This window comes from Amycolatopsis iheyensis, from assembly GCF_024703995.1.
Lineage (GTDB): Bacteria > Actinomycetota > Actinomycetes > Mycobacteriales > Pseudonocardiaceae > Amycolatopsis > Amycolatopsis iheyensis.
The window spans coordinates 56502-114172 of the sequence record NZ_JAMXQV010000027.1 but is presented as its reverse complement, the minus strand read 5'-3'; the positions used below and the strand labels follow the sequence as shown (position 1 = coordinate 114172).

The following is a 57671-nucleotide window of genomic DNA, read 5'->3' as shown; positions in this document are numbered from 1 at the left end:
TCTGGCGGGCCGATGTGAACGGCACTATGAACGCGTTCCAGTCCATGTCCGCGACCACCACCGCTTCGGTGTCCGCCTGGATCGACTGGTCCAGTGCCGCCATCGCCGTTTCCGGGGTCATCGGGATGACACCGCGCCGCCGTAGCTGGGCCAGCATCTCCTCGTCCATCCCGATGCCGGCCGCGGTCAGTGCGCCCCAGGCGATTGCCTGGGCCGGGACGCCGTCCGCGCGCAACCTCCGCACCAGCGCGTCCAGGACCGCGTTTGCCGCGCCGGCCGCTGCCTGGCCGCCGCCGCCCCAGATGCCCGCGATCGATGAGAAGACCACGAACGCGTCCAGTGGGTGGTCCGCCGTCAGGTCGGCGAGCCACAGCGCCGTGTCCACCTTGGCCCGGAAGACCTCGGTGACCTCGCCGCCGCCCGTTTCGTCGAGCGGGCTGGTGAACGACAGGTCGGCCGCGTGGACCACGCCCGTCAGCGGGTGCGCGTCGAGGAGGGCAGCCAGCGCCGCCCGGTCGCCGTCCGCGCACGACTCGACGATGATGCCGGCGCCCAGTTCTTCGCGCAGGGCCTCGACGTCCGCGTCCTCGCCCGTCGTGACGACCAGGCGCTCGGCGCCGGCTTGCGCCAGCCACGACGACACGTACCGGCCGAGGCCTTCCGCGCCGCCGGTGACCAGGACCGTGCCGTGCGGGCGCCAGCGGCGTTCGCCGCCGGTGCCGGTGGCCCGCCGGAGGCGTCGGACGTGCACGCCGGAGCGCCGGATCGCCACCTGGTCCTCGCCGGCCGTCCCGGTCAGCACGCCCAGCAGGTGCCGGACGGCGCGGCCGTCCGGTTCGGCAGGCAGGTCGACCAGGCCGCCCCAGCGGTCCAGGAGCTCGAGCGCGGCCGCCCGGCCCAGACCCCACACCGCGGCCTGGGCCACCTCGGCCGGGCCGGCGGCGGCGTCGCGGACGTCGACGCTGACCGCGCCCTGGGTCAGGCACCACAGCGGCGCGGTGGCACCCGCCGCGGTGAGGGCCTGGATCAGGGTCAGCGTCGCGGTCGTGACCGCCGCCGGGTCGACGGCAGCAGGGTCCGGAAGGGCGAGGATGCCGGTCACCTCGTTGCCGGCCAGGACCTCGCCGAGCTGCCCGGTGAGGTCCGCCACCGACGCGCCGGGCGCCACCGCGCAGGTCAGCACGTCGAGGCCGTTGGCCCGCAGCTGCTCGGGCAAACCCTGGTGGGGCACCGACTCCGGGGTGATGACGAGCCAGCGGCCCGCCGGCACGCCCAGGGCCTCGCGCTGCGGCGGGACCCAGCCGACCGTGTACCGCAGCTGCGCCGAGACCGACCAGGTTTCGGCCGCCCGCCGCCAGCCGGCGAGGGCCGGCAGCACCGTGCCCAGCGCCGCGCTCTGGTCGGCGGACAGCTCGAGCAGGGTGGCCAGTGCCGCCGGGTCGCCGTCGTCGACCGCGGTCCAGAAGCCGACGTCGACCGTCGTGGTGACCGGCCCGTCGTCGTCGGTTTCGGCTTCGGTGAGCCAGAAGTGCTGCCGGTCGAACGCGTACGTCGGCAGCTCCGCGGGCCGGGCCGGGCGCGCCGGCAGCGCCGAGGTCCAGTCCACCGGCACCCCGCCGACGTGGAGCGCCGCGGCCGCGCCGAGGAACGCCGCCGGGCCGTCGGTGTCCCGGCGCAACGTGCCGGAGACCAGCGGGCGGGTGGCGCCGCGCGGGCGGGCCGAGTCCGGGTCGTCGATGACGTCGGACATCGGCTGCACCAGGACCGGGTGCGCGCTGACTTCGAGGAACACGCCGAACCCGTCGGTCAGCAGGCTCGCGACCGCCGGGCCGAACCCGACCGGCCGCCGCAGGTTCCGGTACCAGTAGTCCGCGCCGAACGCGTCGCCGCCGTCGACCCAGCTCCCGGTCACCGTCGAGTAGAAGGGGATTTCCGGTGGCCGTGCCTCGATCCCGCGCAACGCGGTCGCGAGGACGTCTTCGATGCGTTCGACGTGGTGGGTGTGCGAGGCGTAGTCCACCGGCACCCGGCGGATCCGCACGCCGTCGCGCGTGAAGGCTTCCAGAGCCTCGGTGAGGGCTTCCTCGTCCCCGGCGATGACCGTCGAGGACGAGCTGTTCACCACGGCCACCTCGAGCCGGCCCGCCCACGCGGTGAGCGCCTCGGCCGCCTCGGTCGCGCCGAGCAGCACCGACGCCATCCCGCCCTGGCCGGACAACGTGGTCGCGATCGCCTGGCTGCGCACCGCGACGACGCGGGCCGCGTCGGGCAGCGACAGGGCGCCCGCGACGCAGGCCGCCGCGATCTCACCCTGCGAATGGCCGACCACCGCGTCGGGCCGCACGCCGGCCGACTCCCAGAGCGCGGCCAGGCCGACCATCATCGCGAAGCTCGCGGGCTGGACGACGTCCACGCGCTCGAGGGTCTGCTCGTCCACTTCGCCACGCAGGACGTCGGTCAGCGACCAGTCCACCCAGGGTTCGAACGCCTTCGCGCACTCGTCGATCCGGGCCCGGAAGACCGCGGAGCTCTCGAGCAGCGTGCGGCCCATGCCCGTCCACTGCGAGCCCTGGCCCGGGAAGACGAACACCAGCCGCCCGGGCGCGCCGGAGCCGGTCACGCTGCCCGTGGTCAGGTTGGGCGCCGCCTCACCGCGGGCGAGTGCGGCCAACCCGGTCAGCGCCTCGTCCGGCGAGCCGGCCAGCACGACCGCCCGCTCGGGCAGCGTCGCCCGGCCACGCACCAGTGCGTCGGCCACCGCGCCGAGCGGCTGGCGGTCCAGCGTCGTCCGCAGCCGGGTGGCCTGCGCGCCGAGCGACCGGGCGCTCTTGGCGGACACCACCAGCGGCACGACGTCGGTCACCAGGCCCGGTTCCGGGGCCTCGGCCACGGGCTCGTCGGCCGGGGCCTGCTCGAGGATCACGTGCGCGTTGGTGCCGCTGGCGCCGAAGGCGGAGACGCCGACCCGCCGGGGCCGGTCGGTCCGCGGCCACTCGCGTGCCTCGGTCAGCAGGGCGACCGTGCCGGCCGACCAGTCGACCTGGCCGGTCGGCTCCTCGATGTTGATCGTCGGCGGCAGCACGCCGTGGCGCAGGGCCTCGACCATCTTGATCACGCCGGCCACGCCGGCGGCCGCCTGGGTGTGCCCGATGTTGGACTTCAGCGACCCGAGCCACAACGGCTGGTTCGCGTCCCGGTCCTTTCCGTAGGTGGCCAGCAAAGCGCCCGCTTCGATCGGGTCGCCGAGCACCGTGCCGGTGCCGTGGGCCTCCACCGCGTCGACGTCGGCCGGGTCCAGGCCGGCCGAGGCGAGGGCCCGCCGGATCACGCGCTGCTGCGCCGATCCGTTCGGCGCGGTCAGGCCGTTGGACAGGCCGTCGGAGTTGACCGCCGACCCGCGCAGCGTGGCCAGCACGCGGTGACCGCGTTGCCGCGCCACCGAAAGCCGCTCCAGGAGCACGACGCCGGCGCCTTCGGACCAGCCGGTGCCGTCCGCGGTGGCCGAGAACGCCTTGCACCGGCCGTCCGCGGAAAGCCCGCGCTGGCTGGAGAACTCGACGAACGCCTCCGGGCTGGCCATCACCGTGGCCCCGCCGGCCAGCGCCATCGTGCATTCGCCGCGGCGCAGGGCCTGCGCGGCCTGGTGCATCGCGACCAGCGACGAGGAGCACGCGGTGTCCAGGGTGACCGCCGGTCCCTCGAAGCCGAAGACGTAGGCGATCCGGCCCGAGGCGACGCTCGGCGAGGTGCCGGTCATCACGTAGCCCCGGACGTCCTCGGGAATCCGGTCCAGCCGGGTCGCGTAGTCGTGGTGCACGATCCCGGTGAACACGCCGACTTCCTCGCCCCGCGCGGACATCGGGTCGATCCCGGCCCGCTCCAGCGCCTCCCAGGACGCCTCCAGGAGCAGCCGCTGCTGCGGGTCCATCGCGAGCGCCTCGCGCGGCGAGATCCCGAACAACGCGGGGTCGAACTGGGCGGCGTCGTAGAGGAAGCCGCCCGAGCGGGTGTAGGTGGTGCCGACGTGCGCGGGGTCCGGGTGGTAGAGCCCGTCGGTGTCCCAGCCGCGGTCGACGGGGAACCCGGAGATCGCGTCGCGGCGCTCGATGACCAGCCGCCACAGGTCTTCCGGGGTCTCGACGCCGCCGGGCAGCCGCACGCCCATGCCGATGATCGCGATGGGCTCGTCGTCGTCGGCCACCGTCGCGGCGACGGGGGCCGGCGCCTCGCCGGCGACCTCGCCGCTCAGGTGCGCCGCGAGGACCTTCGGCGTCGGGAAGTCGAAGACCGCCGTCACGGGCAGGTCGACGCCGGTGAGGTCGCGCAGGCGGTTGCGCAGCCGCACGCCGCCGAGCGAGTCGAAGCCCAGGCTCTTGAACGACTGGTCGTCGTCCATCGCGTCGAGGTCGGCCCGCTGGTAGCCCAGCACGACCGCCACCGACTCGCGGATCACCTCGAGCGCGAGCCGCTCGCGTTCGCCGCGGGACCGCTCCGCCAGCCGGGCGGCGACGCTCTCCTCCGGGACGTCGAGGACCGGCGCGGCCGCGACCGGTTCCCCTTGCGGCACTTGGTCGAGCCAGTACCGCCGGCTCTGGAAGGCGTAGGTCGGCAGTTCGGTGGCCAGTGCCGAGCCGGACCCGGCGGGCCGGCCGACGACGGCCGGCCAGTCCAGGGCGACCCCGCGCACGTGCAGCTCACCCAGCGCCGCCACCGCGTCGGCGGCTTCCACGCCGTCCGAGCGCAGCGTCGCGACGCAGGCCACCGCCGAGGAGTCGACGCTCTCCGACGCCATCGTCGTGAGCACCCCGCCCGGCCCGAGCTCCAGCACCGTCGTCACGCCCTGGTCGCGCAGGGCGGTGACCGCGGCGCCGAACCGGACCGTGGCCCGCACCTGCTCGACCCAGTAGTCGGCGGTGGCGAAGCGCTGCGCGGTGTCCGGCCGGCCGGACACCGTGGACACGATGGGCAGCCGGGCGGGCCGGTAGGCCAGCGACTCGGCGACCTCCCGGAACCCGGCGAGCACCGGGCGCATCAACCGCGAATGGAAGGCATGGCTGACCGGCAGCCGGCGGGTCTTGTGGCCGAGCTGGGCGAGGTCGCTCGCCACCCACAGCACGGCCCCTTCGTCGCCGGAGAGCACCAGCGACCGCGCGCTGTTGACCGCCGCGACGTCGACGACGCCGGGCGCCTCGACCAGCGACGGCGCGACCTGCGCCTCGCTCGCCTGGACGGCGACCATGGCGCCGCCGCCCGGCAGTGCCTGCATCAACCGGGCGCGCGCGGCGACCAGCTTGCCCGCGTCGGCGAGGTCGAGCACCCCGCTGACGTGCGCGGCGGTGATCTCCCCGATGGAGTGGCCGGCGACGACGTCCGGCCGCACGCCCCACGACTCGTAGAGCCGGAACAACGCGGTTTCCAGGGCGAACAGGCCGGCCTGGGTGTACATCGTCTGGTCGATCAGCCGGCCGGGCCCGCTGTCCTGGGCGGCGAACACGACGTCGGCCAGCGGCGTCGTGTCGTGCCCGGCCCAGTGCTTCTCGACAGCGCCGCAGGCGTCGGCGAACGCGTCGGCGAAGACCGGGAAGGCGGCCGCGAGGTCGCGGCCCATGCCGGGCCACTGACTGCCCTGGCCGGTGAACACGATGGCCAGCTTGCCGTCGGCCGGGGTGCCGCCGATGACCGGCGTCGCCCCGTCGGCCAGCGCGCGCAGCTCACCTTCGAGCCCGGCGCGGTCGCGGGCCACCACGACCGCCCGCCGGTCGAGCTGCGCGCGGCCGGTGGCGAGGGCGAGGGCGAGGCCGGCGGGTGCGACGTCCGGGCGCGAAGCCACGAAGTCCGCCAGCCGGCCCGCCTGGGCCCGCAGCGCGGCGGGGGAGCGGCCGGAAACCGGCACCGGCACCAGCGCCTCGGCCGCGGGTGCCTCGACATCGTCGGCGAGCACCGGCTGTTCGCCGGCCTCCTCGATGATGACGTGCGCGTTGGTACCGCCGATGCCGAAGGACGACACCCCGGCCCGGCGCGGCCGGCCGGCCCGCGGCCAGTCCCGGCGCTCGGTGAGCAGCCGGACCGCGCCCGCCGTCCAGTCGACGTGGGTCGAGGGCCGGTCGACGTGCAGCGTCTTCGGCAGGACGCCGTGCCGCATGGCCAGCACCATCTTGATCACGCCGGCCACCCCGGCCGCGGCCTGGGTGTGGCCGATGTTCGACTTCACCGAGCCGAGCCAGAGCGGGCGCTCGGCCGGCCGGTCCCGGCCGTAGGTCTCCAGCAGCGCGTGTGCCTCGATCGGGTCGCCGAGGGTGGTCCCGGTGCCGTGGCCCTCGACGGAGTCGACCTCGTCGGCCCGCAGGCCGGCGGCGGCGAGCGCGGTGCGGATCACGCGTTGCTGCGACGGGCCGTTCGGCGCGGTGAGGCCGTTGGACGCGCCGTCGGAGTTCACCGCCGTCCCGCGGACCAGGGCCAGCACCCGGTGGCCGCGGGCCCGGGCCTGCGACAGCGGCTCGACCAGCAGCAGCCCGACCCCTTCCGACCAGCCGGTGCCGTCGGCCGCGTCGGCGAACGCCTTGCAGCGGCCGTCGGGGGCGAGCCCGCGCTGGCGCGAGAACTCGACGAAGGTCTCCACGGTGCCCATCACCATCACGCCGCCGGCCAGCGCCATCGAGCACTCACCGTTGCGGATGGCCTGCACGGCCAGGTGCAGGGACACCAGGGACGACGAGCAGGCGGTGTCCACGGTGATCGCCGGGCCCTCCAGGCCCAGGTGGTAGGCCACCCGGCCGGAGACGACGCTGCCCGAGCCGCCGGTCAGCCGGAAGCCCTCCACCCCGGACGCATAGTGCGTGCGCACGGTCCAGTCGTGGCTGTTGACGCCGACGAACACGCCGACGTCCTGCCCGGCCAGGCCGTGCGGGTCGACGCCGGCCCGTTCGAGCAGCTCCCACGAGGTCTCCATGACCAGCCGCTGCTGCGGGTCCATCGCCAGCGCTTCCTGCGGCGAGATGCCGAAGAAGCCGGCGTCGAACGCACCGGGCTCGTCGAGGAAGGCGCCGTGGCGGACGTAGGTGGTGCCCGGGTGGTCCGGGTCGGGGTCGTACAGCGCGTCGGTGTCCCAGCCGCGGTCGGCGGGGAACTCGGTGACCGCGTCGGTCTCGGTTTCGACGAGCCGCCACAGGTCTTCGGGGCCGCGCACGCCGCCGGGGAACCGGCAGGCCATCGCGACGATGGCGATCGGCTCGTCGGCCGCCGCCTTCGGCGCCACGGTGGCCGGCTGCGCCTGCGCGTCTTCGTCGAGGAGCTTGGCCTGCAGGTGGGCGGCGAGCGCCCGCGGCCGCGGGTAGTCGAAGATCATCGCGGGGGACAGCGTCAGCCCGGTCGCGGCGGCGAGCCGGTTGCGCAGCTCGAGCGCGGTGAGCGAGTCGAAGCCCGAGTCCTTGAACGTCCGGTCGAGCCGGATCGCGTCGGTGCTCGCGTGGCCGAGGACCAGCGCGCACTGCCGGCGGATCAGGTCGACCAGCGCGTCGAGCTGCTCCGCTTCCGGCAGTGCGTTCAGCCGCCCGGACGACGCGGCCGGGGCCGCCGCCGGTCGCACGGCCGCCGCGGCCGGCCGCCGCGCCGAAGTCAGGCCGCGCAGCACCGAAGGCACTCGCGTGTCGTCGGCCGCCGCGCCGAACGCGGTCGCGACCACGGCCGCGTCGCCGGCCCGCAGGGCCTGGTCGAACAACGCCATGCCGTCGGCGTCGGACAGCCCGGCCATGCCGATGTCCCGGTTCCGCCGGAGGTCGGCGTGGCCGAGGTGGCGGGTCAGGCCACTGGCGGATTCCCAGTAGCCCCAAGCGATCGAGACCGCGGGCAGGCCGGCGCGACGCCGCTCCCGCGCCAGGGCGTCCAGCGCCGCGTTGGCCGCGGCGTAGTTGCCCTGTCCCGGGTTGCCGAGCACACCCGCGGCCGAGGAGTAGAGCACGAAGGCGGCGAGGTCGAGGTCGCGGGTGAGCTCGTCGAGGTGCCGGGCCGCGGCCACCTTCGGCGCGAACACGGCGTCGACGCGGTCCGCGTCGAGGTCGGTGACCACGGTGTCGGCCAGCACCCCGGCGGTGTGCACGACCGCGGTCAGCGGGTGCTCGGCGGGGACGCTCGCCAGCAGCGCCGCCACCTGCTCGCGGTCCGCCACGTCGGCGGCCACGAGCCGGACGGTCGCGCCGAGCGCGGTCAGCTCGTCCCGCAGCGCCGTGGCGCCCTCGGCCGCCGGGCCACGACGGCCGGCCAGCAGCAGGTGCCGGACGCCGTGCTCGGTGACGAGGTGCCGGGCGGTGATCGCCGCGAGCGTCCCGGTGCCTCCGGTGATCAGCACCGTGCCGGCGGGGTCGAGCGGCCGGGACGCGGTCGCGGCCGCGTCGAGCCGCGCCAGCCGGGGCACCTGCACCCGGCCGTTCCGCAGCCGCAGCTGGGGTTCGTCGCCGGCTACGGCGACGTTCGCCAGGGAAGCGTCGTCGGCGGCCACCAGCACGATCCGGCCCGGGTGCTCCGACTGCGCGGAGCGGACCAGGCCCTGAACGGCGCTCGTGGCGATCCCGTCGTCGTCCGGGGTGACGATCACCAGCCTGGCGTCGCCGGGCTCGGCGAGGAACGCCTGGAGCCGCGCCAGCACCGCGAGGACCGCCGCCCGCGGGTCGCCCGCCGAGACGTCGGCCTCGTGGACCACCAGCTCCGCGGACGCCTGGGGCGGCGGGTGCTCGACCCAGTCGAGGCGGTGGAGGGCCGCGGTGGCCGTGCGCTGCGCGGCGACCAGCTCGGCCACCGTCAGCACCGGCTGCCCGGCCGGATCGGTCAGCTCGACGCGGAGGGAAGGGGTGGACCGGACGCCGACGGTGCCGGCCCCGGACGCCAGCAGCCGGACGCCGCGCCAGGTCACCGGCCGCCGCTCGGGCGGCAGGACGGTCCGGACCGCCGCGTCGAGCAGAGCCGGGTGGATGCCGTAGCGGTGCGCGTCGGACTGCTCGGCTTCGTCGAGCGCGACCTCGGCCGCGGGGGCGGCGGCGGTCTCGACGACGTCCCTGGACGCGGGAGCCAGGGTGCCGGTGGCGTGCGGCGTCCAGTCCCCGGCGACGGACGGTCCGGAGTGGACAGTCAGCGACCGGCGGCCGGTGCCGTCCGGTGGCGCCACGACGATCCGCACGTCGAGGCCGTCGTGGCCGGACAGCGTGACGGCCCGCTCGACGGTCAGCTCTTCGACCACCGGGACACCGGCGAGGTCACCGGCCCACAGCGCCAGCTCGACCAGCGCCGCCTCGGGCACGTCGTCGCCGCGCGTCCAGGGCAGCAGCGACGCCGACCAGCGCCCGGTCGCGACCAGGCCGCCGGAGCCGGGCAGCCGGACGAGCGCGCCGAGCAGCGGGTGCCCGGCGTCGTCGAGGCCGAGCCCGGCCGCGCCGCCCGCCGGCACCGGACGGCGCCAGTAGCGCTGCCGCTCGAACGGGTAGGTCGGCAGGTCGACCCACGCGACCGCGTCGGGGGCCGGGAGCAGGGCCCGCCAGTCCACCGCGACGCCGCGGACGAACAGCTCGGCCATCGACCGCGCCAGGCGGCCGAGCCCGCCGTCGGACCGGCGCAGCGAACCCGCGACGACCGCGGCCGAGCGCGTCTCGTGGACGGTTTCGGCGATCGGCTGCACCAGCACCGGGTGCGGGCTGACCTCGACGAACGCGCCGAAACCCTGCTCCAGCAGGCGGTCGACGGCCGGCCCGAACCGGACCTGCTGCCGCAGGTTGCGGTACCAGTAGCCGGCGTCCAGCGGGCCGTCGGCGCGGCCCGCCGCGGTCACGGTCGAGTGGAAGGGCACCGCGGGCTCGACGGGGGAGAGCCCGGCCAGTGCCTCGGCCAGCCGGTCCTCGACGGCCTCGACCTGGTCGCTGTGCGAGGCGTAGTCGACGGCCACCCGGCGGACGTCGACCCCGGCCCCGGCTAGTTCGGCCAGCGCCTCGGTCAGCGCGTCCGGCTCACCGGACAGCACCACCGAAGACGGGCCGTTCACCGCGGCGACCTGGACCCGGCCGGCCCACTTCGCCAGCCGCGCCGTCGCGTCGTCGGCGTCGAGCCGGACCGAGGCCATGCCGCCGTGGCCGGACAGCGTGTCGGCGATCGTCTGGCTCCGGACCACGACGACCCGCATCGCGTCGTGCAGCGACAGCGCCCCGGCGACGTAGGCCGCGGCGATCTCGCCCTGCGAGTGGCCCACGACCGCGTCGGGCCGGATGCCCGCCGACGCCCACAGCGCGGCCAGGCCGGCCATCATCGCGAAGCTCGCCACCTGGATGACGTCCACCCGGGTGAGCAGGTCCTCGTCGGCGTCGCCGCGTAGGACGTCGAGCAGCGACCAGTCCGCCCACTCGGGCAGCAACCGGGCGCACTCCTCGACGACTTCGGCGAACACGGGCGCGGTGTCGAGCAGCTCGCGGCCCATGCCGGTCCACTGCGCGCCCTGGCCGGGGAAAACCAGCACGACGCCGGACGACGCGTCCGAGGTCGCGATGTCGCGCAGCACCAGGGGATCCGCCTCGTCACGGGCGAGCGCGCGCAGGCCCGCAAGCGCTTCCTCCTGCGAACCGGCGAGCACGACCGCGCGTTCGTCCATGGTCGTCCGCCGGGCCGCGAGTGCCACGGCGATGTCGGCCCACGACGACTCGTCGGCGTGCTCGACGAGCGGGACGAGCCGCTCCGCCAGCCGGGTCAGCGCTCCCGAGCTGCGAGCCGACAGGACGAACGGCACGATCGCGGGCGGTGTCGCGGCTTCGCGAACAGCCGGCTGCTCGGGGGCCTGCTCCACGATCACGTGGGCGTTCGTGCCGCTGAGGCCGAAGCTCGAGATCCCCGCGCGCCGCGGGCGGCCGCGCTCCGGCCAGGGCCGGCTTTCGGTCAGCAGCGCGACCGCGCCGGCCGACCAGTCGACCCGCGAGGACGGCTCGTCCACGTTGAGCGTCGCCGGCAGCACCCCGTGCCGCAGCGCCTCGACCATCTTGATCACGCCGGCGACACCGGCCGCGGCCTGCGTGTGGCCGACGTTCGACTTGAGCGAGCCCAGCCACAGCGGCTCCCCGGCGCGGTCGGCGCCGTAGGTGGCCAGCAGCGCCTCGGCCTCGATCGGGTCGCCGAGCTTGGTCCCGGTCCCGTGGCCCTCCACCGCGTCGACGTCCGAAGTGGACAGTCCGGCCGCGGTCAGCGCCTGGCGGATGACGCGTTGCTGCGCGTCGCCGCTGGGTGCGGTGAGGCCGTTGGACGCGCCGTCGGAGTTCACCGCCGAGCCGCGCAGCACGGCCAGGACCCGGTGCCCGTGGCGCCGGGCGTCGCCGAGGCGTTCCAGGACCAGCATGCCGGCGCCTTCGGCCCACGCGGTGCCGTCGGCGGCCGAGGCGTAGGACTTGCACCGGCCGTCCGCGGCCAGCGCGCGCTGGCGCGAGAACTCGGCGAACGACTGCGGGGTCGCCATGATCGTGGCGCCACCGGAAAGCGCCAGCGAACACTCGCCGCGGCGCAGCGCGTGCGCGGCCAGGTGCAGGGAGACCAGCGAGGACGAGCACGCCGTGTCGACGGTGATCGCCGGTCCCCGCAGGCCGAGCAGGTAGGAGATCCGGCCCGAGGCGACGCTGCCCGCGGTGCCGGTGGTCTGGAAGGCTTCGAGCTCCTCGGGCACCGGGCCGCCGGTGCCGTAGCCCTGCTCCATCACGCCGGCGAAGACCCCGGCGTCGGTGCCCCGCAACGAAGAGACGTCGATGCCCGCGTGCTCCAGCGCTTCCCAGGCGGTCTCCAGCAGCACCCGCTGCTGCGGGTCCATCGCGACCGCCTCGCGCGGGGAGATCCCGAAGAAGCCGGCGTCGAACTCCGCCGCGCCCTCGAGGAACCCGCCGCGGTCGACGTAGGAGGTGCCGGCCCGGTCCGGGTCGGCGTCGAACAGCCGCCCGAGGTCCCAGCCGCGGTCGGCCGGGAACGGCCCGGACGCCTCCCGGCCCTCGCTGACCAGCCGCCACACGTCGGCCGGCCCGGCGATCCCGCCCGGCAGCCGGCAGGCCATGCCGACGATCGCGATCGGCTCGTCGGACGCGGCCGGCGTGGTGACCGTGGTCTCGGCCGCCGGGCCGCCGGTCAGCTCGGCGTGCAGGAAATCGGCCAGCGCGCGCGGGGTCGGGTGGTCGAACGCCGTCCCGGTCGGCAGTTTCAGGCCGGTCTTGGCCATCAGCCGCGTGCGCAGCTCGACGAGCGCGACCGAGCTGCAGCCCAGGTCGCGGAACGCCCGGTCGGCCGGGACGTCGGCGGCGCCGGGCCGGTTGAGCGTCGCCGCGGTTTCCTCGCGGACCAGGGCCTGGAGCAGCGTGCGCTGCCCGTGCCGGTCGAGGCCGGCCAGCTCGGCTCGGAGCGCGGCCGAGGTGTCGTCCAGCGCGGTGGCCGGCTCGGCGAAGAAGCCGCGCAGCAGCGGGGGCACGAAAGCCCCCGGCTCCGGCCGGGGTGGGCGCAGCGCGAACAACGGCGCCGGGTCCGTGCCGGTGATGAAGGTGTCGAGGGCGTGGAGCCCGTCTCGCGCCCACTGCGCGGGCGGAGCGTCGTCGGCCGCGGCGCCCCAGGTGAGGACCGCGCCACCCAGGCCGCGCCGGCGGCGCTCCTGGACCACCGCGGCCGCCTCGGTGCTCTTGACCGAGTCGACGATCGCGAGGAACGCGGTCCGCTCGGAAGCCGTGGCGTCGCTCAGTTTCGCGGCCAGCGCGGGGTCGCCGTCGGCGAGGATCACCGCGGCGACGGGGCCGGACGGCGCCCATTCGGTGTCGCCGTCGAGCAGCACCAGGCGCCCGGCCGGGAGGAAGGCTTCCAGGTGGCGGGTCACGGCCTCGCCGCGTGGGGTGTCCGCGCCCGTCAGCACGACGACGCCGTCGAGAGCCGCCCACTGCTGCCGCGGCGAGGTGTCCGCGACCTCCTGGCGGGTCAGCCGGGCCACCAGGAGCTGCCCGGACCGCACCGCCCAGCGCGGGTCGCCGCGCAGGCCCGCGTACGGCACGGCCTCGGCCGGCGACGCGTCGTCCAGGTCGACCAGGATCGCGCGGGGGCCCAGCGCCCGGGCGGTCGCGGCCGCCAGCGCGGACCCGGCCGGATCGGCGGGCTCGTCGCCGGCCGACGCGGCCACCGCACCCCGGGTCAGCAGGACCAGGTGCCCCGCTTCGGTGCGGGCGGCCCACGCCGTCACGGCTTCGACCAGCCGCCCGGTCTCGGCCCGGCTTTCCGCCGGATCCGCCGGCAGGTCGGGGGCGACGAGGACGGTCAGCTCGGCGGGCTCGGCCGTGGCCAGCTCGGCGGCGGTGATGATGGCCGGGGCGGGGCCGCTGTCGCCGCGGACCGGCGCGGGCACCCAGCGCAGGCGCAGGACGCCGTCGTGCGACCCGCTCGCGGTGTAGCGCAGCAGGGCGGGCTGCTCGGCCAGCCGGCGGCGCTGGATCTTGCCCGACACGGTCCGCGGCACGGCGGCGACTTCGTAGATCTCTTCGGGCACCTTGAACGCGGTCAGCTCGTGGCGGCACCGCGCGAGCACGGCGGCGAGGTCGACGCCCTCGGCGTCCGGGACCACGTAGGCGACGGGCACCTCGCCCAGGACCTCGTGCGGCCGGCCGGCGACGGCGACGTCGGCGATCCCCGGCGCGGCACGCAGCACCGCCTCGATCTCCTCGGGGTGCACGTTCTCCCCGCCCCGGATGATCAGGTCGCTGACCCGGCCGCGGATGGTGAAGTACCCGGCGGCGTCGCGGCTCGCGAGGTCACCGGTGCGGTACCAGCCGTCCCGGAACGCGCGTGCGGTCGCCTCGGGTTTGTTGTGGTAGCCCGAAGTCACGTTCGGGCCGCGCACCCACACTTCGCCTTCGACGTCGGCCGGCACGTCGTGACCGGTGTCCGGGTCGACGATCCGGACGTCGACACCGGGCACCGGGAGCCCGCACGACCCGTCGACGCGCTCGCCGTCCGGCGGGGTCATGGTGATGGCGCCGCAGGTTTCGGTGCTGCCGTAGGCGTCGACCAGTGGCACCCCGAACCCGTCGTGGAACGACCGGCTCAGCTCGGCGCCGGCGACCGCGCCGCCGACCAGCCCGATCCGCAGGTCCGGCAGGCTGATTTCCCGCTGCCGCCGCGCTTCGAGGATGTAGTGGTAGGTGGTCGGCACGCCGGCCACGAAGGTGGCCCGGGTTTCCTGGGCGGCTTCGAGGAATTCGTCGCCCGAGGGGCTGTCCAGGAGCCGCGCGGTCGCGCCGACCGCGGTCACCGAAAGGACGCACGCGATGTGGGAAAGGCTGTGGAACAACGGCAACGGCCACAGCACGCGGTCGTCGGCGGACAGCCCCGGGATCGGCACGTAGCTCGCCGCCACCGAGTACAGGCAGTTGCGCTGGCTGGACAGCACGCCCTTCGGCTCGCCGGTGGTCCCGGACGTGTAGAACATCCAGGCCACCTCGTCCAGGCCGAGGTCGTCCCGGGCGGGTTCCGCGGGCTCGGTCTCGCTCAGGTCCCGGAAGGCGTGGACGGAGGGCGGCGCGTCACCGGTCACCAGCAGCGGGACACCGGCCGCCACGAACCCCGGCACGTGCACGGGGTCGGTGATGACGAGGACCGCCTCGCTGTCGGCGAGGAGGTAGCCGAGCTCGGCGTCGGTGGAGGCGGGGTTGACCGGCACGCCGACCGCGCCCGCGCGCAGGATGGCGAGGTAGCTCTCGAGCGTCTCCACGCTGTTGCGCAGGCACAGCAGCACCCGGTCGCCGCGGCGCACCCCGAGGCCGGCCAGGTGCCCGGCCAGCCGCCGGGTCCGGGCTTCCAGCTCGCCGTAGGTGACCGCACGCCGGTGGTCGGAGAAGGCGACCTTTTCGCCGAAGCCGCCCGCGTGCTCCCGCAACACCTGGGGGAGGGGCCTGATCAGGTCGGCGCGCACGGAATCACACGTCCTCTCGTCGCGCGGACCCCCATCGGGCACCGGATGGGTGAACCCCTTCGGCCCGCTTTCCGGAGGCTAGAAGCGCCCGTGCCGGCGGCGGATCCCTCAGCCTGGTAGAGGCATCGAACCCCCGTTCGCTCGTGTCGGGGCGACGTGTGGTCGACGCGTGGGGCGGCGGCGACCTGGTCAGTTCACCCGATGGTGGGCTGCCGCACCGGCTCGCGGGGGCGCCGGGAAGCGGCGGCTGTGTGACCGCGATCGCACCCCGTGGCGGCGCTGCCCGGGCCGGCCACCGCGGCCCAGGTGCTCGACGTCACGAGCTACCGTGCGTACCCGTCCCCGGCGCCTCTGGTATTGTTGATCGCGGCCGTGAACGACCTGCAGGAGGTGAGACCCGTGAACGATGGATCGAAGTGGGTGCTCTCCCTGCTCCTCACGGCGGACGACTGAGGTACACGTCGCCAGAGCGCCCCTCAGGCACTTGGAAGGCGACAGTTATCGACGTCAACACACATCCCACCGCGGAACCGGTGATCGACCGGGTCGCCGCGGACCAGTGGCATGCCCTCGACGACCTGGTGGTCGGGCGTGGGCAGACCATGCGCAAGCCGGACGGGCGGGACTTCATCAGCATCGACGCGTGGCGCGCCGAGGACGCGGAGACCACCCCGAACCGGCGGCGTGTCGGCTCCACCGGCGAGCGACGCGAGCGGCAGTACCTCGTGAAGCTCGCAAACCTGCCCCGGGCTGCGGAAACGCCGGCCGGGGTGCGCATCACCGGCGGTGGTGACGAGTTCCGCGCGACGGCCGACGGGGCCGAGATCGGTGTGATCCGGCTTTCGTCGTCGATGCGGGATGACGGCACTCCGCGCCCAGCGCGTATCCTCTTCGTCGAGGTCCGTGCCGACCAGCGGCGCCGTGGCATCGGCCGAGCGCTGCTGCTCCACGCGCTGGGCGATGTGCACACCCGCGGGTTCGGTCTCGCGTCGACCGAGGTCGACGAAACCGACACCGCGGCCATCCTTTTGTTGGAGGGCGTAGGCGCCCGCCGCGCGAGCAACAGCCTGGAGTTGAAGTGGCAAAAGTGAACAACCGGGGTATCGAAGTAGTCGGCACCATCGTGGAGTGCTTGAAGGACGCGAAGTTCACCGTGGAGCTCGAGAACGGTCACAAGGTTCTCGCGCACATCAGCGGGAAGCTCCGCAAGCACTACATCAAGATCCTTCCCGAGGACACGGTGACGGTCGAGCTGAGCCCCTACGACCTGACCCGCGGCCGGATCACGTTCCGGCACCGGATGTAGCTCCGGCGTCCCGCCGGAGCGGAAGTGGCGCGGGTCCTCGACGAGGATCGGCGTCACCGCCGCACCCACCGCCGCACCCAAACGCCGCCTGGCCGTGTTCCGGTCCGGCGGCGTTTCGCGTTTCCGAGGCGGTGGGTGTCGCCTCAGTCACGTTGACAGTCTTGGCCGCTGACCTGCCGGAGTTCCTTGCCGGGCCCGTCTTCGGCTGCTTAGCGTGGCTGCCGTGACGATGCATACCGTTCAGTCCACAATGGCCACTGTCCGGCCGGGCGTGCTCGATCCCGGCGCGGCTCCCGCCGCCAAGATCGAGCCCGGTGACGAGGTGTTCTACCCCGACACCTGGACCAACTGGCAGAACCAGCTGCGGTACGGCTCGTCCCCGGCCGACCGGGCCCGGCTCCGCAAGGAGTACCCCGGCTGCCCCTGGCAGATCGTCGGCCCGGTCGAGGTGACCGGCGCCGAACCCGGTGACGTCGTCGAGTGCCGGCTGACCGAGCTGCGGCTGGGGGACTGGGGCGGCAACGCCTTCCCCACCCGCGCCGGCGCGCTGCCCTACGACTTCGACAAGCCCTACGGCCACGACTTCAGGTTCGACGAGACCCGCACCCGCGCGGAGTACGTCCACGGCATTTCGCTGCCGCTCGACCCGTTCCCCGGCGTCATCGCGGTCGAACCCGCCGGTGACGAGGAGACGAGCGTGCTCGTCGGCGGCGACCACGGCGGCAACCTCGCCCTGCCCGAGCTCACCGTCGGGTCTTCGCTGTTCCTGCCCGTCGCGAAGCCGGGCGCCCGGATCTGGCTCGGCGACATCCACGCCCTGCAGGGCGACGGCCTGGTGGACCAGACCGCGCTGAAGTCCACGGCCGAACGCCTGCGGATGCGCTACGACCTCCACAAGAACCTCGGCCTGACCCGGCCGCTGGCCGAGACGGCCACGCACTGGATCGGCATCGGGCTGGCCGACAGCCTGGAAGCCGCGCTGATCGACTGCCTGCGCGGGCTGATCAGCTGGTTCAGCGCGGCGTCCGGCGTCACCCCGCACGAAGCCCACGCGCTGTGCAGCATGGCGGCGAGCTTCCGCATCACGCAGTACGCGGACCAGACCGAGGTCCACCACGTCGACGTCCCCCTGCCGCCCAAGGGCGTGCACGGCTTGCTGCGCAAGGACATCTTTCCGGCCGAACTGCGTGACCGCGTCGACCGCTGGCTGCGTCCGGGCGCCTGAGGCCTTGCCGTCAATGTGAGGGATGGGGGGCACGGCACCTGCCGGTTAGCCTGCGATTCATCGCGCACGATCGCATTTTTTCCCGGACCAGGAAGGCGAAACCGGGTCATGAGCACAACGCACGAACATTACGTCCAGCAGTTGCTGACCCATTTCGACGCCGATCCGGATCGTGCCGCGATGGTCAGTGATGGCGTTTTTCTCACCGCCGGGGAATTGGCGGCCGCGACCCGCCGCGCCGCGGCCGCGCTCGAAGGGCAGCACGTCGGCCGCGGTGACGTCGTCTGCATCCTGACCGAGCCGAACACCGCCGCGACGCTGATCCTGCGCTGGGCGGCCAACTTCGTCGGGGCGACGGCCGCGCACGTGCGCGGCATGAACGCGGTGGTCCCGGACGACGAGCTGCGCCTCGAGCTGCAGCGCGCCGTGGTCGCCGACGTCGGCGCGAAGGTGCTGGCGGTCGATCCGCCCAACGAGGAGCGGGCCCGCGAGCTGCTGGACACCCCGGACCGCCCGATCCTGGCCGTGCTCGGCGCCGGGCAGCCGGACACCGTGAACCTCACCGCCGGCTCCGGCGAAAGCGTTGTCCCGTGCCCGGACATCGCCGACGACGACCTCGCGGTGATCACCCAGACCAGTGGCTCGAGCGGCCTGCCCAAGGGCGTCTGCTGGACCTTCGGGGTCAAGAACGAGATGGCCACCTCGGCCATCGGCCGCAGCGGCAAGACCAACCTCCTGATCACCGCGCCGCTGACCCATTCCAGTGGGTTCGGCGCGGACGACACGCTCATCACCGGCGGCATGGTCGCGCTGCACCCCGGGTTCGACGCGGGCGCCGTGCTCCGCGCGGTCGAGGAGTACCGGATCGGCCGGCTCATCCTCGGCACCCCGCAGGTGTACGCGCTCGCCGAGCACCCGGACCGGCCGGCCACCGACCTGTCCACGCTGACCGAGCTGATCTACACCGGCAGCCCCGGCGCGCCGCTGCGGCTGCGCGAGGCCCGGGAAATCTTCGGCCCGGTGCTGATCCAGGTGTACGGCACGACCGAGACGGGCGTGCTCACCATGCTCGTCCCGGACGACCACGACGACGTGCGCCGGTGCGGCACCGTCGGCCGGCCGGTGAACCCGGACGCGGTGAGCGTCCGGCACCCGGAGACCGGCGCGGCGCTGCCCGCCGGCGAGGTCGGCGAGGTGTGCGCGCTCCCGCGCTGGCCGATCGTCGGGTACTGGCACGAGCCGAAGCTGACCGCGGCGCTCGTGCGCGACGGCTGGGTGCGCACCGGCGACCTCGGCCGCTTCGACGAAGACGGCTACCTGCACCTGAGCGGCCGGCTCGCGGACATGATGAAGGTCAAGGGCATCCGGATCCACCCCGAGGCGGTCGAGCGCGTGCTGAGCCAGGCGCCCGGCGTGTCCCAGGTCGCGGTGTGCGGGGTCGAGGACGCCGACCGGGTGGAGCGGATCTACGCCGCCGTCGTGCCGAAGCCCGGTGCGGAGGTGGATCCGGCCGAGCTGCGCCGGCTGGTCGCCGAAGCCCTGACCGACAACCACGTTCCCGGCCTGATCGAGATCCGGCGCGAGCTGCCGGTGACCGGACCGGGCAAGCCCGACCGGGCCCAGCTGCGCGCCGACGGCCGCGCGGCGCTGGCCCGGCCCGTCTCCCGGGTCTGAGGCAATCGGCGTTTTCCCGCACTGGAAAGGCGAAACCGGGCGATGACCACGACGCACGAGCACTACGTCCAGCAGTTGCTGACCCGGTTCGACGCCGATCCCGAGCGCACCGCGGTGATCAGCGGTGAAGTGCTCCACAGCGCGGGCGAGCTGGCCGCCGCGACCCGCCGGGCCGCGGCCGCGATGGACCGCCAGGGCGTCACGCGCGGCGACGTCGTCGGCATCCTGACCGAGCCGAACACCGCGGCCACGCTGATCCTGCAGTGGGCGGCCAACTTCGTGGGGGCGACCGCGGCGCACATGCGCTGGATCCACCCGGGCGAGCCCGACGACGAGCTGCGCGCCGAGCTGCACCGCGCCCTCTCCTCGGTCGCCGGGGTGCGGCTGCTGGCGGTCGACCAGGCCAACGAGGCCCGGGCGCGGGACCTGGTCGCGGACGTCGCCGACCGGCCGGTCGTCGCCGTGCTGGGCGCCGGGCAACCGGGTTCCGTGGACCTCACCGCCGGTGCCGAGGACGTGGCGCCGTGCCCCGACATCGCCGACGGCGATCTCGCGGTGGTCACCCAGATCCGGCTGATGAGCGGCCGCAACGGCGTCTGCTGGACGTTCGGCGTCAAGAACGACATGGCCACCGCGGCGCCGTGGCCGCCGCCGGCCACCGGCCGGTCGACCTTCCTGATCACCGCCCCGCTCATCCACTCCGACGGCTTCGGCGCGGACGACACGCTCGTCAGCGGGGGCGTGGTCGTGCTGCACCCCGGGTTCGACGCGGCCGCGGTGCTGCGCGCGATCGCCCGGCACCGGATCACCCGGCTGTTCCTCGGCATGCCCCAGCTGCTCGCGCTCGCCGCGCACCCGGACCGGGCGGGCACCGACACCTCGAGCCTGACCGAGCTGTTCTACACCGGCACCGCCGCGGTGCCGGAGCGGCTGCGGGAGGTCCAGGAGGCTTTCGGCCCGGCCCTGATCCAGGTGTACGGCACCGGCGAGGCCGGGGTCGTCACGCTGCGCGCGTCCGGCGAGCCGGACACCGACGGGGACGTCGGCCGGCCGGTGCACCCGGACGCGCTGAGCATCCGGCACCCGGAAACCGGCGTGGCGCTGCCCGACGGCGAGGTCGGGGAGGTCTGCGCGATCCCGCGCTGGCCGTCGGCGGGCTACTGGCACGAGGCGAAGCTGCCCACGCCGCTGGTCCGCGACGGCTGGCTGCACACCGGCGACCTCGGGCACCTCGACGCCGGCGGCCGCCTGCACCTGATCGGCCGGCTCTCGGAGCTGATGCACATCAACGGCGTCCCCATCCACCCCGAGGTGGTGGAAAAGGTGCTCAGCCGGGCCCCGGGCGTGGCGCAGGCCGCGGTCTGCGGGGTCGAAGACACCGACCGGGTGGCGCACATCTACGCCGCCGTCGTGCCCGAGCCCGACACCGTCGTCGACGTCGCGCAGCTGCGCCGCCGGGTCGCCGAGGCACTGTCCGACCACCACGTCCCCGGCCTGATCGAGATCCGCCGGTCGCTGCCGAAGACCGGCTGGGGCAAACCCGATCGGGTCCAGCTGCAGGTCGCCGCCCGCGCGGCGCTGACCCGGCCCGTCTCCCGGGTCTAGGGGATTCCGGTGGCTCTCCATCAGGCACAGAAATCGAGGGTTTCGTGAACCACACCTCCGTCCGGCACACCGACCACATCCCCGCCGACCTGCGCAAGGAATGGGCGGCCGCGGGCTACTACCCGGGCCAGGACCTGTACTCGCTGTTCCGCGGCCACGCGCGGCGCTCGCCGGGGGCGGCGGCGGTGCTGGACGCCGAGGGGACCGTCAGCTACGGCGAGCTGGACCAGACCGCCCGGCGCCTGGCCGCGGGGCTGGCCCAGCTCGGCATCGGCCACGGCGACGTCGTGGCGGTCCAGCTGCCGAACGCCCGGCTCGCCTGCGCCGTCGACCTCGCCGTCGCCGCGGTGGGCGCGATCGTGCTGCCGTTCCCGCTCGGCCGGGGCGACCGGGACGCGGTGAGCCTGCTGCGCCGGTCCGAGGCGGTCGCGGTGATCACCGTCGCCGACCACCACGGCTATCCCTGTGCCGAGCGCATCCGCAAGCACGCCGACGCGCTGCCGATGCTGCGCGCGGTGATCGTCGCGGGTGACGGCGCCGCCGAAACGCCGGGCTGCGTGCCGATCGAAGCGCTGTTCGCGACCTCCGCGGCCGAGTTCGCGCCGCGGGAGATCGACCCCGACGGGCCGGTGCGGATCCTGGTCACCTCCGGCTCCGAGGCGGAGCCGAAGATGGTGCTGTACTCCCACAACGCGCTGGCCGGCGGGCGCGGCGTGATGATGGCCGGCCTGCACCCGGGCGCCCCGGCGACGATGCGCAACCTCTTCCTGGTCCCGCTGGCGTCGGCCTTCGGCTCCAGCGGCACGCCGGTCACGCTCGCGACGCTGGGCGGCTCCCTCGTGCTGCGGCCGGCGTTCGACGCCATCGCGACGCTGCGGACCATCACCGAGACCCGGCCCACGCACCTGCTCGGCGTGCCGACGATGCTGCGCATGCTGCTGGACTGCCCGGAGATCCGGCACACCGACCTCAGCTCGCTGAAGGCCGCCGTGCTCGGCGGGTCGGCGCTGGATCTGGACACCGCGCGCCGCGCCGAGGACCTCCTGGGCTGTGCCGTCGTCTCGCTGTACGGCTCGGCCGACGGGGTTTCGTGCAACAGTGGCCTGGGCCGCTACGACGGCACGGTCGGCCGGCCCGACCCGGCCGTCGCGGACATCCGCGTCGTCGGCCCGGACGCGACCGAGGTCGCGGCCGGCGCGACCGGCGAGGTCGTCGCCCGCGGCCCGATGTCGCCGCTGAGCTACGTCAACTCGCCCGAGCTGGACGCCTCGCAGCGCACGCCCGACGGCTGGACCCGCACCGGGGACCTCGGGCTGATCGACGAGGAAGGCCGGCTGCGGATCGTCGGGCGCCGCAAGGACGTGGTCATCCGCGGCGGGCTCAACATCAGCCCCGCGGAGGTCGAGTCGGTGCTGATCACCCACCCCGCGATCCGCGACGTCGCGTGCGTGGCGGTCGCGGACCCGCTGTACGGCGAGCGCGTCTGCGCCTGCGTCGCCACTTCGGCGCAGCTGCGGCTGGCCGACGTCACCGCGCACCTCGCGGCGGCCGGGATGGAGCCGCGGAAGTTCCCGGAACGGTTGCTGCTGCTGGCCTCGCTGCCGCTGGGCGCGGCGGGGAAGGTGGACCGGCAGGCACTCCGGGTGCGGGCCGCCGAGCAGGGCGCCGGGGAAACCCGGTCCGGACAGGAGGAAGTCACCGCATGACCGAGACCACCCCGCGCACGGTGTCCTATTTGGAGCACTGGGACCGCACCGAGCCGTTCGACCCGCCGGCGGTGCTCGCCGAGCTGGTCCGGACCCGGCCGCTGACCCGGATGGAGTACCCGGACGGGCACATCGGCTGGCTGGCCACCAGCCACGACCTCGCCCGCGAGGTGCTCAGCAGCCAGGCGTTCAGCCACCGGTTCTACGACACCCACCTGCCGGTGACGAAGAAGGGCGAGATCTTCCCCGGGGTGCCGATCGTGCCGGGCGGGTTCATCCACATGGACCCGCCGGACCACACCCGCTACCGGAACCTGCTCAGCCGCGAGTTCAGCGCCCGCGCCACGACGGCGTACACCCCGCGGGTGGCGGAGCTGACCGCCGCGCAGCTCGCCGAGGTGCGGGCGCAGGGTTCGCCGGTCGACCTGCTGCCGGCGTTCATCCGGCCGCTCTCGATGCGGGTGCTGTGCGAGGTGCTGGGTGTCCCGTTCGACACCGGAAGCCCGATCCTGTACGCGCTGAGCGACAGCGCCACCAACGTCGACGTCAGCGTCGAGGAGGAGCGGGAAGCCGGGACGAAGGCCTACTTCCTCCTGATGGACCTGGTGGGCAAGGCCCGGGTCGAGCCGGGCGAGCACGTGCTCGGCCGGCTTGCCGCCGACGCGGAGCTGACGGACCGCGAGATCACGAACATGCTCCTGATCGTGTTCGCGGCGGGCTTCGCGAGCTGCGAGGGCGCACTGGCGTCGTCACTGCTGGCCCTGCTGCACCACGACGACCAGCTGAAGGCGTTGCGTGCGGCGGCCGCCGGCGGTGGCGCGCCGGCCATCGAGGCGATGGTCGAGGAGCTGCTGCGGTACACGTCGGTCAACCAGTTCCAGATCTTCCGCACGGCACTGTCCGATGTGGAGCTGGGCGGCGAGCTGATCCGCGAGGGCGAGGTGGTGACGGTGGCGCTGCCGTCGGCCAACCGCGACCCGGTGAAGTTCGCCTGCCCGGACGCGCTGGACCTGGGCCAGGAGGCGTCGGCCCAGCTGGCGTTCGGGTACGGGGTGCACGCGTGCGTGGGCCAGCGCCTGGCCCGGCTGGTGCTGTCGGAGTCGTTGGCGGCGTTGACCGTCGGTCTGCCCGAGCTGGCTTTGGACGTGCCGGTCGAGGAGGTGCCGGTCCGGCTGACGACGCCGGTGTTGAGTGTTTTGCGGTTGCCGGTGCGATTCTGACCGGGAAACACGAACGGGCGGCCGGAGAGATCCGGCCGCCCGTTTCGCTTTCCCGGTGACTACCGCGGCGCCCGCTCGGCGAACCCGAGCAGCGACTCGCGGATGTGGTCGTGGATCGAATCCATCTGCTCGGCCGAGAAGCACTGCGTGCTGTACGGCATCTCGATGCTGAACCGGTTGTAGATCGTCGCGGGCGACGCCAGGAGCGGGCCCGATCCGCGCGCCGGGTCCCAGCGGCTCGACAGCGGGAACTTCGTCATGTCGACGATCTCCAGGCCCTTCGGCGACGGCGGGCCGTCGATGCGGCCGACGTTGGTCAGCACCAGGCTCGTCGGCCAGAGCTGGGGGTGGACCAGCAGCCGGTCCAGGGCCTGCATCTCCAGGGCCGCGTCGCCGCGGTCCATGGCGCCGCGCAGCTCCGTCGTGAAGCGGTGGCCGACCTTGACCAGGTCCGCGCCCTCCGGGACGTCGAGGAGGTCGCGGTACCACGACACCATCGGCACCATCGTCTCGTGGGACAGGCCCGGCGCGACCTGGTCGCGCAGGTCGACCGTGCAGAAGCTGGACAGCCGGTGGTCGGCGAGGTCCGCGGGCAGGCCGGCGCGCACCGCCGCCAGCAGGGCCGCGGCGACCAGCCCGTTCACCGACACCCCGGCGTCCTTCGCGAACGCCAGCAGCCCCGAGGTCTCCTGCTCCGTCAGCCGCAGCCGGCGGGACGTCATCAGCTGCTCCGGCGGCACCGGCGGCGTGGACCCGGCCGCCGAGAACGGCAGCGACGCCACCGGCGCGCCCTCGGCGCGCTTGATCCGCTCCTGGACGTAGGCGTCCAGCTCGGCGTCGGTGCGGGCCGGCAGCCACTCGTCCAGGGGCTTCGGGTACTCCTGCGACGCCGTGTCGGGCGCGGCGTAGCTGCCCTCCTGGATGTCGATGTAGCGCTGCCAGATCCGGCGGGTGAACGAGGTCGCGCTGCGGCCGTCGCTGATCGCGTGGTCGACGCCGAACAGCACGACGTCCTCGTCGGACCCGGTCAGCAGGACCGCGCGGGCGAGCGGGCCGCCGAGGTGGAGCGGCTTGTTGTACTCCTCGAGCCGCGCCCCGGGCTCGTTGCGCCGGACGTGCAGCCGGGGCAGCTCGTCCGGGGCCAGCGGGGTGAGGTAAAAGTCGTCGCCGTCCTTCTCCAGCCGGCTGCGCAGGCCCGGCGCCTCCGCCAGGACCGCCGTGAACGCCGCGTCCAGCAGCTGCGCGTCGACCCCGCCGCGCACCACGCAGATCTGCAGTGCCTGCGTCCTGATCTCGCTGACGTACATCCGTTCCGACCGGGCAATCCGTCGGCGCATGACTTCCTCCTCGTTCGTCTGGGTCAGCCGACTTCGCCGGCCAGGATCGCGCTGCGCTGCGCGTGCCAAGCGCCGTCGTCGGTGACGGTGCTGGTCTTCTCGATGCCGCCTCGGACGGTCAGCAGCCGGCGGCCCTTCAGCACGACCTGGCCGTCGGAGAGCGCCCGGCTGTAGAGCCCGCTGTCGTCGCCGCCGGTCTCGAGCACCGCGTTGATCGCCTTGTCCACCGGCGCCCAGTCCGCCGGGGCGCGGACCGTCGTGGTGAACTCGTAGACCGTGCTCCACTGCCCGAGCTTCGGCCGGCGCTGCACGGACAACCCGTCTGCTTCGGTGACGAGCCGGTACCGGCAGCCGTACTGGCGCTGCTCGCCTTCGATGCCCAGGCGCAGCGGCTCGACGAACGACGGCCCGGCGTACCCGATGTCGGCCAGCCAGGACTCGCCGGCCACCCGGACCAGGATGAGCATGTGCTCGACCTCGACGCCGTAGGCCTGCCGGCCTTCCGCCGTCGTGCCGGCGATCAGGTCGGCGTCGAAGCCGAGGTCGCGCAGCAACCGCAGGAACAGCCGCGTCATCTGGACGCAGCCGCCGCCGTTGCCTGCCGCGACCACCGAGTCGAACGTCGCGTCCTCGTCGAAGTCCACCAGGTCGACCGGCCGGCCGCTCGGCGCCGGCACGGCCAGGGAAGCCGTGCTGTTGAAGGGAATAGCCGCCATGTGCCGCTTGTGCAGGGCGACGAGGCCCGCCAGGTCCGCGGCCGGCCGGGCGGCGGGGTCGTAGCCCAGCCGCCGCAGATACGTGTCGCTGTCGTACATCCGCCCGTCCTCTTCCGGCATCCTTCACGCCGACAGCCGGCAGGTCGGGAAACCCCTGCCGGCTGCCGGATCCGACCGCGGACCGCTACTTGGCCGCTTCGCCGTCCTTTTCGAACGACGAGACCAGCGGCCGCAGCGGGGTGAAGTCGTGCCACGGGTCCTGGATGATCTCCCGCCAGTTCGCGTCGTGCCCGCGGACCTTCAGGCGGAAGTAGATCGTGCGCCGGGTCGAGTCGGAGGTGTTGCTGCCGACGTTGTGCCCGACCATGTAGTGCTTCAGCAGCAGGTCGCCCGCCTTGGCGCGGACCTGCTCCCGCTCGGGCAGCTCGATGTCCGGGTAGGAGGTGAACGCGTCCGGTCCGACCTTGCGGAAGTACTCCGCGTGCTGGCGGTGCGTGCCCGGCCAGGCGTAGAGGTTGCCGGAGTCGTCGCCGTCCTGGTCGGTCAGGAAGAAGCCGGCGAGCATGGTGAACGTCCGCGGCGGCTCGTCGGCCTTGCGGCGCATGCCGCCGTCGATGTGCGGCATGCCGCGGTCGTCGATGTAGGGCGGGAAGGTCATCGCGATCTGGGTCTGCCACGGGTATTCCATGGCGCCGTCACCGGTGAGCTCCTCGGCGAGGGTGAAGGCCTCGGTGTCGCGCAGCAGCGCGGCGAGGTCCGGCTCCTCTTCCCACATCGGGAACATGAAGTGCGGTCCGGCGTGCCCGTCCTTCGGCGGGTGCGACTTCAGCTGCTTGTCCACCGCCTCGTTGGCCTTCGCCAGGATTTCCGGCGGCACGACGTCCGGAATGACGATGTAGCCGCGCTCGGCGAACTCCAGCAGCTGTTCCCGGGTCAGCTTGCGCTGCACGCTCAACGTCGTCGAGTCGACGGCACCCGGCCTGGCCGCGTTGGGAGGGGCGGGCGCGGCGCGCCTGGCCGATTCCAGGATCGCCCGCTCGATCGCCGTCGTGGCAGACGCGCCGCCGCGGGTCAGGGCGGCGATTGCCTGCTCGATCCGGTCGTCAACGCGAATGGTGATCGTGTCGTTTACAGCCACGAACTTGCCACCCTTCCTTCTCGCATCTGTGTTGGTCGGTACGTGCAGCCGATGCTAGGTCGGATGCGGGGCGAGCCCTATCCCTCGGTCTGACAGCACCTGGCCCGGGAATGCCCGGGGTGGGCTGATGTCCGGTGCGCTCCGTGGTGCAGTGGCGACAGCGGGACTACTAGCAGCGTGAGGGATGCCAGGCCGCGGCGCTCCGGCCGTAGCTTTCATCGGTGCCGTCCGGCGAAGTCGGACGAATCGCCCTCCGGCCGCGGTCGCTCGACGGGCAGGGGGACCGCCGGCCGCACGGCTCACGCAGCAGGGATCGCCATGCCGGTCACGGCAGGGGCAGAGGGAGGGCAACGGTGACGATCCGGGTCTGGGACTACCTGCCGGAGTACCACAGCGAGCGTGACGAAGTGCTCGCCGCGGTCTCGAAGGTGTTCGAGTCCGGCCAGCTGGTCCTGGGACCGAGCGTGGCCGGGTTCGAGCGGGAGTTCGCCGCCTACCACGAAGTCGCCCACTGCACCGGCGTCGACAACGGCACCAACGCGGTCAAGCTGGCGTTGCAGGCCCTCGGCGTGGGCCCGGGCGACGAGGTGATCACCGTCTCGAACACCGCCGCGCCGACCGTGGTGGCCATCGACGGCACCGGCGCCAAGCCGGTTTTCGTGGACGTGCGCGAAGAAGACTTCCTCATGGACACCACGCAGCTCGCGGCCGCGATCACCCCGCGCACCCGGGCGCTGGTCCCGGTGCACCTCTACGGCCAGTGCGTCGACATGACCCCGCTGCTGGCGCTGGCCGCCGAGCACGGCCTGGCCGTGCTCGAAGACTGCGCCCAAGCCCACGGCGCGCTCCACCACGGCCGGCTGGCCGGCTCGATGGGCGACGCCGCCGCGTTTTCGTTCTACCCCACCAAGGTCCTCGGCGCCTATGGCGACGGCGGCGCCGTGCTCACCGGAGACGAGCAGACCGACCGGAATCTCCGGCGCCTGCGCTACTACGGCATGGAAGAACGCTACTTCGTCGAGCAGACCCCCGGGCACAACAGCCGGCTCGACGAGGTGCAGGCCGAGATCCTGCGCGGAAAGCTGCGCCGGATGGACTCCTACATCAAGGGACGCCGGGAAATCGCGCAGCGCTACAGCGAGGAACTGGGCGACCTCGCCGAGCCGGGCGGGCTCGTGCTGCCGTCGGTGTCGCCCGGCAACGAGCACGTGTACTACGTCTACGTGGTCCGGCATCCCCGGCGCGACGAGATCATCGAACGGCTGCGCGCGTACGACATCTCGTTGAACATCAGCTACCCGTGGCCGGTGCACACCATGACCGGGTTCGAGCACCTCGGCTACCCCCAGGGTGCCCTGCCGGTCACCGAAAAGCTCGCCGGTGAGGTGTTTTCGCTGCCGATGTACCCGTCCCTGCCGCCGGATCGGCAGGAGACGGTGATCCGGGCCCTTCGCGAAGTGCTGGCCGGTCTCTGAGTCAACCCACCTGGTACGGAAGGGAACACCATGCCGCGAGAACTGGCGACCGCCACCTGCAGAGTGTGCGAGGGGACGGTCCACGAGTTCCTCGACCTCGGGCGGCAGCCGCTGTCCGACGCGTTCCGGGAGCCGGACAGCGATGCCGCGGAGTTCTTCTTCCGGCTCGCCGTCGGGCGGTGCGAGTCGTGCGCGATGGTGCAGCTCACCGAGTCGGTGCCGCGCGAGAAGATGTTCCACGAGGACTACCCGTACCACTCGTCGGGGTCCTCGGTGATGCGGGAGCACTTCGCCGGTGTCGCGCGCCGGTTCCTCGAGACCGAGCTGACCGGGCCGGACCCGTTCATCGTCGAGATGGGCTGCAACGACGGCGTCATGCTGGGCACCATCCACCAGGCCGGGGTGCGCCACCTGGGGTTCGAGCCGTCCGGGCGGGTGGCCGAGCTGGCCCGCGCCGGCGGCGTCCGGGTGCGCACCGCGTTCTTCGAGGACTCGACGGCGTCGGAGGTCCGCGCGGCGGAAGGGCCGGCGCAGGTCATCTACGCGGCGAACACCATGTGCCACATCCCGTACCCGGACTCGATCTTCCGCGGGGTCGACGCGCTGCTGGCCCCGGACGGCGTGTTCGTGTTCGAAGACCCCTACCTCGGCGACCTGGTGACGAAGACGTCCTTCGACCAGATCTACGACGAGCACTTCTTCGTATTCAGCGCGCAGTCGGTGCAGGCCATGGCCCAGCACTACGGGTTCGAGCTGGTCGACGTCGAACGGCTGCCGGTGCACGGCGGCGAGATCCGGTACACGCTCGCGCGAGCCGGCAAACGCGAGCCCAGCGCCGCCGTCGCGGACCTGCTGGCCGAAGAGGACGCCCGCGGACTATCCGAAATGGAGACTCTGCGCGGCTTCGCGGCCAGCGTGCTGCGCGTGCGCGACGACCTCGTGGACCTGCTGGAGCGGCTGCGCAAGGACGGCTGCAGCGTGGTCGCCTACGGCGCCACGGCGAAGAGCGCCACCGTCACCAACTTCTGCGACATCGGGCCCGAGCTCCTGTCCTACGTCTGCGACAGCACGCCCGCCAAGCAGCACCGCATGACACCCGGCAAGCACATCCCGGTGGTCCCGCCGACGGCGTTCCGCGACCCCTACCCGGACTACGCGCTGCTGTTCGCGTGGAACCACGCCGAAGAGATCATGGCGAACGAGCAGGAGTTCCGGCGCTCGGGCGGGCGCTGGATCAGCTACGTGCCGAACGTCCGGGTGCTCTGAGGGATCGAGGGGGATATGCCGGAACACGACATCGCGCCGCAATCGCACAACGGCGCGGCCTTGCTGGACCCGGAACCGGAAAGACCGGCGACGCCACCTGGCGACCTGTCGGACGCGGTCAGCGCGCCCGGCCGGGAGCTGCTGGCCGTCCTGGCCCGGCACCTGCCGCGGATCCGCGCCGAGGCGGGACCGAACGACCGCGACGGCACGTTCCCCGCCGAGACGTTCCGCGCCTTCGGCGTCGACGGCGTGCTGGGCGCCACCGTGCCCGCCGAGCTCGGCGGGCTGGGGGTCAGCCGGCTGCACGACGTCGCGGTCGCGCTGCTGCGGGTCGCCGAGGCGGACGCCTCGACCGCGCTGGCCCTGCACGCCCAGCTCAGCCGCGGGATCACCTTGACCTACGAGTGGGAGCACGGCGCGCCGCCGACCCGGGCGCTGGCCGAACGGCTGCTGCGCGCGATGGCCCGCGGCGAGGCCGTGGTGTGCGGCGCGGTGAAGGACTTCGGCCGCGAGGTCACCCGGCTGCGTCCCGACGGCGCCGGCGGCTGGCTGCTGTCCGGCCGCAAGATGCTGGTGACGATGGCGCCGATCGCGACCCACTTCGTCGTCTCCGCCCAGGCGCCGATGGCCGGGGGAGAAACGCTGCTGTACGCGCCCATCGTGGCCAGGGACACCCCCGGGTTGTCTATTGTGGACGGCTGGAGCGGACTGGGCATGCGCGCGTCCGGCACGCTCGACATCGCCTTCGACGACTGCCCGGTGCCCGCCGGCGACGTGCTCGCGCGCGGCAGTGTCGGCGCGCACAGCGACGCCGCGCTCGCCGGGCAGGCGATCAGTTCCGTCGCCATGCTCGGCATCTACGCCGGTGTCGCCCAGGCCGCCCGCGACTTCACGGTGGACGCCGTCGCCCGGCGTTCGGCCGAGGCGCCCGCGGCGTCGCGCACCCTGGTCGCCGAGATCGAGGCGCGGCTGTACACGCTGAAGGCCACCGCGTCGGCGGCACTGGTCAACATCGACGAACTGTCCCCGCGGCTCGAGATGGATTCCGGCGAGCGCGGCCGGCGGATGATGACCCCGTTCCAGTGCGCCAAGGTCACGGTGAACCAGCTGGCGGCCGAGGTGGTCGACGACTGCGTGACCGTCGTCGGCGGGGCGACGTACGTGGCGGAGCACCCGCTGGCCCGGCTGTACCGGGACGTGCGGGCCGGCCGCTTCATGCAGCCCTACACCTACGCCGACGGGGTCGACTACCTCAGCGCGCAGGTGCTGGGCCTGGAGCGGGACAACAACTACGTGAGCCTGCGGGCCACCCGCCCGGCCGACAGCCGCTAGCGAGCCGACGATGCGCCCCAATGTGGCATTGGGTGCGTTGGACGCACCGAACGCCACATTGGGTGCGTTGGGCGCACCGAACGCCACATTGGGTGCGTTGGGCGCACCGAACGCCACATTGGGTGCGTTGGACGCACCCAACGCCACATTGGGGCGCTCCTCCATGTCTCGAAGGGATCCAGCATGACCATCGCGACGCGGCTGGCGGCGCGGGACGACACCCGCCTGCCCGCACGGCTGGCGCGGTCCCGGCGGGCCGTCGCGGCCGGCACGGGCCTGCGGACCGAGGACTTCGACGCCTGGCTCGCCGGCCGTGCGAAGGCCCACCGCTTCACCGTCGAGCGGGTGCCGCTCGAGAAGATCGAGGGCTGGTCGTTCGCCCCCGACGGCGGCAACCTCGGCCACCACAGCGGGCGCTTCTTCAGCGTCGAGGGGCTGCACGTGGTGATCGACGGCCACGAGTGGCAGCAGCCGATCATCGTGCAGCCGGAGGTGGGCATCCTCGGCATCCTCGCCAAGGAGTTCGACGGCGTCCTGCACTTCCTGATGCAGGCCAAGATGGAGCCGGGCAACCCGCACCTGCTGCAGCTTTCGCCGACCGTGCAGGCCACGCACAGCAACTACACCGGCGTGCACCGGGGCGCGCACGTGCGCTACCTCGAGTACTTCACGCGGGCGGCCCACGGCCGGGTGCTCGCCGACGTCCTGCAGTCGGAGCACGGCTCCTGGTTCCTGTGCAAGTCCAACCGCAACATGATCATCGAGACCTTCGACGACGTCCCGCCGGACGACGACTTCCGCTGGCTCACCCTGGGCCAGATCGGCGAGCTGATGCGCCGCGACAACGTCGTGAACATGGACGCGCGCAGCGTCCTCGCCTGCGCCCCGACGGCGCCGGCGGAGGCGAGCGCGGTGCGGTCCGACACGGAAATGCTGTCGTGGTTCACCAACGAGCGGGCCCGGCACGGCGTGCGGTCCAAGCGCATCCCGCTCACCGGCGTGCGCGACTGGGTGCGCACCGACGACCACATCCAGCACGTCGACCAGCGGTACTTCCGGGTCACCGGCGTGTCGGTCGAGGCGGGCAACCGCGAGGTGACCTCCTGGATGCAGCCGCTGTTCGAGCCGGTCGGGCTCGGGCTCTGCGCGTTCCTGGTCCGCCACTTCGGCGGCGTGCCGCACCTGCTGGTGCACGCGAGAGCCGAGGCCGGGCTCCTCGACACCGTCGAGCTCGGCCCGACCGTGCAGTGCACCCCGGACAACTACGTGCACCTCCCTGTCGGCGACTGGCCGCCGTTCCTCGAGTTCGTGCGCCGGGCCGGCGTGGACCGGATCCGGTACTCCGCGGTGCATTCCGACGAAGGCGGCCGGTTCCTCAACGCCGAAAGCCGGTACCTGCTCGTCGAAGCCGACGAGGCGGACGCGGGCACCGAACCCCCGCCCGGCTACGCCTGGGTGACCCCCGGACAGCTGAACTCCTTGGCCAGACACGGGCACTACCTCAACATGCAGGCGCGGACCCTGCTCGCGGTCGTCGGCCTGCTGAACGGTCTACTTTAGACTGGCGGACGCGGTCGCGGCGTAGGCGTCGACGCACCGCCGCAGAGCGTCCGCCAGCGGCACCCGCGGCTGCCACCCGGTGACCGCCCGGAACTTCGACGAGTCGATCGAGACGTTGTTCAGGTCGGTCGCCTTCGCGAAATCGGGCGGCGCCACGCAGACGACGGGTGCCGGCGGCCGCCCCAGGTGGTCGCCCACCAGTGCGGCGATCGTCCGCAGCACGTCGCCCAGCGGCACGCCCTGCCCGGTGCCGAGCAGCCAGTGCCGACCCGCGAGCGCGTCCGCGTGGTCGATCCCGGCGACGAAGGCGGCCGCGGCGTCGTGCACGTACAGCAGGTCGCGCTCGACCGTGCCGTCGTTCCAGAGCGTGAGCTCCTCGCCGGCGAAAGCCTTGCGCACCATGGTGGAGATCACGCCGCGGCCGGTGAGCCGGCCCCGCGGGCTGTCCCCGTAGACGGTGGGCAGCCGCAGGGAGACACCCCGGACCAGCCCGGCCGCCGTGGCCGCCTTGAGCAGCTGTTCCGCGGTGTGCTTCTGGACGTCGTAGGCGGTGGTGGGCCGGTCGGGTTCGCTGCCGTCCATGGGCATCCGCTCCGGCAGGCCAGCCTGCGAGGTGGAGCCGGCGAACACGATCACCGGCGGCCGCTCGCGGTTCCCGAGCAGCTCGACGACGTCGCGCAGCACGCCGACGTTCACCTGTTCGGCCGCCGCGTTGCCGTCGGCCGCCCGCCAGTCCGCGGTGTGCATCAGCAGGTGGACGACCGTGTCCACGCCGGCCAGCGCGGCTTCGAGCTCGGCGCGGGCCGTGAGGTCGGCGCGCACCACCTCGACCTCGGCCACGGCGCCGGCCGGCGCCGGCTGCGGCCGCCGTCCGACGGTGCGCAGCCGGATCGGCCGCCGGGCGAGGGCCTCGACGACCGCGGCGCCGACGAACCCCGAACCACCCAGCACCGCCACCAGCGGCCGGTGCTCGTCGCTCACCGCGGCACCGGGGCGGCGCGGTACAGGGCCTGCCAGTAGTAGCTCCAGGTGACCGAGCGCTCCTGCGCGACGCACTCCCAGCCCTCGCCGGGCCGGTACGCGGAGACGAACGCGGGCACCTTCGCCAGCACGGCTTCGCTGTCGTGGATGTCGATGACGTCCCGCAGCAGCCCGCTGCTGAGCGCCAGCTCCACGACCGCGGCGCCCTGCGAATGGCCGTCCAGCGACTTGTCGAGGTACTTGCCGACCGGGTTGTTGACGTAGAAGTGCGCGCAGGTCTCGTCGATGAGCGCGAGGTAGTCCCGCACGGTGTCGGGACTCATCTCGGCGAACGAGTCGACGTTCACGCACAGGTCGAAGCGGTGACCGCGCACCTGCTCGTCGATCTCGTCGATGCCGACGAACCGGATCTTCGCGAACTGCTCCGGCGTCAGCACGGTCCGCAGGTACCGGCGCGACAGCTCGAGGGTGTTCGGCAGGTCGATGATCGTGTACCCGGCGAGGTCGTGGTTGGACGCCATGGTGTGGCAGGTCCGGCCGTAGCCGGCGCCGATCTCGACGACCTGGGCGCCGTCGAGGGCGACGTTCGCCGCCATGACCTCGACCTCGTGCACCGCCTGCAGGTAGTCGAGGCAGACGGACTCGCCGTCGCACCGCACCGAATAGGGGTCGCCGACCTCGCGGTTGCGCGTGCGGCGCAACCGTTCCCGGTTCGCGGGGCTGAGCCGCATGCCGAGGGCGAAGGTGAGCGCCTTCAGGTACCGCACGCCGTTGGGGTGCGGGTTCCACAGCGCCAGCTTGAAGTTGACGCCGTTCGACTTGAACCCGGCGAGGTCGGCCACGGCCGCTTCGGTGATGTGCGCTTCGTTGATGTGCTCCCACTGCGCGCTCGGGCCGTACCGCCGGCGTACCGGCTGCGCCTGTTCGGTCATGGTTCATTTCCTACACCTGCCGCGGCGGGCCCGGCAGCCCGTAGCGTGAGTAGTTGTCGCTCGGTGCTCGGGTGTCGGGCTCGCTGCACATGGCCGCGCAGACCGGGACGCTGGTTTTGCGGGGTGCCGAGGTGCGTTGGACGTCGTGCGGCATCTTCTCGACGCGAGACCACGCGCGGCCCGCGCGGCATGTCGCTCGGTGCGCGAGTGAGCGCGGCCTCACCGGCAGCGGCCCGGCCGGGTCGTTCGCGCGGCCCGCGTGCCGTCAAGGTGAGGGATGGGGGCCGGGGCGTCCGCTTACTAGCCTTCGCTCACTGTCCGTTTTCTCCCGCGCAGGAAGGCAAAACCGGAGATGAAGATCGTCTTTTCGAGTCATCCCGGTTACGGCCACGCCTACCCGGTGCTGCCGCTGGCCATCGCCGCCCGGCAGGTCGGCCACGACGTCGTCTACGCCACCGGTGACCGGTTCCACCCGTTGCTGCGGGAGCTCGGCTTCCGCACCGCCGCGGTGGGCATGGGGATCCGCGAGGCCTTCGAGGTCGTCTTCGCCGAGTCGGGCGCCAAGCCCGGGGACCCGCCCGGCGACGACTGGCTCGAGCACCCGATCCGGGTGTTCAACGACGTGCTGCCCCGCCGGGTCGCCACCGACCTGCTGCCGGTGCTGCGGGCGGAGCGGCCCGACCTGGTGGTGTACCAGGCGGCCAACCCGGGTGCCGGCCTGGCCGCGCACAGCCTGGGCATTCCCGCCGTCTGCCACGCCCACGCCCGGGCGGAAGCACCCGACCGGGAGCGGCAGCGCGGCATGGAACTCTTGGCCGGGGTCGCCGGCGAGTTCGGCGTGACGCTGCCCGCGGGGGAGTACCTCCTCGGCGACCCGTACCTGGACATCTACCCGTCGTCGCTGCAGGAGGCGTCGTTCGTGGGCCGGCCGGAGCGTCGCCCGCTGCGCCCGACGCCGTACAGCGAACCCGGTGAGCTGCCCGCGATCGCGCTGGCCGAGCGGAAGCGGCCGCTGGTCTACCTGACGCTGGGCACCGTGGTCGGCACCGCGCCCGGCCTGCGCGCCGCCATCGACGGCTTGTCCACATTGGACGTCGAGGTCGTGGTGGCTGCGGGGCCGAACATCCCGGTGGCCGAGTTCGGCGGGCTGGCCCCGAACATCCACCTCGAGCGCTGGGTGCCGCAGGCGGAGCTGCTGACGATGGTGGACCTGGCCGTGCACCACGGCGGGGGCGGCACCACGCTCGGCGCGACGGCCGCCGGCGTGCCGCAGCTGTTCGTGCCGGTGGCCGGCGACGGCTTCCTCAACGCCGGCGCGGTGTCCGCCGCCGGGGCCGGGAAACGCCTGCTGCCCGAGGGAGTCACGCGGGGAGCGGAGCTCCGCCGCACGGACGTGGTGTCCGCGGCGTCGATCGGCGAGGCGGCGGCGGGACTGCTGACCGACCCCGACGCCCGCCAGGCCGCGAAGGCACTCGCCGAAGAGATCGCCGCCATGCCGAGCCCGGCGGACGTGGCCGCGGGGTTGCACGACTTCTGCTGAGGCCACCCGCCTCCGCAAGACCGCGTGTGGTGAATGACTCGTTCAGGTCGCCAGGCGACCTGAACGAGTCGTTCACCACGTTCGCACGGGTCAGACGCGGGTGATCGTGGCCAGCCAGGCCGGAATCCCGTCGGCGTACATCCGGTTGTCCAGGGTCGCGGCGTCGATCGAGTCGACCTGCCAGCCGTTCGCGAAGGTGGCCCGGATCTCGTCCTGGGTCACGCGCCGCGGGCCTGGGCCGGCCGGGTGGCGGTCGCTGTAGCAGAGCACGAACAGCCGGGCGCCCGGCGGCATGACGGTGGCCAGGTTGTCGGCGTAGCGCACCCGCTCGGGATCGCTGAAGACGTGGAACAGGCCGCTGTCGAGCACGGTGTCGAACTGTTCGCCCAGTTTGCCCAGTTCGAAGGCGTTCCCGACCTGGAACCGCGCGTCCAGGCCGCGGTCGCGGGCCTTGCCCCGCGCGGTCTCGATCGCCGTCTGCGCCGGGTCGATGCCGACGGCCGGCCGGCCGAGCGCCGCCGCCATGAGCGTGATTTCGCCGGTGCCGCAGCCGATTTCGAGCACCCGGCCGCGGAACGCGCCCGCTTCGGCGAGCTCGCGGATGGCCGGTTGCGGGCGTCCGGTGTCCCAGGGCGGCGTGTCGGTGGTGTACCAGTCGAAGGTGTCCGGCGCGACGGTCCCGGCCAGCCGGCCCGCCAGTCTTTCCAGGGTCTCGACGAGGTCCTTGATCTGGTCGGGTTGCTGGATCCCGGCCGCCGCGGCGAGCCGCTCGTCCACGGACGTCGCGGTCGGCGGCCGGCCCGAAGAATCCCCGGCCGATTCCGATTTTTCCGGGTCTTCGCCGAGTTCCATCAGCTTGCGCCCGAGTTCGTACAGTTCGAAGCCGTCCATGAGCGCAGTGTTCCCGACGCCTGACAGCACACGCAACCACGCATGTTGACGGCCCGTCCGGCAATCCGCCGGACGACTAGCAGTTTGCGGGATCCCCGGGCCCGCCCGCCGGTCATACCGTGTCCCGCATGGGTGTGAAACAGTCGGAACGGACACTGTCCCACTTCCTCGCCTACCTCGACGGGCTGCGCGAGCGCGGAGCCGTGCACTACGACGAGAAGATGAAGGCGTGGCACGTGCTCGGCTACCACGACACGCAGCGGGTGCAGACCGATCCGGTCACCTTCTCCTCCGAGGTCGCCCCGCTGGCGCCGAAGCAGAAGGACTTCGAGGAGTCCAACAAGGGCAACTTCGTGCGCGCGGACGACCCGCTGCACAAGCGGCTGCGCGGCATCGTCGGCAAGGCGTTCACCCCGCGGATGGTCGCCGACCTGGAGCCGCGCATCGCCGAGATGACCACCCAGCTGCTCGACGCCGCCGAGGAAAACGGCGACCGGTGGGACCTGGTGGAGCTGCTGGGCTACCCGTTGCCGTTCATGATCATGGCCGAGCTGCTCGGCATCCCCGAGAACGACCGCGCGTTCATCCGCAAGCTGTCGGACCGGTTCGTCGAGGTGCAGAGCTACGAACCGGACGGCTCGATGGACAAGCAGGGCGAAGACGCGATCAACAACGTCGCGCCGCTGCTGCGTGAGCTGAACCAGTACCTGATGGAAATCCTCCGCGCCGCCCGCAGGAACCCCCGCGACGACCTCGCCGGGCGGCTCATGACGGTCGAGGCCGACGGCGTGCGGCTGGACGAGGACGAGGCCCTCGGGTTCCTCAACCTGCTGGTGGCCGGCCACCACACGACGACGGCCGCGCTCGGCAACACGCTGCTGGCGCTGCACGAGAACCCCGGGCTGTGGGAGGAGCTGCGAGCCGACCCGGCGCTGATCCCGGGCGCGATCGAGGAGTCGGTGCGGTTCCGGCCGCCGTTCCCGCGCTCGGCCCGGCGCACGACGAAGGACGTCGAGCTCGGCGGGCAGACGATCCCCGCCGAGTCGATCGTGCTGATCTGGCTGACCACGGCCAACCGCGACGAAAGCGTGTTCACCGACCCGAACCGGTTCGACATCCACCGCAAGCCCAACCCGCACCTCTCGTTCGGCAAGGGCATCCACCACTGCCTGGGCGCGCCGCTGGCCCGGCTCGAGACGCGGGTCGCGCTGCGCACCCTGATGGACCGCTACCGCGAGATCCGCGTCCGCGAGGACGTGCCGGTCGGCCTCCGCAACCCGTGGACGATGATCGGCGTCACCCAGCTGCCCGTCCAGGTCTTCCGGCGCTGAGCGGCGCATCCGCCACGTTGACGGATTCACGCGGGACCTGTTGCCAGTGCTGGAGAACGGCGGTTACGTTCCCGGCATGAAGGCGATCGTGTATACGACGACCGGGAACCGTGACGTCCTGCAGCTCGTCGAGCGCCCGGTGCCCGAGCCGGGCCCCGGCGAGGTCCGGGTCCGGGTCGTGGTGTCCGGGGTGAACCACTCCGACTGGAAGGCCCGCGAGTTCGGGCACCGGGGTGGGGCCCTGATGTACCCCGAGGTGGTGCCGCACCACGACGGTGGCGGCGTGGTCGACGCCGTCGGGGAGGGCGTCGACCCGAGCCGGGTCGGACAGCGGGTGTGGGTCTGGGAAGCGGCGTACAAGCGTCCACAAGGGACGGCCGCCGAATACACCGTCGTCCCGTCCCGCAACGCGGTTCCGTTGCCGGACAACGTGACTTTCGAGACCGGCGCGAGCCTCGGCCTGCGTGCCGTGGCCGCGCACCGCTGCCTGCTCGCGGGCCAGAACGCGCCGGCCCGCCTGGAGCGCGGCTCGCTGGCGGGGTCCACGGTGCTCGTCGCCGGTGGCGCCGGCGGGGTGGGCCAGGCCGCGATCCAGCTCGGCGCCTGGGCCGGGGCGACGGTGCTCGCGACGGTCAGCAGCCCGGAGAAGGCGAAGCTGGCGCTGGCGGCCGGGGCGGCGCACACCGTCGACTACCGGTCGGACACGGTCGTCGAGGACATCCGCGCGCTGGCCCCGGACGGCGTCGACCTGCTGGTCGAGGTGGCGGCGACGGCGAACATCGACACCGGCATCGAAGTACTGGCCCCGAACGGCACGATTGCCGCGTACGGCACCGAAGGCGACGCCGTGCTGGCGTTCCCGACCCGCAAGACGATCGGGCGCAACCTGCGCTTCCAGTTCGTGATGGTGATGACGATGCCCGCGGCGGACAAGGACCGCGCGTCGGCCGACGTCTCGCGGGCGGCGGCCGAAGGGGCGATCGCGGCGGGCGAGGAGGTCGGCCTGCCGCTGCACCGGTTCCCGCTGGAGCGAACGGGTGACGCGCAGGACGCCGTGCAGAATGGCGTCGTCGGCAAGGTGCTGGTCGACGTGAGTGAGCCGGCGTCCTGACCGGTTCGAAACCCCAGGCAACCATGAAGGCGAGTGGTGAAGTGCGGATCCTCGGCGTTTCCGGGTCGCTGCGCAAGGAGTCGTTGAACTCCCGGCTCCTGGCGGCGGTCCGGCCGTTGGCCCCGGAGGGCATGACGATCGAAGTCTTCGACGGGCTCGGCGACCTGCCGCTGTACAACGGGGATCTGGACACCCGCGAGGGCGGCCCGGCCCCGGTGCAGCGGTGGCGGGAAGCCGTGCGTGCGGCGGACGGCCTGCTGATCGTCACCCCGGAGTACAACAGCTCGATCCCCGGCGTGCTCAAGAACGCGGTGGACTGGGTGTCCCGCCCGATGGTGAACGCGGCCCTGCACGGCAAGAGCGTCGTGACGATGGTGGCGACCCCGGGCCGCGGCCTGGGCCGCAACGTGCTGACGGACCTGGGCCGCGTCCTGCACGACTGCCACGCCCACGTGGTGAGCGGCCCCTGGGTGGTCCTCACGGAGGCCGACGGCAAGCTGGTGGACGCGGAGGACGAGCAGGGCTTCGTCCCGGCGATCACGGACCCGATGACGGTGCGCATCGCGTCGTTCCAGCTGACCGCGCTGGCGGCGGCGGTGGAGGCGGGCGCCGGCGAGCACGCCGTGGCGCCGCTGCGGGCGTTCATGGCCGCGGGAAGGCAGCAGCGCAAGAGCTGACCGGGCGCCGGATCGGCCCGGACCAAACCGAAAGCCCACCCCGTTCCTCCCGGAACGGGTGGGCTTTCGGCGTGCGGGGTGGCTACTTGTCCTGGCGGCCGTCGAACTTCGCGCGGCTCGGCGCACCCGAGGTGGTCGTGGCGGGCCCGCGCGTCAGGGCGACGTCGGCCGCCCCGGCGTCGCGGCCGCGGACCTCGACGCCCGGGTGCTGCCGTCGGCAGGCGTCGGCGAGCCGGGTCGCGGCTGTCGGCGAGGATGCAGACGGTGAGCGTCGCCGACCCGGCCGCCGTGGCTACTTGTCCTGGCGGCCGTCGAACTTCGCGCGGCCCGCTTCCTCGGTCAGGGTGATCAGCTCCGCGCAGCGGCTCGCCGCCGCCAGCGCGTCCCGCTCGCCGGTGCGCGTGAACGTCTCGGTCGCGGTGTCCGCGAACTTGATCACGTGCTCGTCGCCCTGGTCGATCGCCAGTGCCATGGTGTCCTCGATCGTCGAGGGACCGTTGAGGTGGGGGCCGAGGTTCTCGCGCTCCGCCGCGTCCGGGGGCGTGCACGCCGCCGTCAGGGCCGCCGTCGCCTGCCAGGCCGAGTCCAGGCTCGGGATCCACAGCTCACGCGGCAGGGCGGGCAGCGTGCGCATCACGGCCGTCGGCGCCGTCGACGCGTGGACCAGCATCACCGCGTGGCCGTGGCCGTAGCTCAGGTAACGCAGCACCGTGGCGTCGATCAGCTGGGTCAGCACCCCGGGCACCTGCTCGGGGTCGTCGGCGTCCCGCAGGCCGCCGAGCGCCGTCTGCCACCCTTCGGTGGTCGGGAGCTGGCTCAGCCGGTACGGGACGCCCTTCTGCTGGTCCGGCACCGACGGCACGCCGGCCAGGGCTTCGGCCGGCTTCAGCGAGCCGGCGCGGCGGGTCGGGTCGCCGGCCACCGGCGTGAAGCACGCCGCCCAGTAGCCCAGCGAGTCGGCCAGCTCGGTCACGTACGGCTTGACGTCCACCGGCCCCGGTCCCGCTTCGGCCGCCAGCAGCGCGTGGATCACGTGCCCGACCCGGATCGCGCCGTGCGCCGTGCCGCCGGAGATGCCGGGCATCAGCCGCGGCCACCACTTCGCCAGCACTTCCCGCCAGGGCAGCTCGGCGACCTCGCGGTGCAGGTACGTCGTCCAGTCCGCCACGTGCTTCAGGTCGCCGAGGCGCTCTTGCCAGTCTTCCTCGGTCACCGGGTCGAAGCCGCGCGGCGGTTCCTCCAGGCGCTTCGTGTAGTTGTCGATCCACCGGTGGACGGTGTCGCCGTGTCCGTGCCGGATCATGGCTTCGACGGCCATCGGCCCGTGGTTGCTGAGATGGTGGCCACCCCACTCCGGTCCCGTGGCGTGGAACCGCTCGTAGGCCTCCATCAGGACCGACTCGTTGTCACTCATTCGGGGTTCTCCAAGCAGATTGCCGGACTGGTGTTCACCCTTTCCGGACAGTAGGTCCGGCGGGAGGCCCGCACTATCCCCGACGTTGGTAGTGGCCCGGGTTGATCGCTTTGCCGACTTTTTACCGATGCCTTGTCAGGGTGGGGGATGGCTGGGACGCGTCCCGAGGGCACTGTGAGTGGCCGGCGATTTGTCCGATTCGCCGTCACGTCAACCCCCGGGGAGAATCATGTCCGTTCTTGTCATCGGCGCGTACGGCACGGTCGGCAGCCAAGTGGTGGAAGGTCTGTTGTCCGCGGGAATCCCGGTCCGCGGCACCAGCCGGAGACCGAGACCCGGGGCGGTGCCGGACGGCGTCGAAATCAGCCGGTTCGACGCGGCCGAACCGGAAACGTGGCCCGCCGTGCTCGACGGCGTGCGAAAAGTCTTCCTCTACGCCAATCCGGACGGCCTGGCCGAGTTCGCCCGCGCGGCGCGTGCGGCTGGTGTAGACCACATCGTGCTGCTCTCTTCGGCCGCCGTGGTCGAGCCCGCCGCCCGGCACAGCGCGAGCGCGAAGCTGCACGCGGCGGTGGAGACGGCGGTGCGGGAGTCCGGCCTCGCGTGGACGTTCCTGCGCCCGACCACCTTCGCCGGCCTGCAGCTCCGCTGGGCGCCGGCGATCCGCGCCGGTGAGGTGCTGCGGATCCCGTTCCCGCGGGTCTGCACCGCCTCGATCCACGAGCGCGACATCGCCGACGTCGCGGTCCGCGCCCTGGCCGGCGCGGGCCACGAAGGGCAGGCGTACTGGCTGACCGGGCCACAGGCCCTGGCCCAGCAGGAGTACATCGACGCGATCGGCGCGGTGCTCGGCCGGTCGATCGACGTCGTCGAGCTGGCGGAGGACGACTGCGAGCCGAAGCTCTCGCCGTCCTTCGTCCGGACCATGACCGAGCTCATGAAGGCCCCGTGCGTGGTGACGTCCGCGGTCGAGGACGTCACCGGCGCACCGGCCCGCTCCTTCCGGCAGTGGGCCGAAGACCACGTGAAGGAGTTCAGCTGATCAGCTAGTACTGACCGGCCACGTCGAGGCTTTCCCGCCCCACCAGCTGCTTCCACATGACCGCGAGCTCGATGCGCGACTTGGCGCCCAGCTTCTGGAAGATCTTGCGGAGGTGGAAGGCGACGGTGTGGCGGGAGAGGAACATCTTGCCGGCGACCTCGGCGTTGGTGAGCCCACCGGCCACCAGCTCGGCCACCGCGTACTCGGTGTCGGTCAGCACCGGGATCCGGCTCCGCGGCCAGAACCGCTTCGCGGCCATGGAGGTGTCGTGCCGCCGGAGTTTGCTGCGGACGCGGGACGAGTCACGAGGCGAGCCCGCGTCCGCGTACGAGCGCATGGCCGTCTCGTAGTGCGCGCACGCCACCTGGAACTCGCCGGACTCCTCGGAGAGCAGGTCGCCGATGTCCTCGTTCGCCGAAGCGCGGGTCCAGGCGTCGCAGTCGGCGGCGGCGGCCTGCTGCAGCAGGCTGACGTCCCGGTCCAGCAACGCTTCGAGGTGCAGCGCGGCGGCCGCGATGGCCGGGATCTCCGGGTTCTCCGCGGCGAGCGTGACCGCGCACCGGCGGCTGCGCTCGGCGGTCTCCCGGTCGTCGGCCCGCAGCAGGATCCGGACGAGGAACGACCCCGCGGTCGGCTCGGCCAGCAGCAGGCCCCGGCTCGAGGAATCGGATTCGAGCAAGCCGCGGGCGAGTGGCACCGCGACCTCCCAGCCCTTTTCCGCCTCGATGATCTGGACGACGAGCCACGCCGGCGAGTCCCAGGGAAAGGTCTTGCGGCCGAAGAGCACGTCCCGGCCGAAGAGCACGTCTTCCTTGAGCTGGTTGGCGTGGTGGATCATCGCGGCGAGCTCACCGCGGCGCATCGCGATGACCGCTCGGACCATGTTCCCGACCGAGGCCCACGACGCGAGCCGCGGGTCGCTGGTCACGACCATGCCCGCGTCGCACAGGTCGGCGGCCTCGTCGATGCGTCCTTCGCAGAGCGCGATCTTGGCCCTGACCAGCGACGTCACCGCGTTGATGGCCGGGTCGTCGGCGATCGAGGCGGCCCGGCACACCGCGTGCCGCGCCTCGTCGATCCGCCGGAGGTTGGTCAGCAGCAGCGCCAGCTGCAGGCTCGCCAGCGCGGTGCAGTGTGCGCTGCCCTGCCGGCACCTCGTCACCGCCGCTGCCTCGGCCAGCGAGACGGCGGCGGCGACGTCCCCTTCCAGCCACACCGAACCGGCCGTGTGCAGGATTTCGATGTTTATGCAATTATGGTTTGAAAAGCATGACTCGTTGAGCTCCATAATGCCCATCGAACCCCCAGAATTCTTAAGGCACATTTAAGGTATCGGACAGAGGCAGTCTTCTGCCCCGGCCCGATTCATAAAACAATCCCAAAGAGATTGTGCCGAATTTCCATGGTCACCCCAGTCGTGACCGACGATACCTCATCGTTGAGCTATGTCAAGGTGACGCAGAGTCGTGTGGTCGACATTGATTTCCCTTGAGTTAGACGGGGTGCCGACACCGGGCAATAATCCGAATAGGTGATGACCCTCGGTGGGGTACACCGTCGAAACCGCCAACCGGGCGAAAAACACCGGACGTCGATCACACCCGGCTCATCGGATGGCTGCGGGCCGGGGTTCGGACACTGTCAGCTCGGGTAGTTGCCGCCGCCCTCGCGGGGTTGCGACGATAACGCCCAAAGCAGGCGTCGCCGGCGTCCGGCCCACGTGCGGTGTCACCGCAGCTCAACGGGTCGGCGCGGGGGTGCCGGTGGCCGGGACCCGGACGCCGGTGGCCGTGCCCCGCTCCGGTGGCGCGGGCCGGCCGGCGACCTGCCGTCCGGGGAGGGGACGGACCGGGCCTGGCTCGCGTGGGTGAGCCCCTGCCGGGTGATCCGCGCCGTCGCCGGCCCCCGGCGACCCACCGGCCGCCGGCCCGGGTGCGAGCCGTCGGCGGGCACCTCGATTCGGAAAGTAAAGGAAAGAACAGTGGGCTCCTGGCTGAGTGACCTATACCGTCGGTGGGCCCGGCTCGCCGCATTGCTCCAGTCGAATACTCCGAATGGGGTGGCGGAATTCGCCTGCTGCGCGTTACCTGCTTTTTACATGTACGGCCTGCCGGTTACTCCGAGCGGCGCCGAACGGCGGCACCGGGTTCTTTTCGCGCCGAACGTCGAGGTCGACATCGACGGACTGTGGCTGCTCGACGACGCAGAATAGCGGCGGCCCGGCCCCCGGCCGGGCGCAGCGCCGTGACCGGGGCCCGGGGCCGGCTGTGCCGAGCGAGGGCCGGGGGCTTCGCCACCCCGGACCCCGAACCGCCCCGGCCGCGGGCTAGTTCCGGTAGCGGAACACGATCCGCCCGCGCGACAGGTCGTACGGGGTGAGCTCCACCAGCACCCGGTCTTCCAGGTAGATCTTGATGAAGTTCTGGCGGATCTTGCCGCTGATGTGCGCGAGCACCCGGTGGCCGTTGTCGAGCTCCACCGTGAACATGCCGGCGCGGAGGGCTTCGACGACCTTGCCCTCGACTTCGATTCCCTTGCGGGTCCTCATCTCACCAGCTCCAGGTTGCTGCCGGCCGGGTGGGCCCCGGCACCCTTGACCAACGTCGCGGCGGGGTGGTTCTGTTCCTGCACTTCGGCCCAGGCTTCGGCGTGCCCGGCCTGGTGCAGCGTCCCCAGCGCGTGTGCCGGCAACGCCCGCCCGATGCCGCGGCGCCGCTCGGCGGCGCGGACCGCGAGCAGCCCGATGCGCGGCCGGTTCACCGTCACCACCCTGATCAGGCCGAGGTAGCCGTCCGCCGACGCGGCCGCGGCGTACTTCGCCGGGTCGACGATGGTGTCGTCTTCGGGGCGGGCGATCACTTCCGCCGGCATCGAGTGCCACCCGACGCTCGCCTCGACCTCTTCGCGGATCGCGCGGTCCACCGCCCGCAGCAGGTCTTCGTCGGCCTGCCCGGCGGGCACGATCGTGACGCCCGAAGGCGGCCGGACGTCGCCGAGCCCGGTGCGCGCCGGGTCGGTCGGCACGCGGTACTCCCACTCCCGGCGCCGGACGGTGAACCCGGCCCGTTCCCAGCAGGCGATGAGGTCGACGTCGCCTTCGTCGACCACCGTGTGCAGGGGTGCGGGGAGCTCGGGGAGCATGGCCTCGGCGAGCCGGTCGAAAGTGGCTTCGCGCCAGGCGTCGATGCTGACGTACAGCCGGCCGTCCGGCCGGTGCTCGGCGTACCCGCGGCCGACCACCAGGTCGTCGTCGAGGGCGTGCCAGTGCCTGTCCGCGACGCGCGTGATCGCCACCGCGTGCTCGCCCAGACGGGGGATGAGGGGCTCTGTGTTTATCGGAGTCTCCTTCCAGGAGTGCCTCGCTCTCAGGCGCTCCCGGCGACGCCGAACTTCAGCCGCCGGACCGTGAAGGGCGGGGGGAGCACCCATGGGTGGTTGTGCTCACGGGACTCACCTCCTCGAACGCGTTCACGGTCGGGAACGACGTTAGCAGCGGAGCGTGGTCACGCGCAAACACCCGTTTCCGCTGCCACCACCGGGTTCGGGCGGCTACCAGGCTGAGGGATCCCGGAGCGCCGCGGCCGCTTTTAACCTGCTGACGCGGCCGAAAGGGTTTCCGCCACGGGTACGCGCCGGAGCCGATCCGAGCTCCGGGTCCGGTGTCCGCACCGCCCGTTCGAGGGGGTTGGTGGCGCCGGCGCCCGCCGGGGTCCGCTCTACGAAAGGACAAGGTCTCATCCATGACCGATAAGGCGTTCAAGTTCGCCGTCATTGCGGAGCCGACGGACGAGAAGCAGTGGCGGGGCATAGCCCGGCAGGCCGAAGACCTGGGGTACAGCAGCCTGCTCTCCGCCGACGTGCTGACGGCGACGTCTCCGTTCCCGGCCCTCGCCATCGCGGCCGGGGCGACCACGACGCTGCGCGTGGGCACGTGGGTGGCGGCCAGCCCGCTGCGCCACCCGCGCATGGCGGCCTGGGACTCCCACACCCTGTCGCTGCTCAGCGGTGGCCGGTTCGAGCTGGGCATCGGTACGGGCCGGCCGTTCGTGCTCGAGGACGCGGTGAAGCTGCTCGGCATCGAGGCGACCTCGCCCGCGGAGCGCCTGTCGCAGGTGGAGCAGACGATCGACGAGCTGCGCGCCCTCGACGGGGACGACCTGCACACGCCGGTGCTCATCGCCGCCGGTGGCCCGAAGGCCCGGGCCCTGGCCGCGGCCAAGGCCGACCGGGTCACGGTCGCCGCGAGCCCGCTCGCCACCCGGGAGCACATCGCCGGGCTGGTCGAGAGCATGCGGGAGATGGCCGGGGACCGGCGCGACGAGCTCGAGTTCATCTCGCCGATCTTCGTCATCGGCGAGGACGCGCCCCCGTGGGTCCCGCGGCTGCTGAAGACCGACATGAAGACGCTCATCGCGCACGACTCGCTGGGCATCCTCCGCGGCAGCCCGCGGGAGATGGCCGACGAGCTGCAGCGTCGCCGCGAGACCCTCGGCATCAACTGCTTCACCCTCAACGCCCTGTTCGCCGAGCAGTTCGCGCCCGTGCTCGAGCTGCTGGGCTAGGCACTCCGGCCACCGCGGCTCCCCGAGCAAGGGAGCCGCGGTGGAGCGGTCTTCGAGGGAAAGGCAACAAGCCATGCAGTCTCTGCGGTTCACCGCCGAGTCTTCGACCGACGGTGTCCTCGAGCGCGACTTCGTCGTCGGCGAGGTGCCCGGCGTGCTCTGGTCGCCGGCGGGCGCCGGCCGGGCGCCCCTGGTGCTGATGGGGCACGGCGGCGGCAACCACAAGCGGCACCCCGCGATGGCGGGCCGGGCCCGCCGGTTCGCGACGGCCTGCGGCGTCCACGTCGCGGTCATCGACGCGCCGGGGCACGGCGACCGGCCGCGCACGGCGCACGACGAGCGCGAGGTCACCGCGTTGCGGGCGGCGCGGGACGCGGGCGAGCCGGAAGGCCCCGCCGCCCGCCGCTACAGCGCCTACCTGGCCGACCGAGCGGTGCCCGAGTGGAAGGCGACGCTGGACGCGCTCCAGCAGCTGCCCGAGATCGGCGCGGACGGGCCGGTGGGGTACTTCGGCATCAACCTGGGCACCGCGATCGGCATCCCGCTGGTGGCGACCGAGCCCCGGATCACCGCGGCGGTCTTCGGCCTGCACTGGCCCGACGTCGTCGCGGAGCAGGCGAGGCAGATCACGATCCCGATCGAGTTCGTCCTGCAGTGGGACGACGAGGACATCGACCGCGAAGCCGGCCTGGAGCTGTTCGACGCGTTCGCCTCGGCGGAGAAGACGTTGCACGCCAACGCGGGCAAGCACCACGACGTCCCCCGCTTCGAGGTCGAGAGCGCGGCCCGCTTCTTCGGGAGGCACTTGACCGCTCCCGCCTGAGGCGGCACGCGCCGCCAACCGTCAGGCCGGGGGATCCGGATGCCGCCGGGCGCGGCCTACTACTGGGGAATGGCATTGAAGATCGGATACAAGGCGTCGGCCGAGCAGTTCGCGCCGCGTGAGCTCGTCGAGTACGCCGTCAGCGCGGAAGCCCACGGCCTGGACAGCGTCTGGATCAGCGACCACCTGCAGCCGTGGCGGCACGACGGCGGCCACTCGCCGTTCTCGCTGTCCTGGCTGAGCGCGGTGGGGGAGCGCACCGAGCGGGTGCAGCTCGGCACCAGCGTGCTGACCGCCACCTTCCGGTACAACCCGGCCGTCGTGGCGCACGCGTTCGGCACCCTCGGGCTGCTGTACCCGGGCCGGATCGCGCTCGGCATCGGCAGCGGCGAGGCCCTCAACGAGGTCGCGGTCGCGCGCATCACCTGGCCCGACTTCAAGGAGCGGTTCGCCCGGCTGCGCGAAGCTGTGGACCTCATCCGCCGGTTGTGGACCGAGGACCGCGTCACCTTCGAGGGCGAGTACTACCAGACCACCAGCGTGTCCATCTACGACCGGCCCGCGACGCCCGTCCCGATCTACCTGGCCGCCGGCGGTCCCGTGATGGCCAAGTACGTCGGCCGCAAGGGTGACGGCTTCATCTGCACCAGCGGCAAAGGTATGGACCTCTACACCGAGAAGCTGCTGCCGGCCGTCGCGACGGGCGCCGAGCAGGAAGGCCGGGCGCCGTCGGCGATCGACAAGATGATCGAGATCAAGCTCTCCTACGACCCGGACCCGGCCCAGGCGCTGGAGAACTGCCGGTTCTGGGCGCCGCTGTCGCTCTCGCCGGAGCAGAAGGCCGGCTTCGAGGACCCGGTGGAGATGGAGAAGGCCGCCGACGCGCTGCCCATCGAGCAGGTCGCCAAGCGCTGGATCGTGGCCTCCACGCCGGACGACGCGATCGCGCAGATCAAGCAGTACGTCGACGCGGGGTTCGACCACCTGGTCTTCCACGGCCCCGGGCACGACCAGGAGCGGTTCCTCAAGACGTTCGCCGAGCAGGTCCTGCCGGGTCTGCGCGACCTCGCCTGAGCCTCGCGACCACCCCGCCGGCCCCGGCGGGGTGGTGCGGGCCCGAACCCTCACCACCGGGCCGCCGCGCTGGGCGACGACCCGTCGAGAGCGTATCCGGGGGTGCGCAGATGGGGCAGGCAAAGCAACTGACCGAGCTGGACGACGACTTCGTCCAGCGGTCGCACGAGGTGGAGGCGCTGCTGCGCCGGCAGGGGCCGGTCAGCCTCGTCCGGTCGCCGCGCGGGCAGCTCGTGTGGGTGGTCAGCCGGTACGCGGACGTGCGGCAGCTGCTGACCGACCCGCGGCTGAGCAAGAACAGCGCGCCGGCGGGCCGCAGCAGCACCGGCGAGCGGGGCGGTTTCTCGGCCGCGCTCGGCGCGCACATGCTGAACATGGACCCGCCCGACCACACGCGGCTGCGCAGGCTGATCAACAAGGCGTTCACGCCCGCCGCGGTGGCCCGGCTGCGGTCGCGGATCGAGGAGATCACCGCCGGGCTGCTCGACGCGCTGGCCGGGGCCCGCGAAACCGACCTGCTGGCGACGTTCGCCGGGCCGCTGCCGATCACCGTCATCTGCGAGCTGCTCGGCGTGCGCGAGGCCGACCGCGCCGAGTTCTCGGTCTGGTCCGGGGTCGTGGTCTCCTCGGGCCCGGCGGAAGAGGTCCGGGAGTCGTCGCAGCTGATGTACACCTACCTCTGCTCGCTGATCGCCGAGAAACGCGAGCACCCCAGTGAAGACATGCTGTCCGACCTGGTGCACGCCAGCGACGAAGGCGACTCGCTGTCGGAGATCGAGCTCGTCGCGATGGCGTTCCTGCTGCTCGTCGCCGGGCACGAGACCACGGTCAACCTGATCGGCAACGGCGTCCTCGCCCTCCTGCGCGAACCCGCGCAGCTGGCGGCCGTGCGCGCGGACCCCGCGCTGCTGCCGGCCGCGGTGGAGGAGTTCCTGCGCTTCGACGGCCCGCTGCACCTGGCGACCCTGCGCATCACCGCCGAACCCGTCGAAATCGGGGACGTGACGATCCCGGCCGGCGAGTACGTCCTGATCTCCCTGCTGGGCGCGAACCGCGACCCGGAGCGCTTCCCGGACCCCGACCGGCTGGACGTCACCCGGCCGGCGGCCGGCCACCTCGCGTTCGGCCACGGGATCCACCACTGCGTCGGCGCGCCGCTCGCCCGGCTGGAAGCGGAGATCGCGATCGGCGCCCTGCTCGCCCGCTTCCCGGCGCTGCGCCTCTCGGCGGATCCGGACACGCTCCGCTGGCGGGCGAGCACGCTGATGCACGGCTTGGAGTCCCTGCCGGTGCGGCTGGGTCAGTAGGGCACACCGGAAGATGCGCGCGAACACAGCAATCCAGAAGAATCGCAGCACCTTATCTCTGATACTGGGGGCTTCACAGTGACCGGAAACTTGACTCGTCGCACCGTTCTGGGCTTCGCCGCCGCTTCGGCGGTCGGCGCGGTGACGGCCCTCTCGGGGTCGGCCGGCTCCGCCGCCGGCAGCACCGTCCGCCGGGGCCGCGGCATCGATTGGAACTCGCTCCGCTGTCACCTCGACGGCGACCTCGTCCTGCCGTCGGACACGGCGGCCTACGCGTCGGCTCGCATGCAGTCGCTCGGCATGTACGACAGCACCGCGCCGTCGGCCGTCGCGTACTGCGAAAGCGCGAGAGACGTCCAGACCGTCCTGTCCTTCGCCCAGGACAACGCCGTGCACACCGTGCCCCGCAGCGGCGGGCACAGCTTCGGCGGCTACTCCACGACCGACGGCATGGTCCTGGACGTGTCCCGGATGAACCAGGTGACCACCGACGGCACCCACGTCACCATCGGCGCGGGCACCCAGATGGTCGACGCGCTGAACGCGCTGACCCCGCACGGGATGGCGCTGGCCGGCGGGCTCTGCCCGACGGTGGGCGCCGGCGGGTTCATCCAGGGCGGTGGCATCGGGCACCAGACCCGCAAGTTCGGCATGGCCTGCGACCGGCTGGTCTCGGCCGAGGTGGTGCTGGCGAACCGCCGCGTCGTGCGGGCCTCGGCCCGCGAGAACCCGGACCTGTACTGGGCGCTGCGCGGCAACGGCGGCGGCAACTACGGCGTCGTCACCAGCTACACGCTCGAGCCGGTGCAGCGCAACACCTTGATCGGCTACCGGCTGATGTGGCTGGGCGCCGACGCGGGCAAGGTGATCGAGAACTGGCAGCAGTGGATGCTGAACGCGCCCAACGACCTGTCTTCGGTCCTGCTGACGCTGGTGCGCCCGACGAACCCGCCCAACTCCGACACGGTCATCGTCGTTTCGGGCACCTGGTACAGCACCGCGGACGAGCTCAACACCCACATCGACGAGTTCGTCGCGGCGGTCGGCGCGGCGCCGTCCCAGCGGGCGGTCGGGGAGAGCACGGTGCACGACGCGATGATGCAGATCTACGGCTGCGCCACGCTCACCACCGAGCAGTGCCACCGCGCCGGCACGACGCCCGAGGCGCAGCTGGGCCGCTACAACTACTACCGCACCCGGTCGCGGATGTTCGACGCGGCGGTGCCGCGCGCGGACGTCGACGCCCTGCTGACGGTCCTGGCCGATCCGACGCACTTCCGCGACAAGCAGTCCCGCTTGCTGTACTTCGAGGCCCTCGGTGGCGCGGCGAACGAGAAGGGCCGTACGGACACCGCGTACGTGCACCGGACCACGAAGCTGCTGGCCGGGGTCACCGCGCAGCTGCCCGACCTCACCTACACCCCCGACGACACGGCGGCGTGCGAGAGCTGGCTCGCGGACGGGTTCGCGGTGCTGGACCGGCATTCCCTGCGCGAGAGCTACCAGAACTACATGGACCCGGCCATCCAGGACTGGCGCACCGCCTACTACGCCGAGAACTACCCGCGGCTGGTGCGCGTCAAGCGGGCCTACGACCCGCACGGGTTCTTCCGCTTCGCGCGGGGCATCGGCTGATGCCCCGGGCCGGCCGGCGAGCCTTCGCCGGCCGGCCTCAGCAGGTGGCGAGCGGGGGTTCGGCGCCGGTGAGCTCGACGGTCAGCGCGCTGAGCGCGTGCTCGCGCACCGCCACCAGGGCGCGGTGCAACGGCGGGTCGAGGGCGCAGGCCGGCTCGAGTTCGAGGTCCGTCCGGATCTCGGCGCCCCGGCTCACCGTGATCGGGCCCAGGGTGCGGACGTACCCCGCCGCGGCGCCGGCACCCCGGTCCTGGCCGGCCGGGACGGCTTGGACGACGAGCCGCCACGTGCCTTCGGGCACGCCGTCCAGCTCGTACCGGCCGGAGCCGTCGAGCACCGTGCAGCGGGCCGGGCGGTCGTGCGGGGCGCAGTCGGCGAAGAGGCCCACGTAGATGAGCAACGGGACGTCGTCGCGTGTCCACACGCGGCCGGACAGCCGGGCCGGTGACGGCGGCCGCGGCGACGTCGCGAGGTGCCGGAAGTCGGTGGGGGACATGCCGACCCGGCGCGAGAACCGGGAGCTGAAGGTGCCGACGCTGCTGTAGCCGACGTGGGCGCAGATGTGCGCGATGGTGAGCTCCGTCGTGCTCAGCAGCTGTTTCGCGCGGTGCAGGCGCATCGCCGAGAGGAACCGGCTCGGGGCCAGGCCGGTGACCCGCTGGAAGACCCGGGTGAAGTGGAACCGGCTGAACATCACCGAACGCGCGAGGTCGTCCATCGTCAGCGGATCACCCAGGTGGTCGCGCATCAGCACGACGGCCCGCAGCACCGCACGCTCGCTCGACTCGCTCACCGGTCCCCCGTCTTCCCCCACGCGGCACTGTCATCGCCCCCGGAGCGGAATGGTGCCACGCGGGAGGCCGGGACGGGACCCGTTGGCGCGGATGGCCCAGCGGCACCCGGAGCCGCCGGACGTTTTGTCACGTTTTGTCCGAACCGATGGGAGATGTCATGTCCGTTCTGGTCGTCGGCGCGTACGGCAGCGTCGGCAGTCATGTGGTGACCGGGCTGCTGTCGGCCGGGGTGCCGGTCCGCGGCTCCAGCCGGACGCCGAAGCCCGGCCTGCTGCCGGACGCGGTGGAGGTGGTCCGGCTCGACCTCGACGAGCCGGCGACGCTGCCGGCCGCGCTCGAGGGCGTCGAGAAGGTTTTCCTCTACGCCAGCCCGGAAAGCGTCGACGAGTTCGTCGGCGCGGCCCGCGCGGCCGGGGTGGCGCACGTGGTGCTGCTCTCGTCGGCCGCGGTGGCCGAGCCGGCGATGCAGCACAGCCGGAGCGCGCGGATGCACTCGGCGGTGGAGAACGCGTTGCGGGAGTCGGGGATGGCGTGGACCTTCCTGCGGCCCACCACCTTCGCGAGCAAGCAGCTCGCCTTCGCGCCGGCCGTCCGGGCCGGGGACACCGTGCGGATTCCCTTCCTGCAGCTGCGAACCGCGTCGATCCACGAGCGCGACATCGCCGACGTCGCGGCCGCCGCGCTGGCCACCGCCGGGCACGAGGAGCAGGCGTACTGGCTGACCGGGCCGGCGGCGCTGACGCAGCAGGAGCACATCGAGACGATCGGCGCCGTGCTCGGCCGGGCGGTCGACCTCGTCGAGGTGTCGCCGGACGACGTCGAGCCGCCGTGGCCGGAGTTCCTCGTCCGCACGGTTTCCCAGCTGATGAACGAACCCTGCGTGGTGACGTCGACGGTCGAGGACGTCACCGGGACGCCGGCCCGGACGTTCCGGCGGTGGGCGGAGGACCACGCGGCGGACTTCAACTGTCAGGGCGAGGGATAGGGATCCCTCCACACGAGACCTAGCATCAGCCGGTATCCGAGACCGGAGACGGGACAGAAGGGTGGGTGGCAGATTTCGTGGCTGAGCCGACCGAAGTCGTGCCGAGGAGTGCGACGTTGAACGTGCCTCGCGAACTGACCCGCGCACAGCGGGAAGAGTTCGCCGAGCGCGGCTACATCGTGATCCCGGACGTGGTGCCGCAGGACATGATCGACGCGGCGAACGCGGCGGTCGACGAACAGCTGGCCGCGCGGCCCCCGGCACCGGGGCACGTCGGGGTGGTCTACAAGTTCCAGCAGCTGGAGGACGCCCCGGTTCTCGCGTCGCTGCTGCGGGACACCGCGGCGTTCTCGCTCGCCGAAAGCCTCACCGGCCCGGGCACGATCGAGTTCCCCGAGTCGGTGCAGACCGCGCTGACCTACCCGCCCTTCAAGGACGCTCGCGAAAAGCCGCACATCGACGGCGGCAAGGGCCGCAAGCCGGACGACCCGCCGTGGACGTTCACCATGCTCGCCGGGTTCTTCCTCACCGACCAGTCGACCGACGACCAGGGCAACCTGTTCGTGTGGCCGGGTACCCACCGCCAGCACGCGAAGCTCTTCCGCGACCGAGGCCCCGACGCCTTCACGACGTACCCGAACGTCGAGCTGCCGGAGCGGGACATGGTGCGCGGCAAGCCGGGCGACATGCTGCTGAAGCACTACCTGCTCGGGCACAACGGCGGCAACAACACCGGCGAGTCCGTCCGGCGGACTGTCTACTTCAGACTGCGTCACCACGAGCACGAGGCGAAGTGGCGTGACGCCTTGCAGGACGCTTGGCACGACTACGCGCCGCTGCGAGGGCTGGTGCCGTAGTGATGGTGGACATCAACGATCTCGTCGACGTGACGAGCGGCGCCGTCGTGCTGGCCGAGACCGATGTCACGCTGCCCGGCGTCCTGCCCCTGGTGTTCGAGCGCGACCACAGCTCGTTCACGCGCAACGGCCGGTGGTTCGGGCAGTCCTGGCACTCGACCCTCGACCAGCGCCTGCGGGTGACCGCCGACCGGATCTACGGGAAGTTCGACGGGGAAGCCCTCAAGTGGGCGCCGCCGGTCGGCGCCGGCGACCCGGCCGTCCTTCCCGTGACCGGCCCGGTCCGGCCACTGGCGCGCAACGCGGACGGTTCCTACGTCGTCAGCGATCCGCAGCGTGGCCTCACCTGGAAGTTCGACCACCGGCCGGGCCACGAGGACGGCGTGCTGCCGCTGGTGTCGGTCACCGACCGCGCCGGGCACGAGATCACCTTCGAGCACGACGACGCCGGCCGCCCGGCCGCCATCGTCCACTCGGGTGGTTATCGCGTCCTGGTCACGGTCACCGGTGAGCACGTCACCGCGTTCGCCGTCGCCGGTCGCGACGGCGCGGACGACATCCTCTTGCGCCGCTACGAATACGACGACGCCGGCAACCTGTCGGCCGTCTTCGACGCGTCGGGACAGGCCCGGCGCTTCACCTACGACAGCGAGCGCCGGGTGACCGGCTGGACCGACCGCACCGGTCGCGCCTACCAGTACGCCTTCGACGCCGAAGGCCGGTGCGTCCGCGTGGAAAGCGCCGGCGGCGGCGTCTTCGGCACGTTCTCCCACGAGCCCGGCCGCACCCGCTGGACCACCGTTGACGGCGCGGTCAGCATCTGGGCGCTCACCGAGGCCGGCCGGATCGCCGAAGTCACCGACCCGATCGGGAAGATCGCGCGGACCGAGCACGACGAACGCGGCCGCGTCACGCTGCGCGCCGACTTCCTCGGCAAGGTCACGCGCTACGCCTACGACGAGCGCGGCAACCTCGTCTCGGTGATCGACCCGGCCGAGCGCGAGACCCGGGTCGAGGTCGACGAGGCCAACCTCCCGGTCCGGATCACCGGGCCCGACGGGAACGTCTGGCTGCAGGCGTTCGACAAGACCGGCAACCGCACCGAACTGACCGCGCCCGACGGCTCGGTGCGCAAGAACGGCTACGACAGCAGCGGGCACCTCGCCGAGGTGGTCACCCCCGACGGCGCGGTCACCGCGGTGGAGTGCGACGCCGCCGGGTTGCCCGTGGCCGTCACGAAGCCGACCGGCGAAACGCTCCGGTACGAGCGGGACGGGCTGGGCCGGGTCGTGCGCGTCACGAGCTCGGCCGGCGGGACGACGACCTACGCGTGGACGGCCGACGGCCTGCCGGTGTCCCGGACGCGGCCGGACGGCTCGGCCGAAGCCTGGGCCTGGGACGGCGAAGCGAACCTGGTGCGCCGGACGTCGGCCACCGGCGCGGTCACGTCCTACGCCTACGGGCCGTTCGACCAGCTCGTGTCGGTCGAGTGGCCGGGTGGCGCCCGCAGCGAGCTGGAGTACGACGACAGCCGCCGGCTCGTGGCGGTGACGCACGCGGGAATGGCGTGGCGGTACGAGATCGACTCCGCCGGCCGGCTGAGCGCGCAGACCGACTACAACGGGTCCACCACCCAATACTGGTACGACGCCGCGAGCCAGCTCGTGCACCGGGTGATTCCGAGCGGGCACGAGGCGTCGTTCGCCTACAGCCCGCTGAACAAGCTGTCGTGGTACCACACCGCGGACGGCACGGTGGCGACGTTCGAGCACGACCCGATGGGCCGGCTCGTGCTGGCGAAGAACGACGACGCGGAGCTGGTCCTCGTCCGCGACGCGCTCGGCCGCGTGGTCACCGACCGGTGTCACGACCGCGAAGTCACCAAGACCTACGACGCGGCCGGGCGGGTCACGAGCCGCGTCACGCCGTCCGGGGCCACCGTCGCCTGGACCTACGACGCCACCGGAATGCTCGCTTCGGTGACCGCCGGCGGCCGGGAACTGCGGTTCGGCCACGACGCCGCGGGCCGGGAAACCCGGCGGGAGCTACCCGGCGGGACCGTCCTCACGCAGGACTGGGACGAGCTCGGCCGGCTCGTGGCCCAGGGCCTGACCAGCGCGTCGGGGCAGCAGCTCCAGCGGCGCGCGTACACCTACGGCCCGGAAGGGACCGTCACGGCCGTGGCGGACCTGCTCACCGGCGACCGGACGTACCGGTTCGACGCCGCGGGCCGGGTCACGGCCGTCATCGGCGAAGGCTGGGCGGAGGAGTACGGCTACGACACCGCCGGCAACCTCGTCCACGCCGGCTGGCCGGGCGCCGAGACGTCCGCGCAAGGGCCCCGGGAGCTGAACGGAACCCTCACCACCCAGGCCGGGAAGGTCCGCTACAGCTACGACGCCTCCGGGCGCGTGGTGTCGCGGACGGGTGAGGAGGACGCCTGGCGCTACAGCTGGGACGCGGAGAGCAGGCTGTACTCCGCGACCCTGCCGGACGGGAGCAAGTGGTACTACACCTACGACCCGATCGGCCGCCGCACGGGCAAGCGGCACCAGTCGGCCGACGGTGAGGTGCTGCGGGAGACGCGGTACGCGTGGGACGGCGAAGTCCTCGTCGAGCAGGAGGACGTCGTCGGCGACCGCCGGACGGTCACGACCTGGGCGCACCGGGACGGCGTCCCCGTCGCGCAGGTCACGCAGACCGGTTCGGCAGCGCCGGAGTTCCTCGCGCTGGTCCCGGACGTGACCGGCACGCCGGCCGAGCTGGTCTCGGCCGACGGGGCGGTCGCGGGGTACCAGCAGCGCACGTGGCTGGGCCGGAGCACGTGGCTCCGCGACCGGGCGACCACGCCGCTGCGGCGGCCGGGTCAGTACCGCGACGAGGAAACGGGCCTGCACCACGACGGCATCCGGTACTACGACCCGGAGACGGGCACGTACCTGGGCCCGGACCCGCTGGGCCAGACCCCGGCCCCGAACCCGCACACGGACGCCCCGGCGCCGGCGACCGCGGACCCGCTGGGTCTCCCGGAGCCGTCGGCGGCGTGGACGCGGGCGGTGGACGAGTGGATCGGGTCGGTGCTGCACCTGCCGTTCCGGGTGGGCGTGGACGCGGTCGACACCCGCCTGCTGGCGGACGGCGCCGAAGGACCGGTGGTACCCGCACCGGTCCGCGCCCGCGGCGACCGATGAGCACGGAGCCGGCCGGGTGC

37 protein-coding genes and 1 pseudogene (1 of these 38 only partly in view) are annotated in these 57671 nt (G+C 72.8%); 26 read left to right on the top strand and 12 right to left on the bottom strand.

All coding sequences use genetic code 11. The annotated features are described in order from the left end of the window. Positions 1-14944 carry the 5' portion of a type I polyketide synthase gene (locus tag M8542_RS38705; RefSeq protein ID WP_257925328.1) on the bottom strand. It extends 581 nt beyond the left edge of the window, so the window shows 14944 of its 15525 coding nt (coding positions 1-14944); its start codon is at positions 14942-14944; its stop codon lies beyond the left edge, outside the window. A 533-nt stretch (positions 14945-15477) separates the two neighbouring features. Between M8542_RS38705 and M8542_RS38700 the strand changes: the two genes are divergently transcribed. The 7 genes from M8542_RS38700 to M8542_RS38670 all read left to right on the top strand — a co-directional run bounded on the left by M8542_RS38700 (position 15478) and on the right by M8542_RS38670 (position 23680). Continuing rightward, positions 15478-16035 (top strand): GNAT family N-acetyltransferase, encoded by a 558-nt coding sequence (locus M8542_RS38700; protein ID WP_257925327.1) that lies wholly within the window; start codon positions 15478-15480, stop codon positions 16033-16035. Beyond that, on the top strand, positions 16032-16250 hold the full coding sequence (gene infA / locus M8542_RS38695; RefSeq protein WP_257925326.1) for a translation initiation factor IF-1: 219 nt from the start codon (positions 16032-16034) through the stop codon (positions 16248-16250). The genes M8542_RS38700 and infA (M8542_RS38695) overlap by 4 nt, the downstream gene beginning before the upstream one ends. Before the next feature lie 229 nt (positions 16251-16479). Continuing rightward, positions 16480-17475 carry an acetamidase/formamidase family protein gene (locus tag M8542_RS38690; protein ID WP_257925356.1) on the top strand — a complete coding sequence of 332 codons (996 nt, stop codon included), beginning with the start codon at positions 16480-16482 and terminating at the stop codon, positions 17473-17475. A gap of 108 nt (positions 17476-17583) precedes the next feature. Continuing rightward, positions 17584-19149, top strand: coding sequence for an ANL family adenylate-forming protein (locus tag M8542_RS38685; protein WP_257925325.1), 1566 nt, complete (start codon positions 17584-17586; stop codon positions 19147-19149). A gap of 42 nt (positions 19150-19191) precedes the next feature. Further along, on the top strand, positions 19192-20754 hold the full coding sequence (locus tag M8542_RS38680; protein ID WP_257925324.1) for an ANL family adenylate-forming protein: 1563 nt from the start codon (positions 19192-19194) through the stop codon (positions 20752-20754). 44 nt (positions 20755-20798) lie between these two features. Then, positions 20799-22460, top strand: coding sequence for a class I adenylate-forming enzyme family protein (locus tag M8542_RS38675; RefSeq protein WP_257925323.1), 1662 nt, complete (start codon positions 20799-20801; stop codon positions 22458-22460). After that, positions 22457-23680, top strand: a complete 1224-nt coding sequence (locus tag M8542_RS38670) for a cytochrome P450 (RefSeq protein ID WP_257925322.1) — start codon at positions 22457-22459, stop codon at positions 23678-23680. Before M8542_RS38675 ends, M8542_RS38670 begins: the two co-directional genes overlap by 4 nt. A gap of 59 nt (positions 23681-23739) precedes the next feature. On the opposite strand, the gene M8542_RS38665 is transcribed toward M8542_RS38670, so the two are convergent. The 3 genes from M8542_RS38665 to M8542_RS38655 all read right to left on the bottom strand — a co-directional run bounded on the left by M8542_RS38665 (position 23740) and on the right by M8542_RS38655 (position 26871). Then, positions 23740-25017, bottom strand: a complete 1278-nt coding sequence (locus M8542_RS38665; protein ID WP_257925321.1) for a phthiocerol/phthiodiolone dimycocerosyl transferase family protein — start codon at positions 25015-25017, stop codon at positions 23740-23742. 23 nt (positions 25018-25040) lie between these two features. Further along, positions 25041-25832, bottom strand: a complete 792-nt coding sequence (locus tag M8542_RS38660; protein ID WP_257925320.1) for an arylamine N-acetyltransferase family protein — start codon at positions 25830-25832, stop codon at positions 25041-25043. Between the two features lie 85 nt (positions 25833-25917). Then, entirely contained in the window at positions 25918-26871 is a 954-nt protein-coding gene (locus tag M8542_RS38655) for a phytanoyl-CoA dioxygenase family protein (protein WP_257925319.1), read from the bottom strand. A gap of 353 nt (positions 26872-27224) precedes the next feature. On the opposite strand from M8542_RS38655, the gene M8542_RS38650 reads away from it, so the two are divergent. The 4 genes from M8542_RS38650 (at position 27225) to M8542_RS38635 (ending at position 32504) form a co-directional block, all read left to right on the top strand. Beyond that, on the top strand, positions 27225-28346 hold the full coding sequence (locus M8542_RS38650; RefSeq protein ID WP_257925318.1) for a DegT/DnrJ/EryC1/StrS family aminotransferase: 1122 nt from the start codon (positions 27225-27227) through the stop codon (positions 28344-28346). A gap of 30 nt (positions 28347-28376) precedes the next feature. Then, positions 28377-29612 carry a class I SAM-dependent methyltransferase gene (locus tag M8542_RS38645; protein ID WP_257925317.1) on the top strand — a complete coding sequence of 412 codons (1236 nt, stop codon included), beginning with the start codon at positions 28377-28379 and terminating at the stop codon, positions 29610-29612. Between the two features lie 15 nt (positions 29613-29627). Next, positions 29628-30944: an amino sugar nitrososynthase RubN8 gene (gene rubN8, locus M8542_RS38640; RefSeq protein WP_257925316.1), complete on the top strand. Its 1317-nt coding sequence runs from the start codon at positions 29628-29630 to the stop codon at positions 30942-30944. Between the two features lie 183 nt (positions 30945-31127). After that, complete coding sequence (locus tag M8542_RS38635) at positions 31128-32504, top strand: NDP-hexose 2,3-dehydratase family protein (RefSeq protein ID WP_257925315.1); 1377 nt, start codon at positions 31128-31130, stop codon at positions 32502-32504. On the opposite strand, the gene M8542_RS38630 is transcribed toward M8542_RS38635, so the two are convergent. Both M8542_RS38630 and M8542_RS38625 read right to left on the bottom strand, forming a co-directional pair. After that, positions 32496-33485 (bottom strand): NAD-dependent epimerase/dehydratase family protein, encoded by a 990-nt coding sequence (locus M8542_RS38630; protein WP_257925314.1) that lies wholly within the window; start codon positions 33483-33485, stop codon positions 32496-32498. The genes M8542_RS38635 and M8542_RS38630 overlap by 9 nt on opposite strands. Next, a complete protein-coding gene (locus M8542_RS38625; RefSeq protein ID WP_257925313.1) occupies positions 33482-34417 on the bottom strand; it encodes a putative sugar O-methyltransferase in 936 nt (311 codons plus the stop codon). Before M8542_RS38625 ends, M8542_RS38630 begins: the two co-directional genes overlap by 4 nt. Before the next feature lie 62 nt (positions 34418-34479). Between M8542_RS38625 and M8542_RS38620 the strand changes: the two are divergent. Beyond that, a pseudogene (locus tag M8542_RS38620) lies at positions 34480-34602 on the top strand (adenosylhomocysteinase); the annotation flags it as partial. Between the two features lie 167 nt (positions 34603-34769). Then, positions 34770-35957, top strand: coding sequence for a glycosyltransferase (locus M8542_RS50125; RefSeq protein ID WP_276587679.1), 1188 nt, complete (start codon positions 34770-34772; stop codon positions 35955-35957). Positions 35958-36047: 90 nt separating this feature from the next. Here the strand turns inward: M8542_RS50125 and M8542_RS38610 are convergent, their stop codons facing one another. Beyond that, positions 36048-36848, bottom strand: a complete 801-nt coding sequence (locus tag M8542_RS38610; RefSeq protein ID WP_257925312.1) for a class I SAM-dependent methyltransferase — start codon at positions 36846-36848, stop codon at positions 36048-36050. A 128-nt stretch (positions 36849-36976) separates the two neighbouring features. Between M8542_RS38610 and M8542_RS38605 the strand changes: the two genes are divergently transcribed. The 3 genes from M8542_RS38605 (at position 36977) to M8542_RS38595 (ending at position 39967) form a co-directional block, all read left to right on the top strand. Further along, positions 36977-38179, top strand: coding sequence for a cytochrome P450 (locus M8542_RS38605; protein ID WP_257925311.1), 1203 nt, complete (start codon positions 36977-36979; stop codon positions 38177-38179). A 76-nt stretch (positions 38180-38255) separates the two neighbouring features. Next, positions 38256-39290, top strand: coding sequence for an NADPH:quinone reductase (locus tag M8542_RS38600; RefSeq protein ID WP_257925310.1), 1035 nt, complete (start codon positions 38256-38258; stop codon positions 39288-39290). Between the two features lie 23 nt (positions 39291-39313). Further along, positions 39314-39967: an NAD(P)H-dependent oxidoreductase gene (locus M8542_RS38595; protein WP_257925309.1), complete on the top strand. Its 654-nt coding sequence runs from the start codon at positions 39314-39316 to the stop codon at positions 39965-39967. A 292-nt stretch (positions 39968-40259) separates the two neighbouring features. Here M8542_RS38595 and M8542_RS38590 read toward each other — a convergent pair whose 3' ends face one another. After that, on the bottom strand, positions 40260-41381 hold the full coding sequence (locus M8542_RS38590) for a questin oxidase family protein (RefSeq protein ID WP_257925308.1): 1122 nt from the start codon (positions 41379-41381) through the stop codon (positions 40260-40262). A 229-nt stretch (positions 41382-41610) separates the two neighbouring features. Between M8542_RS38590 and M8542_RS38585 the strand changes: the two genes are divergently transcribed. Further along, positions 41611-42423, top strand: coding sequence for an SDR family oxidoreductase (locus M8542_RS38585; RefSeq protein ID WP_257925307.1), 813 nt, complete (start codon positions 41611-41613; stop codon positions 42421-42423). A 4-nt stretch (positions 42424-42427) separates the two neighbouring features. Here the strand turns inward: M8542_RS38585 and M8542_RS38580 are convergent, their stop codons facing one another. Next, the gene (locus tag M8542_RS38580) at positions 42428-43639 is read right to left on the bottom strand and encodes a response regulator transcription factor (protein ID WP_257925306.1); all 1212 of its coding nucleotides are present in this window, start codon (positions 43637-43639) and stop codon (positions 42428-42430) included. An 843-nt stretch (positions 43640-44482) separates the two neighbouring features. On the opposite strand from M8542_RS38580, the gene M8542_RS38575 reads away from it, so the two are divergent. Beyond that, positions 44483-44635: a hypothetical protein gene (locus M8542_RS38575; RefSeq protein ID WP_257925305.1), complete on the top strand. Its 153-nt coding sequence runs from the start codon at positions 44483-44485 to the stop codon at positions 44633-44635. A 114-nt stretch (positions 44636-44749) separates the two neighbouring features. Here the strand turns inward: M8542_RS38575 and infA (M8542_RS38570) are convergent, their stop codons facing one another. Further along, entirely contained in the window at positions 44750-44971 is a 222-nt protein-coding gene (gene infA / locus M8542_RS38570) for a translation initiation factor IF-1 (protein WP_257925304.1), read from the bottom strand. Continuing rightward, the gene (locus M8542_RS38565; RefSeq protein ID WP_257925303.1) at positions 44968-45717 is read right to left on the bottom strand and encodes a GNAT family N-acetyltransferase; all 750 of its coding nucleotides are present in this window, start codon (positions 45715-45717) and stop codon (positions 44968-44970) included. Before M8542_RS38565 ends, infA (M8542_RS38570) begins: the two co-directional genes overlap by 4 nt. Before the next feature lie 446 nt (positions 45718-46163). Between M8542_RS38565 and M8542_RS38560 the strand changes: the two genes are divergently transcribed. The 5 genes from M8542_RS38560 (at position 46164) to M8542_RS38540 (ending at position 51824) form a co-directional block, all read left to right on the top strand. Further along, the gene (locus tag M8542_RS38560) at positions 46164-46985 is read left to right on the top strand and encodes an LLM class flavin-dependent oxidoreductase (RefSeq protein WP_257925302.1); all 822 of its coding nucleotides are present in this window, start codon (positions 46164-46166) and stop codon (positions 46983-46985) included. Positions 46986-47058: 73 nt separating this feature from the next. Then, entirely contained in the window at positions 47059-47808 is a 750-nt protein-coding gene (locus tag M8542_RS38555) for an alpha/beta hydrolase family protein (protein ID WP_257925301.1), read from the top strand. 69 nt (positions 47809-47877) lie between these two features. After that, the gene (gene fgd / locus M8542_RS38550; protein WP_257925300.1) at positions 47878-48882 is read left to right on the top strand and encodes a glucose-6-phosphate dehydrogenase (coenzyme-F420); all 1005 of its coding nucleotides are present in this window, start codon (positions 47878-47880) and stop codon (positions 48880-48882) included. 110 nt (positions 48883-48992) lie between these two features. Next, positions 48993-50189, top strand: coding sequence for a cytochrome P450 family protein (locus M8542_RS38545; RefSeq protein WP_257925299.1), 1197 nt, complete (start codon positions 48993-48995; stop codon positions 50187-50189). 90 nt (positions 50190-50279) lie between these two features. After that, on the top strand, positions 50280-51824 hold the full coding sequence (locus M8542_RS38540; protein WP_257925298.1) for an FAD-binding oxidoreductase: 1545 nt from the start codon (positions 50280-50282) through the stop codon (positions 51822-51824). A gap of 37 nt (positions 51825-51861) precedes the next feature. On the opposite strand, the gene M8542_RS38535 is transcribed toward M8542_RS38540, so the two are convergent. Beyond that, the gene (locus tag M8542_RS38535) at positions 51862-52617 is read right to left on the bottom strand and encodes an AraC family transcriptional regulator (protein WP_257925297.1); all 756 of its coding nucleotides are present in this window, start codon (positions 52615-52617) and stop codon (positions 51862-51864) included. 158 nt (positions 52618-52775) lie between these two features. On the opposite strand from M8542_RS38535, the gene M8542_RS38530 reads away from it, so the two are divergent. The 3 genes from M8542_RS38530 to M8542_RS38520 all read left to right on the top strand — a co-directional run bounded on the left by M8542_RS38530 (position 52776) and on the right by M8542_RS38520 (position 57651). After that, positions 52776-53603, top strand: a complete 828-nt coding sequence (locus M8542_RS38530; protein ID WP_257925296.1) for an SDR family oxidoreductase — start codon at positions 52776-52778, stop codon at positions 53601-53603. A gap of 77 nt (positions 53604-53680) precedes the next feature. After that, positions 53681-54460, top strand: a complete 780-nt coding sequence (locus tag M8542_RS38525; protein WP_257925295.1) for a phytanoyl-CoA dioxygenase family protein — start codon at positions 53681-53683, stop codon at positions 54458-54460. A 2-nt stretch (positions 54461-54462) separates the two neighbouring features. After that, positions 54463-57651, top strand: a complete 3189-nt coding sequence (locus tag M8542_RS38520) for a DUF6531 domain-containing protein (protein WP_257925294.1) — start codon at positions 54463-54465, stop codon at positions 57649-57651. Positions 57652-57671: the final 20 nt, after the last annotated feature.

Coding starts and splice junctions, on each gene's coding strand:
- M8542_RS38690 (WP_257925356.1), top strand. CDS start 16,480: ATGCATACCGTTCAGTCCACAATGGCCACTGTCCGGCCGGGCGTGCTC.
- M8542_RS38685 (WP_257925325.1), top strand. CDS start 17,584: ATGAGCACAACGCACGAACATTACGTCCAGCAGTTGCTGACCCATTTC.
- M8542_RS38680 (WP_257925324.1), top strand. CDS start 19,192: ATGACCACGACGCACGAGCACTACGTCCAGCAGTTGCTGACCCGGTTC.
- M8542_RS38670 (WP_257925322.1), top strand. CDS start 22,457: ATGACCGAGACCACCCCGCGCACGGTGTCCTATTTGGAGCACTGGGAC.
- M8542_RS38665 (WP_257925321.1), bottom strand. CDS start 25,017: ATGCGCCGACGGATTGCCCGGTCGGAACGGATGTACGTCAGCGAGATC.
- M8542_RS38660 (WP_257925320.1), bottom strand. CDS start 25,832: ATGTACGACAGCGACACGTATCTGCGGCGGCTGGGCTACGACCCCGCC.
- M8542_RS38645 (WP_257925317.1), top strand. CDS start 28,377: ATGCCGCGAGAACTGGCGACCGCCACCTGCAGAGTGTGCGAGGGGACG.
- rubN8 (WP_257925316.1), top strand. CDS start 29,628: ATGCCGGAACACGACATCGCGCCGCAATCGCACAACGGCGCGGCCTTG.
- M8542_RS38635 (WP_257925315.1), top strand. CDS start 31,128: ATGACCATCGCGACGCGGCTGGCGGCGCGGGACGACACCCGCCTGCCC.
- M8542_RS38625 (WP_257925313.1), bottom strand. CDS start 34,417: ATGACCGAACAGGCGCAGCCGGTACGCCGGCGGTACGGCCCGAGCGCG.
- M8542_RS50125 (WP_276587679.1), top strand. CDS start 34,770: ATGAAGATCGTCTTTTCGAGTCATCCCGGTTACGGCCACGCCTACCCG.
- M8542_RS38610 (WP_257925312.1), bottom strand. CDS start 36,848: ATGGACGGCTTCGAACTGTACGAACTCGGGCGCAAGCTGATGGAACTC.
- M8542_RS38605 (WP_257925311.1), top strand. CDS start 36,977: ATGGGTGTGAAACAGTCGGAACGGACACTGTCCCACTTCCTCGCCTAC.
- M8542_RS38600 (WP_257925310.1), top strand. CDS start 38,256: ATGAAGGCGATCGTGTATACGACGACCGGGAACCGTGACGTCCTGCAG.
- M8542_RS38595 (WP_257925309.1), top strand. CDS start 39,314: ATGAAGGCGAGTGGTGAAGTGCGGATCCTCGGCGTTTCCGGGTCGCTG.
- M8542_RS38590 (WP_257925308.1), bottom strand. CDS start 41,381: ATGAGTGACAACGAGTCGGTCCTGATGGAGGCCTACGAGCGGTTCCAC.
- M8542_RS38585 (WP_257925307.1), top strand. CDS start 41,611: ATGTCCGTTCTTGTCATCGGCGCGTACGGCACGGTCGGCAGCCAAGTG.
- infA (WP_257925304.1), bottom strand. CDS start 44,971: ATGAGGACCCGCAAGGGAATCGAAGTCGAGGGCAAGGTCGTCGAAGCC.
- M8542_RS38560 (WP_257925302.1), top strand. CDS start 46,164: ATGACCGATAAGGCGTTCAAGTTCGCCGTCATTGCGGAGCCGACGGAC.
- M8542_RS38555 (WP_257925301.1), top strand. CDS start 47,059: ATGCAGTCTCTGCGGTTCACCGCCGAGTCTTCGACCGACGGTGTCCTC.
- fgd (WP_257925300.1), top strand. CDS start 47,878: ATGGCATTGAAGATCGGATACAAGGCGTCGGCCGAGCAGTTCGCGCCG.
- M8542_RS38545 (WP_257925299.1), top strand. CDS start 48,993: ATGGGGCAGGCAAAGCAACTGACCGAGCTGGACGACGACTTCGTCCAG.
- M8542_RS38530 (WP_257925296.1), top strand. CDS start 52,776: ATGTCCGTTCTGGTCGTCGGCGCGTACGGCAGCGTCGGCAGTCATGTG.
- M8542_RS38520 (WP_257925294.1), top strand. CDS start 54,463: ATGGTGGACATCAACGATCTCGTCGACGTGACGAGCGGCGCCGTCGTG.